Raw genomic sequence first — 57671 nt, forward strand, 5'->3', positions numbered from 1 at the left:
CGATTCCCTTTAACAAACTTAATCAGGAATTGGGTCACATAAGTGTCCAGATTCAACAGGAGCGCCTCAAACAGCAAGCACTCTCCTCCCTGCAAGACCAGGTCGAGGAAAGCAAACCCGTGCTAACGGAGAAGTTATTTAAGAATATGCTGGACGGTTTTCTGACAGATGAAGAAATGATTCGCCATAAAATGAAAACGCTATCTATCCTGATCCCCGAGTATGGCTTCGATATATTGCTGCTGCAAATGGATAAACCTTCGGATCGCCCGGATACGGAAAACCCGCTAGATGATCGACAATTCCTCAGTCAACTTACCCAAGCAGGAATAGCGGAGAACCACGGACAAATCCTGCAGACGAAGGAGCATGAATTTGTCATCGTGCTGTATGCGCGCGGACCGGACGAACGTTCCTCCCTGCTTAGCACGATTCGTCGGATCAGAGACTCCTTGCCGCCTGCCGACAGCCATGCTCTGACGATCACAGTCAGCGGCCGGAAAGCAAGGTTAAGCCAGCTAAACGAGGCCTATAGAGAGTGTTCAATTGCGGCCGAACAGAAATTTCACCTCGGCAAAGGCCAGGACATCTTCTATCAAGACAGCATGCCCGCTCAGCCGTTGTCCCCTCAATACGAAGCTCCCTATGAAGGCTTGATTCAAGCCATGGAGATCGGCAATATTCAACAAGCGGAGCAGTCGCTTGAGGAAATTTTCAATGAATTCGCCAATTCGTCCGTAACCCAAAAACCGGTCGTTAAAGCCTTTTGCTTCAAAATCATAAGCGACATCTTTCGCCTGCTTCACGAGGCCAACGAGAAGGTCGAAGCCGTATTCGGAGAGGAGCATGCATTTTGGAGTCAGTTTCACGATCTGGATACGTTGCCGGAAATGCGCGAGTGGCTGCTGGAAACGGTCGTGTCGGCCTGCCGCCATCTGCATTCCAAACGAATTCGAAAAAATACGAATACGATCGGAAACATCATTCATATTCTTGAAACCCGTTATGCGGAGCCCCTATCTATCGACGAGCTGGCCAAGCATGTCCATCTTACCCCCAATTACATCTCCAACATGTTCAGGGAAACGATTGGAGAGAGCATCATCGACTATTTGACGAAAATAAGAATGAAACACGCCGTTCGCCTGCTTGCCGACGAGTCCGTTCGAATCTATGAAGTCGCTGAGCAAACGGGATATAACAGCACCTCCTATTTTAGCGTCGTATTTAAAAATAGTTTTGGAATCAGCCCGAAGGAATATCGCGATAACGCATCAAAACGGTAACAAGGAGGCTCCCGGACACTGATGAAAACGCTCAACAATATCAAGCTTCGCAATAAACTGCTCATCTGTTACGGCAGTCTGATGATCTTTGCCGTCAGTTTGGTCGGTTTTCTAACCTATCATAAAATCCAATCCTACATTTACGATCAATCGAGCAAATCGTACAGCCAAACGCTTGACCAGATCGTGATGAATATCGAATATAAAATGAATACGCATCAGGAGCTTATGCGTCCTTACATTAACAATAGTAAATTTGTTTCCGCCTTAGTCACCTCCTATCAGTCTCCGGCGGATTATTCGTACCAGTACTTGGATACGCTGCGTTCCATTTTTGAGTTGGAGACTCGTTACCCCGCCATTAAAAATATCATTATCTATAAAGACAACGATACTTTGCCGGACATTGGCACTTATCCCGACAATCCCGGCGTATCCGACGCCGGCCATACCGTTATTGATATCGACTTTGCCAAGCAAACGGCTTGGTACAAGCGATACTTCGCCAATCTGGAGGAGGGCGATCTGGTCGGCTTAATCTCGCTTTCGAATACGACGATCTGGACGATGAATGAAAACCGGACCTTGATCTCCATCATTAAACCGATGATCTACAATCATGACAAGCTTGCCGGCATTGCCGAGATGCAGCTGAAAGTCGACTCTATTTTGCGCGGCCATATGTTCGGCGAGGAATCGCCGAATGAGCTTTTCTATATTTTGGATGACGAAGGAAAAGTACAATTCGTGAGCAATCCCGAAATGGCGCCAATCGCCGCCGAGGACGATCTTGCAGGCAGTCTTGTTATGAGAAGCAGCCAGCCTGCAACGCTCGCCTTGGACCGGACCGACGCCTTGTCCGGCTGGAAGTATGTGCTGGAGGTTCCTCTGGATAGCTTATTGCTGAGCGCGCAATCGATCAGAAGCTTTACAATAGCCATTCTTGTTGGCAGCATCGTCATTAGCATCCTGCTTGCGTTGGCCATTGCCCGTGTGCTGACCCGAAGAATTTCACTGCTTGCGCGGCACATGGAGAGACAGGAAGATTTGACGCTCGAAATCGGTCCATCTGTGGACGGGCGGGATGAGATCGGCATGCTTACGCGAAGCTATAACCGGATGATCAAGAGAATTCTGGAATTGATCGACCAGCTCAGAACAAGCCAACAGCTGCAGAAGGAATCCGAAATCAAGTCGCTGCAAGCTCAGATTAATCCGCATTTTCTGTACAACACCTTAGCGACGATTAATTGGATGGCCGCGGACAACGAGTGTCAGAAAATCAGCGTTATGGTCGACAATCTCGCCACCTTTTACAGACTTTCTCTCAATATGGGCAAGCCGTTCTTGCGGATTAGCGAAGAGGTTAAACATATCCAAGCTTATCTGGAAATTCAGAAGGTCAGAATGGAAGACAAAATCAATATTTCCTACGAGATCGCGGACAATATTATGCACTTCTCCACGCTTAAGCTGATTTTGCAGCCTTTCGTCGAGAACGCCATCCTGCACGGCGCCGAGCATAACGTAGGCACAACCCATATTATTATCAAAGGCGGTTTGTCCTCGGACGAGAGCAGCGTTGTATTCGAAATCATAGACGACGGCGTAGGAATGAAAGCTCCCGTTCACAATCAGTATGTGAATCATGGCGGCTACGGGATTCATAATGTTCATGAGAAAATTCAACTGCAATACGGTCATCGTTACGGCGTCAGATTGTTCAGCGAGCCTGGCGAAGGAACCCGGGTTGTCATTCAAATTCCCGCTATCGCACAATAATTGCCCACAAGCAAAAACGCCTTTGGCATCCTTCGGACGATGAAGGCGTTTTGTCGGAGACGATTCAGATATGGAAAGGCGGCGAAGCAGCGCAACGTCTGCATTCACCGCCTGACTCCCGAACGTTATTTCTTCAAGTATTCATCGATCAGCCGCAGCTTCTCCTCTGTCACTTCCGGGGCGCCGATCTTCTTGAAATGCTCAAGCATTTCCTTCGTAATCTTGCGCGCCTCGTCTTCCGTCTTGGCGAATACCGCTTTGGCTTGCCACTTGTCGATTTCCGGCCACAGGTTCCCCCAGTGTTTGTCCCACTCGGGTCCGGTTCCGGCAGGGTTGAAGAGATTGTCGTCGATGGCAAGCCCCTCGGTCCAAGCAGTCTGCGCCAGCTTAAATTCTTCCGTTCCCGGCTCCACCGTAACGGCCGGAACCACGTTAAATTTCAACAAGTTATAGGCTTTAAGGCCAGTGCTCATTTCGAAGGAAGCATCTCCCTTGTCAAGCTCGGCTTTAACCTCGGGCTTAGGCTCGAACAAACCCTCTGCGTTCTTGACATAGTACTCGCCCTCTACGCCGTTCTGCAAGAGGAAGGCGCCTTCATCCGTAGCATTCCAGTTCAGGAATTCCATGAAGCGTTCCAGATTGCGGCCGTTTTCCGCGAACTTCTTGGAAATGGCGATTCCTTCAAACCCGTTGTAGTTCGCCGCTCCGTGGATCGGCATTGGAAGCCCTTCTATGCGAATTGGCGCTGACGGCACATAACGATTGTTGGCGTCGCCGGTCTTCAACACGCCGTTGGCAATATCCATCGGGCCATGCGTGTTAAAAGTAAATCCGACACGTCCGGAGCTTAGCTTGGCTTGATACTGATCGGGCTGCTGCGTCAGAAATTCCCGATCGAGCAAGCCGTTATTGTACAGCTTGTTCATGAATACCATGTACTCTTCAATCTGCGGATGGTTAAACCACCAATAGAGCTCTTTGTGATCCTCCGACAGGTTATACCAGTTTTGAGTCCAGGTGTACATAAAGCTCTGTCTTCCCAGATGATCGAACGTAGCCGGAATAATCGGTTTGCCGTCCACATCCGCAATTTTCTCCTTAAAGGCCATGAGTACGTTAAACATTTCATCCGGCGTCTTTGGCGCCTCCATCCCTGCCTGCTTTAGCCAGTCCTCTTTGATGAAAAATCCGACGACCTTCTTGATCACGTCAGGATGATTGGCAAAGTTGACAGGAAGCACATACATTTTTCCGTCTTTTTTATTGGCGTACACCGACTCGTTATAGCTCTTGTCGCTGAATTTCAGCAGGTTTGGATACTTCTCAAGCCATTCGTCGAGCGGAACAATAAGTCCGGCGTCACCCCACTTGTTCAGAATGGAATTGCTGACCTCGTTCGTGACATAGCGAACGACATCCGGAACATCTCCGCCGGCCAGCATCATATTCATCTGATCCGCCACTTCGCCGTTGGACATCGTTAAGCGGAGGTCAATGTTCTTGTTCTCCAGCAGCCACTGGCGCATCGGATTGTTCTCTTGCGGAATTTCCGTCGCTCCGATCAACAGCATGTTCACGACAAGCGGATCTTCCTTCGCTGGCGCGCTGGACTCCGGCGCAGAAGATGAGGATGAAGACGAGGACGGCGATGCCGTCTTATCCTTGTTGTTGCCGCTGCAAGCCATAAGCGCGGCCGACATCAAGCTGATGACCAGAACAAGCGAGATTGCTTTCCATCTCTTTCTCACCGTAAAACCACCTTTTTTGAATTTTTGTATATTATCACGGTTCCCTAGGGCGTGTTTGCAAACCCGCCCTAGCCTTTCAAAGAACCGATAATAACGCCTTTGACGAAATACTTTTGCAGAAACGGATAGACGCACATAATAGGCATTACGACGACGACCAATGTCGCCATTTTAATGGATTGGGGCGTAACCGTTTTTCTCGTCTCGCTTACGAGATCGACCATCCCGAAGGAGGTCCCTTTATTCGATCGGGTTAGATCCAATATTTTCATCAACAGCGATTGCATCGGAATCAGATCCTGCTTCGTCACATAAAGCGTGGCCATCATATAATCGTTCCAGTGGCCAACCGCCGAGAACAGACCCATGGTAGCGAATATCGGCAAACTTAGCGGAAACGCGATTTTGGCATATACCGTCAAGTCGTTGGCTCCGTCGATCATCGCGGATTCCTCCAGTTCGGCGGGAAGCGCCCTGAAGAAAGAGCGAAAGATAAAGACGGAAGAAGCGCTGTACAACAATGGAACCACGTACACCCAGAAGCTGTTGAGCAAACTGAGCGACTTGAACAGCAAATAAGTCGGGATCAAGCCTCCGCTGAAGAACATCGTAATAATCAGCATCATATTGATCGCTTTTCTTCCTCTCAGCCTGTTCTTGGACAAGCCGTAAGCCAACAGCGAAACGAGCAGAATGGAAAGGATCGAGCCGATCAGCGTCCTCCCGATCGTAATCGTGTAAGCGTCCAATATATCGCTTCGCACAAAAATCGTTTTGTAATTGTCCAAAGTAAACGCCCGGGGCCAGAAGTGAATCCCCCCTCGGGAGCTGTCGTAGCCTTCGTTGAAGGACAAAGCCACGATGCGCCAGAACGGATAGACGAACAGAAAGGATAATACGGTAAGAAATACATAATTCAACCCTTGAAAAATTTTCTCTCCACGGGATATGATCACGGCGTTCACCTTCCCTTTTTCAGAAAATCCCGTCTTCCCCTAGTTTCTTCACCAGAAAGTTCACGGCGAACAGAGCCATCATGCCGATAATCGATTTGAATACGCCGACGGCCGTAGCCAGCTCATATTGGGCCCGGAATATTCCCATCTTCATCACGTACGTATCGATGATCTCCGCTTTGTCCAGCACCATGGAGTTCTGAAAAACATATACCTGTTCGAAGCCCGCATCCAGAATGCCCGCCATATTCAGAATGAATAAGAGAATAATCGTCGGGCGAATCGCCGGAAGCGTAATGTGCCAGATTTGTCTTAACCGGTTCGCTCCGTCAATGACGGCCGATTCGTATTGATCCATATTGACCGATACGATGGAAGCCAAATAAATGATCGTGCCGAAGCCGATTCCTTTCCAAATATCCGAAGCGACGACCATCCCCCAGAACAAGTCCGGATTTCCGAACCAAAAGATCGGCTCCTTGATTACTCCTAACGAGACGAGCAGATTGTTGACAACTCCGCCATCCGTACTAAACAGCTCATACCAGATGCCTGCTACGACGACCCAGGATACGAAGAACGGCAAGTAGGAAATCGTTTGAGTTACTCTCTTGAATACGCGATTGCGTACTTCATTCAATAAAATGGCCAATATGATCGGCGCCGGAAACCCGAACAGCATCTTAAGCAGGCTGATCGCAATGCTGTTCGTTAGAATGACTTGAAAGTTGGGGCTGTTAAAAAACTCCTTGAAGTTCGCAAGTCCAACCCATTCGCTGGCAAACACACCCTCGAGGATGTCGTAGTCTTTGAAGGCAATCAAGACCCCGTACATCGGCTGATAACAGAAAATCAGAAACCAGATCACCCCGGGAACGACGAACAGATAGAGGTATCTGTTATTCCACAGCTCTCTGCGTAATGAGGTTCCATTTAAGCGCTTACGCTCTAGCTTTTCTTCCATCTTATCCTCCTTGCTTCTCTATACTCTGTTTCGTTGGTCGGCTATTTCATTATAAAATGTAAGCGCTAAACTGATAATTCAGTATCCTACGGCAAGTGTTAAGTATTCTATCGAAATGGGGGCTGCCCCATAAGCACTCCAAGTTGCTTTAAAAGATAATCGATGAACAAGGTGCAAGGGGTATGTATCTCCCTCCGATGCTATACGCTCCCGAAATGGGAATGGGTAAACCCGTGACGAGGTAATTTCAGGAGCGTATGAGGCAGTCTCCGGGAGACACATACCCCTTTCTTTGTCTATCGATCATCCCAAGCAACTCCGCTTATGGACAGCCTTCCGACAGTTATCTAGGCCAACGAGCTTCCGCGCTCGGCAATGTCGGAAACGGAGCATGCGGCTCCGTCTGGTACCAGTAAGCGACGGAGGCGATATCGTCGATGCGCTCATACAATCTCAAACCGTCGTTGCCAATTTTCTGTACAGTCACTCGCAATTGCTGCTCGAACAGGATCGGATCGGCGATATGCCAGCGGTACAAACCGTGCATCGGCACGCTGTCGGGCGAAGTATACTCGCTCATCGTCTTATCGACTGTCGCGTAGTAAGGATATCCTAGATAAGGCGTGTTATAGATTTGCTCGATACGCATGCCGTTTTCAACCTCCGTAAACCCCCATGCCCCGCCGAAGTAGTCTTCGACCCCGGTCCCGCAAATCGTCGGATATTCCGTGTCGCCATCCATATAAAATTTGACTTCGCCCTCTCCCCACCAATATCGGCCGAGCGCGGTCCAGGCAAGGAAAGTACCGACGTATTTCCCTCTTCCGCGAACATTATCAATAATCGTGAAGTCGTTGCCGGGCGTAAAATCGTGCTCTCTTCTCCATTGCGCATGGAAGTAGCCGGTATCCTCGGGCAGCTCGTCAACGAGCATATAGTTGATTTGATAGAAGAACATCAGCTCGGCGGCATGCTGGCTTTCAACGGTGATGACAGCCTTCCGGCGAAAAGGCATCGGGAAATAGCAGTTCATCCCGCCTACCGGGTTCACGACGATCGGTAGAGAATTCACGTTGTATCTGGCTCCGAAACCGTTGCAGAAAAAATCGCCAAGCGGCGCTTCGACAGACGGAGTCTCTTCATGGTCCCAGTACATGCGAAGCACCAGGTCGCTTGGTGCGTAGTAGCCTTTGGAGGATTTCTGCGGGAATGTCATCCACATGCTTTGAATGACGCCGGGTCCGTCGATTTCCGCAATCGTGACGCGTTCCCCCGGCTTCAGAATGAGGCACGGTCTGCCTTTGCGTCCTGCGCCAAGACCGCTTGCCTCCTTCCCGCCGCTTCCCGGCGCGCCATTCGGATTTTCCGCACTGATCGAACGGGATCGACCTTTAGGCAAGTGCGCAATCGAAGCAAGGCTAAATCCGTTATAGTCATTTGACATTTCAATCACCTCTAACCGTTTCTACGGTAATGATCTGCTTCGGCTTAAAATGCAAAATCAAAGCTGTGTTATCCGATGAAGCAAACTGCGCCGGCCCCTTCCGATTCTCCTCCAGGTCCAGCATATAGGCTTCCTGGACAGGACGATCGAGACGCAAGGTGACGATATGCTCGGATTCCGTCGGGTTGAAGCAGCGAATAACCGTTCCGTCTCGAGCTTCCGTCTTCTTCATGGCGGACAGCACGATCGGATTGTCCGGCCGATCGAAGCTGGCAAAGGAATGTACGAGCGGCATCGTTCCTGTATGCCTGCGAATTTGAACCGCCCTGGCCGGCAGATGATGCTCGGCTGATTTCCTCCACGCTTCCCCTGTCTGCAGTTCGTCGCCGGCGAGCGGGATTAGCGCCAGACGATTGACCAGCTCTCCCTGACACTGCGCCTCCGGCGTAGCAAATTGAGGGCCTGCCCCGCCGCTGATCGTGCGTACGTCCGGAGAACCGAGATAGCCTACGGAACGAACTAGCGTTACCGCTAGCTCTCCTTGGGGTGTCGCTTCATACTCGGGAAGCCCGTAAGGCGCTATCGCAAACCCGTAGGCTCCGCAGGCGCTTGTTACTCCCGCCAAGCCCTGATTCGGCAGCGCGCCGACAGCATCCTCGATCCATTGATTGCTTGCGGGCTGAACAATCTTCGTCGACCGCCGGACGATATCGAAGGCGGAGGATGCCCAGCTTTGCTCCGATTGAATTCCTGTCGCCACCTTCACGCGCAAGCGATGATCGTTCACCTGATTGTCGAAACGAGTCACCACGCCGACCCAGCGGTCATTTCGGCCAAGGCTGAGCTCCGTCGTCAACCGGCACTCGCGCTTGGCTGCCGAACGCCTACGACGATCGTTATCCAAGCCGACGGGCAACTGCCAGCTCTGCTCGATCCGAATCGTCCCCCGAGCCGGTCCGTCTTTCGCCACAGACAGGGAAGCCTACAAGCCCAATGTAGTGAAGAGCTCATCGAACTGCGGCGGGGAGAACGTATAGCCGTCCCCGATATCGCCGCCATCCTCGTAAACGAGCAGGTTTTCATATTTTTGCCTCGTCGCCTTATCCCATAGCTGAACGCTGCCGTCCCGGTTCGCTTCCACACGCAGCCATTCATTCTCAAGCGCATGACCGTCTACCAGCGAGCGTTCATCCCTCGCCGCGTTGCGAACGGGCACGGCTGTGAAGGTTGAATAGCCCAGGGCAGGCAGCTCATAGGGGGCAAACCGCACCGTGGCCTTGCGAACATACACCAAGCCAACGAGAATACCCTTCTCCTCGGGAGGCACAGCGGCATCCAGCAAGCCAAGATCTCTGACTTCGGCGTCAGGGTGGTTCCCAGCTATTAGCTCCCGCTTCAAATCCACCCATTGCGAAGGCAGCAGACGGCCCTCGCTGTCGCGGATTTCAAAGAAGCGAATGTTCGCGTCGACATCCGGCAGCAGCAGCTCCACCGTAACCGCGTCCTTGCGACTATGCTCAAGCGGGTTAAACACATGGAAAACAATTGCCTCCTCCGGCAGAGCCGAAGTGTCGATCCGGGCGGTGATGGAGCGAAGGGATTCGTCCGTCAGCTGCTGCGCGATTTCCTGCGCCCATTCAAACCGGGTGACCATCTGCCGGTGCACTTCATCGCGGCTGCAGCCGCAGATGGAATCATGCGGATGATTTTGCAGCAAATACTTCCACGATTGGCCCAGCAGCTTATCCGGATAGGCTCCGCCCATACCGTGCCACATAGCGGAGAACGGTTCCGCCCATTTCTCCAGCTCATGCTGCACCTTCGCATTAAACTGCTTGAGCGGCATTCTGGAGGAAAGCACATTGGCCAGCAGGAAGTTGATCGCCCCATCCGTCGAACGGTTCGTATCTCTTAGCTCGCCAACCGCCGTATACAGCGAAGCTCCCTTTTTCTCCACATCAGCTCGCGTCTCCGCCAGAAACCGTTCCATCGTGCTGTGGATCAGCTTGTAGCCCGGAAACTTCGGCGCAAGCTGCCGAATAATTTCAGTCAGATTATCCTGTGGCTCCATATGGTCCACGCCCACCATCACCAGAACCGAAGCGGCTTGCGTAGGCGGGAGCAAGTGAACGTCGAGCAGCTCGCGCAGCTGTTGTTCCGCCTTGTCTAAATCGGCGTGAAGGCGAAAGACGCTGTTGTAGCCGATCGCATTCGGAAACCGGTAGGCAAACATCGTTGTCCCGTCCGCGCCCTGCCACCGCAGCTCAGTGTTCGACTTGGTCACAACGTCGCCAAGCCCCCGCCAGAACACGACCTCTTCCATGCCGAACCCGGCCAGAATTTGCGGCAGCTGCGAAATATGCCCGAACATATCCGGCAAATAACCGAACCGCTGACATCCTCCCATCTCCTCCGCAATTCGAATGCCCAATTGAAAATTCCGGATTAGCGCTTCGCCGCTGACAAGCGCCTCGTCCGGCTGCACGTACCAGGGCCCAACCTTGATTTTTCCTTCAGCAATGTAGCTTTTCAGCCGTTCCCGATCCTCCGGATGAACCTCCAAATAGTCGTCCAGCACGCTGCTCTGTCCGTCCAGATGAAAGCTGACATACTCGGGGTCCCGCTCCAAAATCGTCAGAAGCTTGCCGACCAGCCGAGTCAAACGAATTCGAAACTCCTGATAAGGCAAGTACCATTCCCGATCCCAATGCGTATGCGGAACAAGGTGTACGTTAATCATGAGGTACCTCCGATAAATACTGTTTTTTCATCCTAAAAAAGGTGTAGGGGTCTAGCGGCTCAAGCTGCAGCTCAGGCCGCTCCTCCCGAATCATGGCTAACAAGTTCACGAGATGAGTCGGAGGAACGAGCACAGTACGGTAGACGATGAACTGCGGCGCCTCCGTAACGGCCAGGCTGTCGTAGATCACATCCGCAGCCTCTCGCAGCGTTCCGTAAGGCCCTATATTGTGAAAAAGCTGCTGGAATACCGTTCCTTCTACCGCGGCAGGCCCATCGTACTCCTGGGTAATCACCCCGTCCGGAGAAAAGCGGGCATACGCCTTCTGTACCTCTTCATTGATATACTGAAAGCCGTTAAGCAAGAAGCCGGTTACCGTCAGATCAAACCGCTCATAATACGTTTGGTTATGGGCCACCCATGCTTCCAATCCAGATGGCAAACCCGAATGGACTCTGGGCTCGATCAGATGAGTCGGGTTCAAGTAACCCGCTCCGGAATCGCCGGATACGAACACATCGTTGGCGGTCTTTGTTCGGTAGACGTATTCGAACACTTGCGGCACGCGCTCGGATAAATTGGGATTGAAGCCCCACGCAAGCGGAAGCTGCCCTCTTCGCGGGTCGTCCCAGATCAGACGAATATGCGCATTAAGCCATGCCGCGGAATCGTAGTCTCCCATGAAGAATAGAACATAGACTTTGTTCTTCTCCGCCTTGTTCACGACCGCATCCGGCCTCGATTGGACGTATCGCTCCCCAAGTGGATGATGCCGGTGAACCGATGCGTTCGCCATCCCCGACAAGCCGTAGGCATCGGCGTCCATGATCGCATTGTAGCAGGACAGTATTTCCGCATACCGCCATTCCGTCTCTACGGCTTCATGTTTGCCCGGCCGGATGCTGGATTGCGTATATTTCACATACCAGGGCGTAAATCCGCCGACCGTAAAAATTCGCTCCCCTCCGCTGTTGCGATATTGGCTGAGCAGGATAGATTTCATCGTATGGAGATCGGCGCCTAACGGCTGCTCGGGATCGTCCCCGGGAAGCTCGTCGTCCCACGGGCTGAGATCGAAGAAAAAAGCTTTCCGAGCGATATAATAGTCGTGATTCGTCACCATCGTATTGCTTAGATCCGGGTACCATTCCCCGTTGGGGAGCCAGCGCTGCGCATCCAGATAGTAAGCAAGAAGATGGGGATCGCACATTCCGGTATCCAGATAGTTCAGCTTGGCCCAGAGATAGGCGTCGCACTTGGCGCTTCCCGAACTGGGAATATCGCTGCCCGGTATCGTACCGGTTCCCGTGAACCATCCGACAAGGCTGCGCTTCACGGGAAGTCGGCGATCCCCGGCAATAAATCGGCTATAGAACGAATCGGGAGCCGGATCGTACCGCACCGGAAGCAGCCGCTCCACGCCGCTTATGGTTGCAGCCACATTCGACGTGGCCGGAACCCCTTCATCCCACAGCACAACACCGTCCAACCAAGGCTCGAACACGGTCAGCAATTCGTCCCAATCCTGCACCTCCTGCCAGCTTTCACTCGCGAGAAATCCGTTCTTGTCCCGATATTGATTCAGCCAATAGCGATCCGTCTCTTCCATAAACGTGATATACAATCTGCAGCTGTCCCGATTCGCCAGCCCTTGCAGAGCGGATAAGGCTTTCAGCAAATCGTAACGCAGCTTGCTGTTATCAGGACCCGCATAGGAATACACATAGGCCGAAGCCTGAAAATGGTACATCCAAACCCTCCTCCTATACCGCTGAACGCATTGGAACGAGAGGCTGCCCGCAGCGCATCGTCGATGACTGGCGAGACAGCCTCCCGGCTAAGCTTCATCTTGGCGCTTACTTCTCCAGATAGCGGAGCAAATTATAGATCGCCTGCGCCCCCTCCGCTCGAGAGGTCATCTTGAGCGGCAGGAAGTTACCGGTCGGATTGCCTTTCAACAGTTCAAGCTCCGCAGCCATTCTGACCGCATCCCTAGCCCAGGAAGAGACGGACTCGTCATCCTTGAACATTGCCGGCAAATCCTTCGTCCCTGACGCATTCTTCAGTATTCGGATCATCATAACTGCCATCTGCTCGCGCGTAATGATGCCGCTCGGATTAAAGCTGTCCGCGGATTCTCCTTTCGTCCAGCCCGCTTGCCGCGCTGCGGCGATATAGCCCGCATACCACTTGTCGGCCGCAACATCCGCGAAGCTTGATCCTGCCGCGGGCTTGAGTCCTGCCGCTCTGGCAAGCATAGCCGTGAATTCGGCGCGGGTGATCGGGCTGGTCGGATTAAATTGTGCGGCGTCGACTCCCGCTACGATCTGCCTTGCGCTCAAATCGCGAATCACGTCGTATGCCCAATAACCGGACGGAACGTCCGCATAGCTTCTATCGTATTCGATTAATCCGTACAGGCCCGGCTCCGTTACCTCCGCTTCAACAACGCCGTCGGAACGCTTGCTCGGTACATAGATCAGCTTGCCGTCTTCGCCGATTTTATACAGATAGACGGGATGAACCGTATTCTCCGTCGGCAATCGAATCGCGATTTTCGTCGGTTTGACCGCCGTCGCAGCGGCAACCTTAATCCCTTCGGATACCGCTCTCAGCTGTGCCGCTTCGGATTGCTCGGATTTTCGAAGCAGTTCTTCGACAAGCTGCTTATCCATCGGTTCATAAGCGGGATCTTGCTGTTCAACCTTGGGCGGTGTGCTCGAGCCTGAGGAGCTTCCGGAACCTGTGGAGCTTCCGGGACCTGTCGGACCGCCGGGCTCGGTCGGGTTCGCCCCCCCGACAAACTTCATATCCGCCCAATTCGCCTGATTGTCGCCATCCCCAACCCACATGATCTGCCCCCAATTGCCGGAGCCGTCTTGATCGGTGGCCAGCAAGCTCATGCCCACTTTGCGGTCCACTCCGGGGGCGAACGGCATCGTTTGCAAGGCAGACCACGGAATGGCAACTTCCATCGTATATCCGGAATCCGTAATGACGCCGGCAATGCGACCGTCCGTGAATTCGCGCTCGATCTGCCCTTCGTTCCGGCCTTCGCGAATAAACATATGCGGCTGTTCATCCGGCCCGCTCGGCGTCAGGAATAAGGCGTAGTCCCCGTTCTTGTAGACGCCCCCTTGCTTGTCATGCCCCAAGTCCAGGAATAGCATCGTGGCATCGGATAAGTACATTTGGGAGCCGGTCTCCGTAAAATGAAGCGAATCGTCCGTTCTCTCTTCCAGCAAGTACAGATGCTGATCGTCCCAACGAATCCGGTAACGAGACGTCAAATCCGCCGCATACGTTTCCGCTCCCCATACGGTGCCGTAAGCAACCACATCGTCGGAAAGCGGACTCACGACAATTTCCGCTGCCTTTTCCCATTCCTCGGCTTTGGCTACGCCGTCTATCGTAATTGGAGCTCCGGCTTTAACGGCTTGATATTGCTTCGTTTCATCGATCGTTCCGGTATCTCCTTCGGCTTCCTTATAGAGACGGAAGTAAGTATAAGGATCAACCACTTCAAAATTCAGCTCCGGATGATTCGTTTGCACGTATTGAACGGCTGCAACGATGTCCGACGGCTTCGTCAGAATGACTCGGATGTTCAAAAATTGATTTCTTTTTAACGCTCTGGCCAAGTCCTTGCCGAATTGCTCGGTATCCGATCGGAACAGGCCCATGTCCGTAACCGGAGCAAACGGCGTACCATTGACAATATCCTGATCGAACCCGGCGTTGTTCCCGACTCCGGCCGGTGAAATACGGCTATAGACTTCCTGCACTCTTAACGGCGTGCTCTGGGAATTGCCGCTGATGAGAAAACCGGTAATGTCCAAGTCGAACTTGTCGTACAAACCGACGTTGTAGCTCTCCCACACGTCCAGGAAATCCGGAAGACCGTCGGGCCGATTTTCCGCCATAAGCATCATCGGGTTCAAGTAGCCCGCCCCATTGTCTCCGGCCACGAAATAATCGTTTGGCCCCATCGTCTCAAACAGATAGTTGTACATCTGCGGCACGCGCTCCGACGTATTCGGAACGAACGACCAGGCAAGCGGAAGCTCGCCTCGCTGCGGATCGTCCCACAAAATCGGCAGCGCGCTGGACGTCCAGGCGCCGGCATCGAAATCTCCCATGAAGAAGGTCACGTACTTCTTGCCTTCCTCCAGCGTTTTACCGTTATTTCCTTTATCATTGTTCTGTTCGTAAGCAGCCGCCAGCGGCACGTGCCTGAAGACCGAGGCGTTGGACAAGCCGGTTAAGCCGTAAGCGTCCGCATCCTTCTGCGCGTTATAACGAGATACGATATCCGCATACGTCCACTCCGCCTCTACCGGTGTAAGATTGGAGCCGAGCGGATCGGCAAAATTCGTATACTTCAAAAACCAGGGAACAAACCCGCCTACAGTGAAAATATTCTCGCCCGCTTTGGCGTTCTGCGCGGCCAGCAGCTCAATCAGCGTTCGATAGTCCGTGCCCAAGGGCTGACTCCTGTCATCGTTCGGTATACTGGTCTGATCCGGACTCAAGTCGAAAAAGAAGGCTTTCTTGGCGATATAATAATCCGCGTTCGGCAAGGAATTATTGAATAAATCCGGATAGGAGAATGTATCGCTGTTGACGGGAATTTCAACCGGTTCCGCCGACGACTCCCCTACCGTGATCGACTTGGTCACCTTCGGACCGAACCAGGCTTTGCCGTCACGAATCAATTGCGCCGCGAACGTATACACGCCGGCCTGCTGCGGCGCTTCGATCGTGAACCGGAAGGTATATTCCTCCTCCGTGTCAACTTCCCCGTTCATAAACACCCGGGCGTTGTTAGGGGCCAACGAATATCCGCCATTGGTTTCCCCCCACTGAAACCCGTTGTTCTCCAGCGTTGCAAGGCGAACATTTACAGGTTCTCCGGCCAGTATTTCCGCCCATGTCTGGGCTCCCTTATTTCGCAGGGTCAGGGAAATATTCATCACGTCTCCCGGATTCATCGCATTCGGGAGATTCTCGGCAATCGCTTGAGCCGCCAGCGTCAGTCCGTCGGCTTCCGCAGGAGGCGTATCTTCAACGGTCGCCGGGATTCGATTCGGATCGTCCGGCGGATCGATTGCCGGAGGCGGGCCAACCGGAGGCGACGAAGGCGCCACGATATCGATCGTCCTCGTGATTCCCGTCCCGGCCATCCAAGCGACTCCGTCTCTGACGACATTCGCCGAGAAAACAACCTGGCCTTGTGCGTCAGGAGCTTTGAGCGCAAAGCGGAATTTCTTCGTCTCGCCCGGAGCGATCGTATCGGCAGCATTCAGAAACACCCTCTGATCGTTCACCGCCAACGAATGACCGCCATCCGGCATATTGGTCCATAGGATCGAATTACTAGACAGCGCCCCTAGACGATACAATTCGTCTAGCTTCCAGGTCGCCGTCCCCGTATTTTGAACGGTTAAGGAAACCGCTGCGGTCGCTCCGGCTTCTATCTGCTCCGGAATATAGGCGGAGATGACTTTGGCCCCGTATTGCGTTTCCCCTTCCACATCGTTCAGGCTCCAAGACGCTCCGTCAAGGGAATTCGTCATCAGCATCGGATTCGTCTTGCCCGTATCCAGGTACAGCGCCTTAGCCCATAAATAAGCGTCGTTCTTGGCGCTTCCCGTACTTGCGCGGCCAATATCCGGTATGACGCCCGTACCGGTAAATTTGCCTCTTAGGTCGACAACGACAGGGAGCCCCAGACCGGTAACCAGTTCCGTATAGGCGCTCCCGGGCGAAGGATCGTATCGGACAGGAAGCAAATTATCCACGCCTGCAAGGGTCGAAGCCACGTTGGCAGTCGCAGGCACTTCCTCGTCCCACACCACTACTCCGTTGACCGACGAACGGAAGATCGCGAGCAAGTCGGAGAAGCTTTGGCTGTCGTCCTTCGCATAATCGTGCAAGTACTCGCCCGGTTGATTCAGCTTATCCAGCCAATACTTGTCGGTCTCCACATTCGCTTCCGTCGCCATGCTATTGCTCTCGTACTCATAATAGATTCGAGGCGCGTCGCGATTCGAAATACCTTGCAGCGCTGTCGCCAGCTTCTGATAATCGTAGGCAACCTTCTGGCTAATCATCCCTTTCCCGCGGATAAAAGCTTTCAGATCAAATACATAAAGCGTTTTCGATGGCGAAGCAGCCTCTGCCGAACCAGCCGCTGCCGCACTTCCCGCCAACAATGCGAATACCAATAAGAGTAGTCCCAGCCTTTGTCTCATTGTTTCCCCTCTCTCTTGAAAGCGCTATTATTCCAAGACTGCTCCTATTGTATTTCGAAGAGCTTCCAACATAAATCTACTTTCCTACACAAACTATTAAGTATTCTACGGCAACGTTTTCATCCATAAAAAAAGCGCAAGCCCAGGGCGCTTACCCTAAGCTTGCGATTATTATGGACAATGCAAAATCCGATATTGAACAGCACTTATCCCTCAACACCCCGCCCTTGCCTACGCACATAATCGACATTCCCCGCAAAAAATCCGCCTGCCCGCGGAACCGCTGACGTATCGCCAAGCAGTTGCTCCACCTGGTCAAGCTGCCATTCCAGGCTGCTGGCATTATTGGACACGCCTTTTTGTCGGATGACGTATACTTGTTTGTTTCTAACCGCGCTTAATTCGTTCCACTGCTTCGTCTGAATCACCCCCTCCAGCCAGCGCATGAATTCCTTCTCCCTCCCCTCTACGACATACAGTCGATCCGCTTCTATCTCTGCAAGTCGATCGAACGGAACCTCTACCCGCCTATTATCGGCGTTCCGCTCCGTTGTGAGGTTCATAAGCGCAGAGGGGCGGAATCCGATTGCATCGTAAAACAAAGGAAAAAAACGCGACGCATGAACCCATACTTTCTGTTCATCCAGCCGAATAACCGCCGCCGTCTCATCGGGCTTTAACCGTTCCTTGCATCAGCTCTGTACCGCTTGTTTTTTGCGCGTATAGCGGTCGAACCATACTTGAGCCTCGTTCTGCTGGCCCAATACGCGGGCGATCTGCTTCAGCCGCTCGATCGGCAGCGTATCCCACGGAACGACGATGACCGGAGCCAGCGTTTCGAGATGGGTGAGCTGCTCGCGAGACATAAAGTCGGAGGCCACGATCAGATCCGGTTTCAGCTCCAGCAGATCGCTTGTCCTGTACTCCGCTTCGCCAATACTGACGATGCCGGTGGCGTCCTATCTCGCCGACTGTCCATAGCGCGACGACCCTCTTCGGCTGAACCGGAATTTCAACCTCGCGTCCCAGCGCATCTTTATATATTCTTGTAGCCGAAGAAGTGTTAGACTCCTCCGCTTGGTCGGCGGACGGCGTGCTTGCCGCTTCGCTGGCGGGCGACGCACTTGCCTCTTCGCTGGCGCTTGGAGCAGCGCTCTCTTTTTCGTTGGCGGCTCCGCAAGCAGACAAGACGAGGACGACAATTAGAACGAGCAAAGAAATGAAAAGTGGTTTTTTTGAACGGTTCATGCTGACTCTCCTTCATAGATAACGATTATCATTATCAATTATAGTGAGAGAGAAATCCATAAACAATAGAGAATAGCGTCACATTAATAGGGGATAAAAGCGACATCGCTACCCACTCTCTATGCAGAGGAAAGCTCTAACGTTGCCCACTCGGCTTGTATTTCTCCAAAATACTGCGGACGTAAGCTTGGAATGCCGCACGCACTTCAAGCGGCTCAAGAACTTCACATTTATCCCCGAATGCGAGCAGCTTGTCGTAGCCGTACGTATTGTTAATAATGGGGTAGGTCGCCAGACAAGTATCCCCCTCCGCTCGAAGAATGTGCCCTTCCCCGAAGCGTTCAATCACTTTATCCGCGACCGAGCGATGAAGGCGAACGGTAACCTCCACCCAATCTCGGCTCATCCATTTGGCCCCATCCATGGGCAGCGGCGTAAATTTTCTCGGCGCAAAAGCTTCGGACGAAACCTGCAGCCCGCTCATCCTCGCCAATTTGAAGATACGGAAATCTTTCCGATCCGCACAATAGCCTTGCAAGTACCAACTGCTTTCTTTGAAAACAATCCGGTACGGCTCGACCTTCCGGGAACTGCTGCGCCCGTCTCGCCCCACATAATCAAACGTCAAATACCAATGTTCGTTCATCGCAGTCTCGACCAAGCCGAGCAAGCCTCGCAACGATTCATTGCCTAGATTTAGAGCCAAATCTACCGCAAACTTCCCTCCGGCACTATCGGCAACGCCGCCAGGATGGAAGCTCTGCAGCTTCTCCAGAACATAAGTTAGCTCCTTATGCCCGAATAACTGTCTATAGCTATTCAAGCTGTCCAGCACAGCCTGCAAATCCTGCTGCGTAAATAACAGTCGGTCTATTTTGTAGGATTTCATCAGCCCGACGCCGCCCATCGCTCCCTGATTCGTAAAAATAGGCAGTCCGGCAAAGGTTAACGTATCGATGTCGCGGTAGATGGTTCGTCTGCTCACTTCGAGCCGTTCGGCCAGCTCTCCTGCGCTTACCACTTCGCGTTCCAATAAAATCATGATCAAAGCTATTAAACGATCGATTTTCATATTCCGCCTCCCGCTCAAGTATGCCATACAGATGTCATAGTTGATAGTTTAGGCTTAATACGTATTCAACATTTTCTCTAATCAGGAGGCTACAGCAATGAACAATTTCAAAATTGAATCGAAGCACGCTTTTCGCATCATCGGGTATAAGACCGCTCTGCATGAAGGGTCAACGATTCATTCGCCGCAGTATTCCAGCTCAAAAACGGCGTTCTTCAAAGAGCTGCTGGCTAACGGGCTGTTCGCAAGCCTTCGTCCTTATTCGGACAGCCGTTACGGTTACGCGGCGGTCGCTCTGGAAAATGGAACCGTCCATTATTATGCAGGGGTGCAATCGGCTCAAGCTCTGCCTGAAAATGCCGAAGAGCTCTATTTTCCGGAAAGCGACTATTTGATTTTGTCGGGAAGCGGCGGATTATCGCGCTTGGCGTTTGACAAACTGGAGGATCAGGCGTTCGGAGCGGTTCTAACCGATGAGTTCGCCTATGAATATTCCGGGGCGGCAATTGCGGAAGTTTTGCTGAACGGCGACCCGACGAATGCCGAAGTCGAAGTATGGGTTCCGGTTCGAAAAAGGCAGGATCGGTAACGCCTCTACCCCCCCCATTGGAAATAGCGCAAGCCTCGGGGCTGAGAATTCCCCTCGGAGCTTGCGCTATTTCCTTACGGCTTATGAAATCGACCAATCAATCTATGTAGTTATCCAGTTTACTCCGATTATTTGACCAAAGCGCCCCTAAGCCTGTTCACGTCGAACTCCAAATACCCTTTCAGACAAGTCAGCATATACACCCATCCCTCTTTGTTGCCCACCAACTTCGGGATTAGCTCTGGATCGTTCTCGTCAAATCCGTCTTCGTTCACTTCTACGACAGTGCCGGCTAAATCCGAATCCGTATTCTTGAACGTGATTGTTACAAGATGCGGCTCCCCGTCTTCCCTCCCCCATTCGAATACAATCTTTTGATCGCTAATCATTTCGATGACATGAATATCTCCTTGAGCTCCGTACTCTTCGTATCGCAACGTGACCGTTTTACCCTCTTCCCATCTCTCCGAGCTGGACGAAAACCAGAAGTTTCCGATCTGATCAGGATCGACAAAAGCTTCAAAAACATCGTGGGCAGGCTTGCGAATCTCCATTTTGGTCAGGTTATTCATAGAATCTCCTCCGATACTCGCATGGAAATATTTGATATAATTGAAGCAATTAAGCTTGGCATTTCTTGCTGGCGTCGAGGAGTCCGAATAACGCGATTCCTTCTTCTATTTTTATCCTACCACAGCCGTTGCATTCATGGACATTCAAGGAGAGATTCGATTTGGCACTGGAATGGCTAGACGACATCAAAAAAACGATAGCCCACTTTAAGAACGAGGTACCCAAAGGCCGAGCGTTATTAGACAATATCGACGTTATGGATGCGGAGAAGCTGTTAGACGTACTTCACGGAGTATTTAATTTGGAAGAAGACGCTATTAAAGAGGAGCACAAGAAAAACTTTGTAACCGATACCTACGAAAATAATGTACGGCATTTTGCCAAGCAGCTTATGATGTCCATGATCTCGAACCACGGCCAGCTTATTGGGCATGAAGGATATAAAAGCTTGCTGGGCCGTCGGCATATGGCTTACGGCTTCTACAGCATTCTGAGGAGCGGGGGCACGGAAGGTCTCGATATCTTAAAAGCAGAAAACGGGGCAATCGAACAATTGCTTTACTCCGGTTTGGTTGAGTTTTACGGAGACTTCTACGGCAGCTTCTTCGACAATCAGGAAGCCATCGAGCTGCTATGTCGGTACTATCCTAGTAATAATGTCGAGAACAATGAAACCGTCGCAAAGGCTTTATATACTCATGTTTCCAATGCGGGAACGTCCGGCGACGTCGGCTTTGCCTTTTCAGGCATAGAGTTGATCCGAAAGTACATCCATCGTCTGCCCGTTGAGATCGTCGACCTCTTGCTGCGGGAATACGATTTATACAGAATCATTACCAACAAAGTGTATAGGCATCAAATCTTCACGATCATTGATCATGCATCCCTTGCATCCGAGAAAAAAACGATCTATAAATTCAGTTACCTGGACAGTATCTTTCTGACTAATTCCATGACAAACGCTATTTACGAAAAATACGGGAACAGCAGCAATCTCCGCTTACTAGATCCTTTTCACAGACAAAAACTGAAAGAGGATAAAATCGGAGTTATCGCAAACGACGCTCTGGACAGCATCTACGCTTATTGGACTAATGAGTGTTCGCCAACCCGTCAATTCGTTGTCAATGGCAAACCGGTGATTAACGTAGCTCTGGATATTGCCAATCACCAGATTTCAATTGCTTCCACCAATCGGCCGTCCCCCGACATGCAATTTGAATTTATTTACAGCGACTGGATGCTGGAGGACTACCGACCAAGAGAAATGGAACAGAAATTGTCCGAGCTTGTTTATGGAGGTAACAACGAGGTCACGGATTCCTATCTTTACAATCGCCTGACGTTTTCGCTGCTTTTCCTTAATTCGTACAGAGCGGTAAAAGAGCAGCCGGTTGATTTTGATCACCGTTTCACCTACGACTGCAGCGCGAAAGAACTCAAAGCCCTCTCGGAACCGCCCGATATTTCACATTTTTATGGAGAAAAGATTCACTCTCTATCCTGTATCGTGGGCAAAAACGGAACGGGAAAAACCAGTACGGTGGATTTTCTAAGAGATACCTTTTTCCGGCTTCTCTACCTAATAGATTTACGCGAAATTCCCTGCAGCGATGGCTGTGTCGACGAATCCGATTATGGAAACTATGGCTTATTCGACAGAGGCAGCGATTTTATGATTGTGTTCCGCCTAGATGATGAGCCCTATTATTTGACTAATATTAAAGCTGTCGTCGTCTCGGGAGCAATGCCTTTTGTAAACGGCACTTATAAAAGAGCCCATGAATTAGGCAGAGTCGTCTATTTCTCCAGCATGCTCAGCGTTCACCAAACTCTTCTGTTTACAGATGAAGAAATGACGCTGCGGGAAGAAATAGAGAACGATAAGAAGCAATTATCCAAATCTCTTAGCGGTCTCGGGCAGGCCGATTATTCAGAGGCTGCAAGCTTTATTCGCAAGAGAAAAGACATTGAAACCCTAAGACAGCGAAAAATGCGGGAAGCTACGGAAAAATCAATGCCGATCAACGATCCCCCTACGATCAATAAAGATCTGTGTTACCAGTTGGTATTTTTGGATTTTTTGTCAGCGATAGGACTGGAACCCTATTTCGATATGCCGACAGATCGTAAATTTACACTAAAAAGTGAATTATTGGGTTTGGCAAAGATGGAACTTACGGTAACGCAGATCGGCAAGAAGCTTTCATCGCTCAAACCGTATCTCGCCGCGCCCGATGCCAAGCTGGAGCATTTCTCGTCTGGCCAATACGCCAAATTTTCTTTTCTAGCTAAGCTTTACTGGTTTTTGGAGGGTCATCGGAAGTATATGGGACGTTTGGAGCCTTTAATTGGACCAAACGTATTCAGCCAGGATGAGCTGCTGCAGGAGGACGAAACCGCGCTTCTATTTATTGACGAGGGCGAGCTATATTACCATCCCGAGTGGCAGAGGAAGTATATCGCTACGCTCATCGACTTCATTCACGATACCGAAACTGCAGCACGGATCCAGGTGGTGATCACGACAAATTCGCCGTTTATGATTTCCGATGTTCTCAACGAGGATATTGCTTATCTAGCGGAAGAAAAGAAAAGCTTCGAACAAACCTTCGGGCAAAATATTCACAAGCTTCTCAAACACAATTTCTTTATGTCTTCTACGATAGGCGATTATAGCAAAATGTTGATCGAAAATATTACGAGATGGCTTTTCCCTAGAGAAGGCGAAACGGTAAAGATCGGCGAGGAGCTAGGTCGGTATTATGACCAGCCTATCGAGCCGGAGGACTACGCTGAAAAAATAGGCCGTTTAATTCTTAAAATCGGCGAGCCTATTTATCGAGAGAAGCTGATGGATGCGCTAGACAAATCCGAGCTGGTTAAGCTCTACAGGTTAGCTCAATTGCGCAAGCAAAGAGATAAGCTTGACCGTGAAATTAAACAGCTAGAAGAGGGCGAGTGAGACTATGATCCAACTTGAGCCGTATTCCGAGAAATTCGAAACTGAATATTGGAATGCAGTCGATAAAAAATTAAAAGCTTTTGACCGCGGCAAATTTATGGACAGCTGCAAAAAGTATTTGCCGCTCGACTTTTTCGCCAACAGCGACAATGAATTTAAGTCTCTAATTCTTGCCCGGAAAGAAAAACTAAAAGCGGCCGAAGCCTACATCTCCGGTACGACGATCGATCGTATGAACCGCGAGTGCTTCAGCATGTACGGAAAGAAAATGCGTATGAAAAGGCTGTACCGGGTTATCCATGACTGCTACTCGTCTCTTGCAGGTTCAACGCTTGATCGTACATCCTTGCGTGTGAGAATCGTCCAGAATACCGGCCTTACCGTCTGCCCTTATTGTAATAGAGATTATATTAACAGCAGAGGGAAGAAGATTTCGGGGGCGCAGTTGGATCATTTTTTTAATAAAGCGGCGTTTCCTCTCTTCTCGGTTTGTCTATACAATCTCATTCCCGTCTGCGGCAACTGTAACAGAGTCAAGAGCGACAAGGCCTTAAAATTTGCCTCCCCTTTTGACGGTTCTTTGAATTGGATCGAAGACTTAACGTTCTCCTATATAGGCACCACGCCGAAAGATATGAGGATCAAAATAACCGCAGATGGAAATCTAAAAAACAACATCGAAACTATGAAAATCGAACAAGCGTACCAAATACATAGCACTGAAGTGCTCGAATTGATCGAGAAGGAGCAAATGTACAATCAGACACAAAAGGACGAGCTTCAAGAAATGCTGGAGCGAGTCGGTTTGACGGATAAAGAGCTCAAAAAAATGATCTTCGGCGCTGAAATCACAAAAGAGAGCATGAGAACGAAACCGCTTGGGAAAATGATGCATGATCTGCACAAGGAGTTGAAGATTTACGATTAGGCGTATCCGCATAAGGAAAAAGACGCTGGGATTAATAAATGCCCAACGTCTTTCTCCTCTCTTCTATTTGGTAATCGCCCGATTGTCGCTTTGTACGATTTTCCCTACAAACATCCGTTGTTTGAGCCAGATTTGAGTTACTTTGTACGAATATTCGAACAAACGTCCGCGTTTAGACTTAATCCAAGTTGCTTTGTATGATTTTTCGACTAACTTCCCTCACGGAATTGGAATCGTTGTGAGTCATGATCGGCTAGCTGAGTAAAGGCTCGGCAGTTACGGAACGACAGCGTATTTCACGCCGCCGATCGTGATCGTCGCATTCGCCGGACCGCTGATCGGCAAGTAGTACACGAGATCGAATAGCTCGGATGCGCCCGGGGCGATCGACTTATAGCTCGCCAGCGTTACGGCGACGCGGTGGAAATCGCCGTCCAAGCCGCCGATGTTGTTGCCGGTGTGACCGGTCGAGACGATGCTGACCTGATCGCCGTTCCAGCTCTTGAACAGCGGGTTGACGGAGGTCGGTACGTCAAATTCGATAACCGAGCTGCCGGTAATGGTCATATCGCTGTTATTCGTCACTTTCATTTTGATGTTGATCGGATAGTTCTGATCGCCCAGCTTAAAGCCGGTAAACTCCACTTTCGCTTTGAGCTTGTTCGCAGGCAGCGGCGTGGCGGAATTCGTATTGCCGTAAGGCGTCGTATTGGAGAATTTGCTGTGAATGGCGTTGGTCAGCGTATAACCTACGCCATATTCTCCTTTGCTTGCGTCCCAGTCGTAGTCGCCGGCCAGCTCCCAGATCATCAGACCGCCGATGCCATTGCTGATCGCCCAATCGGCCTTCGCGTTAATCGATTCTTCATCCTCGGTGGAGAGGAACACTTTTTTCGTGTTGTTCCATAACCACGGCGCAACAAGCGTTGCATCGTAATGGCGCGCATAAGTGCCGGTCAGCGTGGCGGAACCGAGTCCGTAGCTGCCCAGATAAGAGCCGAGAATGCCGTGCTCCAGGTTTTTAGCATGCCACATCGGGTTGGACCCGGCCGGAGATTCGTTGCCGTTGGTATCCAGATCGTGCCAGAGGTTGTCGATGCCGACCGCACCGTCACCGCAGGCGGTCAGACCCGAGCCCGCCGGACATGTCGTTGAAGGCGCCGTACCCCAGAGGCCGTTCGTACCTCCCGTTACGTTCTTGAAGCCGCGGGTATAGTACGGAACTCCGACGTTAATGCGTCCGGCTTGCATCATTCCGCGCATATAGTGATATGCCCAATCTGTGTTCAGATAGCCGATTCCGCCGTATTCGGCCATGTTATATACGCCTGCCCCCGCCAACTCGCCGTCTTTGCCGTCATCGAACAATGCGGCGTTGGGGCCTACGAATTTATTCCAAGCGCCGTGCAAATCGTAGCTCATCACGTTGACATAATCCAGATATTTAAGCTGCTGGAACGTTTCCATACCCCGCAGCAAATAACCGGAGGAAGGCGAGGCGATCGTTAGCATGTAATATTTGCCGTCCTGTGCGGACGCTTGGTCCAGCTTCGTGCGCAATGTTTTCAACAGCGCGTCGTAGCTAGCCTGGAGTCCCTTCAGACGCGCCCCGGAAAAGGACCAATCCAGCGGATTGCCGGCATTGTTCATTGTCGTCGGGTATTCGTAGTCGATATCTACGCCGTCAAAGCCGTATTGACGAAGGAAGGAGACAGCCGAATCGGCAAACGTATTGATGCCCGCCTGATTGACCGAACCGTCCGCATTTGTCGTCATTGTATAGAACCCGCCGTTGGATACGCGTTGGCCGTTATCGTCGAAATAACCGCCGGTTTCCGCCCAGCCGCCGACCGAGACGAGCGCTTTGACGCCCGGATTTTGCTTCTTGAACTTGTTCAACAAGTTAAAATGTCCCTGGTAGGAGTAAGCAGAGTCCATCTCCGCCCCTGCAACGCCGGGCCAAGTCATGCCGGTCGCCGGATTGGTCGGAGACTGACTGCCGACGGAAACTTGATTGTTGCTGTTGATATGAGCAAAGGCGTAGTTGATGTGGGAAAGCTTGGTCCACGGAATGTCGGATGCGAGATACCGCGCTTCGCCGTTCGTTCCGGTGCGCCAGGACGTGAAGTAGCCGATGATGCGGCGTTCCAGTCCGTTCGGCAGCTTCTCGCGGCCATTGACGTCGTAAACGTCGCAGTAAGGGATGCCCGCGACGCCGGAATCGTACAAGCCTTCCGGACGACAGGCCGCTTGATCGACCGGACCGATTGGCGTCATAACGGACAGCGGGCTGCTTGCATTGGAGACGTTGCCTGCCGCATCCTTGGCTTTAACCGTGAAGGCGTAAGGCGTATTCGGCGTCAGTCCTGTTACGTTGTACGTTGTCGTCGCCGATGTGCCGATCAATGTCGCGCCTTGATAAACATCGTATCCCGTGACGCCGACATTGTCTGTCGAAGCCGTCCACGACAAGGTGAGCGAATTCGGCGCGACATTCGACGCCGCAAGACCGGTTGGCACCGTTGGAGGCGTAATGTCCGGCGCTTCGGTCGTGGCGTTTGCCGCCGCACTTGCCGCCGAGATGTTGCCCGCCGCATCCTTCGCCTTAACCGTGAAGGAATAAGACGTATTAGGCGTCAGTCCTGTCACGTTGTACGTCGTCGCGGCCGTCGTGTCCAGCAATGTCGTGCCTTGATACACCTCATAGCCGGTAACGCCAACATTGTCTGTCGAGGCAGCCCACGACAACGTTAACGAGTTCTGCGTAATGTTCGATGCGGCAAGGCCGGTTGGCACGGACGGCGGCGTAGTATCCGGCGCTTCGGTCGTTGCGGTTAGCGCCGCGCTTGCCGCTGAGATGTTGCCCGCTCCGTCCTTCGCTTTAACGGTGAAAGAGTAAGACGTGTTAGGCGTCAATCCTGTCACGTTATACGTCGTCGCGGCCGTTGTGCCCAGCAATGTCGTGTCTTGATACACTTCATACCCGGTAACGCTTACATTATCAGTCGAGGCTGTCCACGACAGCGTCAGCGAATTCTGCGTAATGTTCGACGCCGCTAGACCGGTTGGTACGGACGGAGGCTGGTTGTCCGTCGTGCCGCCTACCACCGTATACGTCAAATTGCCCGATGTCGTCGTGCCGTAAGAGTTGATCAAATCTATTTTATACACATAAGTGCCGGACGCTTTATTCGTGAAAGAGTAACTCGCAGATTGACCGTTCGGCGAATTGTCGGTCAGCGTGCCTGTGTAAATAACGGCGCCGTTCTCATACAGCTTCCAGGAAGTTCCGTTGTTGCCCCACCACATGTCAAAGCCGATTGCATAGTTCGGACTGTTGTTCCAATTGCTCTGTTTAATGCTAGGGTTGCCTGGCGCTCCTGTCGCTGCGGCGAAAGTCATTCCGGGGAGCAATGTGCAAACGAGCGCAAAACTTAATAGCATGCCAATCCATTTGCTTGATCTCATTATCTCTTCTCCTCCATGATATGAAAGTGCTTACAGGAAACAACTTAACGGTAAAATTCCCCACCTCCTCACCTGAGATTTTATTATATTTTCGGTAATCTCAAAGGGGGATATTTCGCTAGTCGAGGATGAGATTTCACTTAATTCGTCGAAAAATTGAGATTTTTCCGATAAGATAGAATCCGTTATGAGGTTCGGACCGGAGATGAGCATTGCAATGTCCCTGTAAGCGGCCTTTCATTTAGACGGCATAATATAGAAATGAGCGACACATTTGCCGCTCTATCAACAAAATAGGGTATAATTGGACATACAACAGTATAGGCTTTGAGGGCGGTTGGCTAGTCTCCCGGAAGGGAGGTGATGCCCATGGAGGTTAAAGACGCATTGGCGCTAATGATTTCATTTGCGACACTGATCGTACTTATACTTTCATTCCATAAAAAGAAATAAACCGCCCTCACTCAAGGTTGCGGTTTATTTCTGACCGTATGACTGGAAGCCAACCGCCCTTAAAAGCGGCTGTTGTGGGGAGTCGTGTTAGCCGCACGGCTCCTTTATCAAACTTACTTTCAGTATACCATATTAATCCTAAACCCCGGAAGACCGTAAATTAAGAGCCGGTCACGAGTCGGATGCACGGTTGGAGCGAACCTGTTGCCGCCGCGTCCATTCAGCCATCCTTCAGATCCCCTCAACGCCTCTTGCAATAAATTCGTGCAGAGCCTCGATCCCCTTCTCGATCTGCCCGTGACCTAAATGGCCGTAACCCAGAAGGAGCTTGTCTTGATGATCGCCGGGAATGGAGCAATACTGCGATACCGAAGCGATTCTTATGCCTGCCTCCCTGCAAGCTCGAATAAACGACTCCCCAAACTCCATTCCCGAAAATTGAAGCGCCACATGCAAGCCGGAGACGTCTCCCCAAGGCTGTACGGAGCTTCCGAAGCTGCGCTCCACCGAACGCAGCAATACGTTTCTTTTTTCGCCGTATACGCGCCTCATTCGCTGTACATGCTTATCCATTTTTCGCTTATACAGAAATTCGGCCAGCGCGATCTGCTCCAATATCGGATTTTGCACATCCATATACATCCGATGATGCTTCCATCTCGCTTGCAGCGGCTTCGGCAGAATCGCAAATCCTAATCGGAGCGCGGGGAATAACGTCTTGCTGAACGTTCCCACATAAATGACGCGAGAGGAATCCATCGAATAAATCGGACTGACGGGAGCGACGGCATAGCGAAATTCGCTGTCGTAATCATCCTCGATGACATAGAAATCGTTCGCCATGGCCAGGCGGATCAAGGCGGCGCGGCGCCCGGCGGGAAGAATGCCGCCAAGCGGAAATTGGTGGGACGGAGTGACGTAGACCGCCGCAACGTTTTGATCACGTAAAGTGGAGATGTCCGCGCCCTGGTTGTCTACCGGCATCCAGTGCAGAGGATATCCCCTATCGCCGATAACGGTGCGAATCCCCTGATGGGAAGGGCTTTCCAGGGCAAAAGCATGCCCCTCCCTATAAAGAAGATCAACCAGCAAATGCAAAGCTTGCGTCGCGCCGGACGTTATAAAGATATCCTCCGGATCTACTTCCATGCTTCTGCTGCGAAGCAGCCAATGGGCGATTTCCTCGCAGAGAGGCCAATAGCCTCTCGGACTGCTGTAGGCCAATTGTCGAACGGACAGATGGCTCGCCGCTTGACCAATCATCTGACTCCAAAGCTGCCGGGGAAAAAGGGACAGATCCGGCTGCCCGGTTTTGAAATCCCATAGAATCGGCGTTGGTTCTTTTGTTCTTTCCGGGTTCGGCGCAGCATTGCCGGATGTAATCTGCAGCCCTTCCGCGACGCGCGACGGCGCTCCCTGGCGGCTGACAATAAAGCCTTCCGTCCACAGCATGTCGTACGCTTCGCTGACCGTATTGCGGGAAACCCCCACCCCTTTGGCCAGCTCGCGCGTGGACGGCAGCGCTTCGCCCTGGGCAATTTGACCTGCCAATATGCGCTGCTTCAGCGTCAAGAAAATCTGCCGCGCCAGGCTGATTTCGCTTTTATCGCGTAGCTCGATTCCCCACATGAGAGCTCCTCCCAACTGGCCCAATAGAAATATGTCTGTACTGGCCCTTAAAGCAATCCAGTTCCCACGACATAATTATATCAGCAATCCGCCGTACGGGATCGCATAGAAAAGGGCTGGAGATGAGGAAGATGAAGGGGAAAATCTATTTATTGCTCGCCTTTTCGCTGGCTGGCACTTCGGTCATTACGGGATATCTCCTATTCGAGAAATTAGGCAGCTTTACGGTAACCTCCGTTAGCCTGGGAATTATGATTTTGTGCTTATCGCCTTTTTATGGGAGGAAAACCGTTCAAACGATTCGTTTGCTCGGTAGAAGCGACTGGAAAATGCTCCTGCTGCAGGCCTTCTTCGGCATCTTTCTGTTTCGGATCTTCCTGCTGCTCGGAGTGGGGCTGACAAGTACGGTTGAAGCAGGCATCTTAATCGGAACGACGCCTGCCATCACATCCCTGCTGGCTTACTTTGTTCTAAAGGAGAGGCCTTCAGGCTGGGCGGCAATCGGCATTGCCTGCACGGTTCTAGGCATTGCTTTGCTAGAGGGGATGAATCTGAATTCCGCGGCATTCGCTATGCAGCATACTTGGGGGAATGTCCTTATTTTATGCGCTGCGGCAAGCGAATCTACCTTTAGTATCCTTTCAAGAAGGCATAGAGTCCGGCAACTGCACGATACAACGATTCAGATCCATCCGATCGTACAAACGCTGCTCGTATCTGCGATCGCTTTCGTATTGTCCGCAATTCCGGCGTTGTGGGAAAATCCTCTGGGCAACTTGCAGGGGATAGGAACGAGGGAATGGTTGGCTTTAATATGGTATGGGCTAATCGTAACCGCGCTCGCTTTTGTATTTTTCTACGCAGGCGTGAAGCGCTGCGACGCTTATACGACCGCTGCCTTTTCCGGAATGATTCCTCTCACGTCCATGCTGTTATCCCTGCTCTTCCTGAAAGAGTCCGTTGGGTATGAGCAATGGGCGGGCGGCTTGCTGATTATTTCAAGCATGCTGCTGATCGGCGCGCAAAAAAACAGCTCGGCCCTTGCTTAAGATGATCGAAAAAAAGAAGGTGTATATAGCCCGTAGACCGAATCATGACCCATAACGTTTCCAATTGATTGGAAATGAACTTTTTACGACGGCCCTATTTGTACACATGAGTTTACACCCTACGAAGAGACCTCTGCGAGGGAAGTTAGTCGGAAAAACATACAAAGCAACTCAGATCAGACTCAAACGACGGACTTTTGTAGTAAAAATCGTACAGAGCAACTCGAATCAGGCTCAAACGATGGACTTTTGTAGGAAGAATCGTACAAAACGACCAAAATCAAGGGTTATATGTCGCTAAAGCGTCTTCGATGAATATACGGATACCTGCTGGAAATTATCTAGAAGTGTCGTGGGGCAAGCATAGCCCGTAGACTGCCTCATACGCTCCTGAAATGACCTTGTAACGGGTTTACCCATTCAGGTTTCAGAAGCGTATAGCATCTGAGGAAGGTATATACACCTTGCACCTTTATTATCGATTATCTTTCAGAGCAATTTGACATGTTTATAGGACAGCCCCTTCTAGCGCTATGAGATGGGGCTTGTGCGATAGGCTATTCGCTGGCGGCGAAGCGGTCGATCTCCGCAAGATCGAGATGATCGGTAATCAGCCGATTGTAATGCGCGACCTTCACAATCCCGTTGTCGTCGATGATGAATTCGGCTGGAATCCGGTGGAAATTGGAGCCCTCCTCGGGAGTCAGCTTAAATCCGGCGGCTGCCGCCTCGGCAATGTGAGCCTTTGTGCCGGCATCGGCCAATGTGGCCTGCACCTTCTCTTCGGACGTCTCGATGCCGTACAGATCGTACAGCGCAGCTTCCGGATCGGCGATCAGCGCGAATGGAGCGTTCTGAGCGCCCACATAGGTTTGCATATTGGCTAGCGGCGATTCAAATACGGCGATGACCTCCAAGCCCTGGCTATGCCACTGCGGGTATCGGTCAATGAATTGGCGCACGCGCAAGTTACACAACGCACAGGCGGAGAAACGGAAAAAGGAAAGCAGTACTTTGCGGCCTCGATAGCTCTCGAGCGCTGCAGAGTTGCCGTTAATGTCGGCGGTTGCGAATACGGGGGCGGTCATGCCCGGTTGAAGTTGATTCATGGATCATTCCTCCTACAGGTGGGGTTGAATAGGTTCAACCCCATCCTATCAGGAGAGTCGCATTACTTCCGTGACCTAGTCACATAACAGAGCTTCCAACCCGTCGCGGCGAACGATCCGCACCCAGCCCCGTCCCGTTTCGATCAGCCCTTGGCCTCGATAGCGGCGCAGCGCGCGACTTACGACCTCGCGGACCGAACCGATCTCATTCGCCAGTTCTTGATGCGTGACGCGCAGCATCGGCCCATTCTCCGAGGCGACACGCAGCAGCGCCTTCGCCAGACGCGCGTCCAAAGGCTCGGACCGCTGCTCTCCGGCCTGCTCGCCGATGCGAAGCATTCCATCAAGCAGGCCGCCGAACACCGCGGTCCGAATTTCATCATGGATTTGCAGCCAGCCGAGAAAGCTGCGCTTCGCGACGAATAGCGCCTCCACCTCGGATTCGGCCCGAATTGTCCCCGGATAATCGCGCCCGCTGAGACCGCTGAGCACCAGCAGCGCGCATACCTGGCCGGGTGCAAGTATGCCCATGACGGATTCCCGCCCCTCCTCATCTATGCGGTTGATACGCGCTGACCCGCTAAGCAGGAACATCCCGAACAAGGCGGCCTCCTCTCGCTGAAGTATGGCCGTCTTCGCGGGGAACCTTCGCACGGTCGGCTGCGCCTCGGCCCATTCCTCCGCGGTAACCGCGCGCAAACACGGAAAAGCGGCCAACAGCTGCGAATTCGGGATTTTCAATGCCATGCTCCCTCTCTCTGTCACGTCTGCTCATTCCATTCCTCTTTTAGGCTATCTCGTTTTATTCGCCGCTGTCCGCGGCGGTTCCTTCATGCGCATGGGCTGCAAGCCGACTCTCTGATCGTCTCCTCGCCAATCGCGCAAGTGTAGCAGTTTTTATCTAGAGTATTGCAGCGCTGCCGTGGAATAAGCGCCACCCTCTACGCGCATAATTCCGCTTACGCCGGTCGTCTGCACGGGTAGGCTGCGATTCGTCGTCGTGCCGTCCCCAAGCTGGCCGTAGCTGTTGTCGCCCCAGGCCCATACGTCGCCTGCGCCGAAGGTTGCGGCCAAGCTGTGGTACATGCCCGCCCCGATTGTTTTGACGTCGGTCAGACTGGAAGTGTGCACGGGTGTCAGGCGATTTACGGCCGTGCCGTCGCCGAGCTGACCTTTGTCGTTAGCTCCCCACGCGCGAACCGTTCCGTCCGATTTCAGCGCAACGCTATGGTAGCCTCCGGCGGCAATCGCCGTTACTTGGGCCAGACCGGCAACCTGTACGGGCGTGCTGCGACTCGATGTCGTACCGTTGCCAAGCTGGCCGCTGCCGTTAGCTCCCCATGTCCATACTGTGCCGTCCTTCTTCAACGCCATGCTGTGCGCTATGCTCGCATCGACGGCCAGAATGTTCGATATGCCGGCTACCTGCACCGGCATAGACCGATCAATCGTGCTGCCGTCTCCAAGCTGTCCCGCCGTGTTGGATCCCCACGCCCATAAAGTCCCGTCCGCTTTCAGCGCGAAGCTGTGAAATCCTCCGGCGGCGATCATCACGATATTGCTTAGACCGGTGACCTGGATGGGAGAGCTGCGATGCGCCGTCGTTCCATCGCCGAGCTGGCCGCTGTTGTTCGAGCCCCAACTCCATACTGTACCGTCGGATTTCAATGCCAAACTGTGATAATGCCCGGCCTTGACCGAGATGACATCCGTCAAAGCGTTAACCGCAATGGGCGCGGAACGGCTGATCGTCGTGCCGTCCCCGACTTGACCGTAGTCGTTGCTCCCCCAAGCGGACACCGTTCCGTCCGCCTTTAACGCGAGCGTATGGAATTCTCCCGACGAGATTTGCGTAACCCCCTGTAGAGACAAATCGTCGGCCGTTGCGCGCTGAATCGTCGTGCCGTCGCCAAGCTGGCCCGAATAATTATTCCCCCACGTCCATATTTTCCCCTTCGTCGCGGCAATTCTAGCATACTCGTTAAAATGCGTCGGATGGGCAAGCGAAACGACGGCCGGACGCGCATCGTACAGCTTTCGATACATATGGAAGAGCACGTCGTCCCACGGCGCCGTTTTCAGCCATTGAGTCGCGAAAACCTCCTGAATCGCGGGGGCCAATCCTGCTGATCCGTCGACTCCGTAATATAGCTTGGGCAGGCCGCTGGCATCGTAGGTCAGAATGTTACGCGTGAACGTATGAGCGAATCGCTGCATATCTTTGTCGTCGAATACGATGCCCGCATCGTAAGCAAGCACGGCAAAATCCACTTCGATACCGGCATAGGAAATATAGTTGACGTTCTGAGCCGCTGTCCAGCAGGAACTGTACTCGTGATTAACGGTCGAGCCGGTTCGCTCGTCCCATCCTGCGTACGTGGCGCTTTGCTTCGGATAATACGTCCACACGTAGCTGTCGTTATCCGGATTCCACGTCAAATCGTTCTTAAATCGATTGGCTATTCTCGTCGCCTTATTCTGTGCCTCCGCTTGGCGCGGTCCGGGAATTTGCGCCAATTCCACGTACGTTTTGCCGAGACTCAGATAGTGGTTGAACTGGTTTTCGGAGCCGTCCACGAACATCGGGGCGCCCTTCGGATAAATATACCAGCCCTCGCCGTTGGCGTTCTCTACCCATTGGTAGTCGTGCGACGATGCCGCATCCCATGCCGCTTGGAGAAATCTGTCCGCGGCTGCTTTGTAAGTCGGATCCCCGTTCAAGGCCGGAGTCTCGTAAACTACCCGCGCAAAGGCCGCCATCGGATAGGTCAGCAGACCGGTCAACACCGGAAAGCTCATCCGCTGCGGTACGAAGCTGGTCAGAGCATTCACCGGATTACGGCTTGGAAGCGACGAAGCGGAGGACAGATCCTTAACGCTGATGCCGTTCGTCATCCCGTCGAACGAACAGTGAGCCCCCGCTCTGACTTGCGTTACGACGTAATTGGGGCTTGTTGGGTCCATCGTCAGATTATCGAACGTGTCCGAGCGCTCCATGTTGGCGAAAGTAACCGGAAAGCCGACATTGATAATGCTGCCGTTGCCGAGCTGGCCGTAGTCGTTCTGTCCCCAAGCCGCCGCCTTGTAGTCATAAGTGACTGCCATGTTATGCTGCTTGCCCGCGGCTATTGCATTTGCGGATAAACCGGCTACCTGCACCGGGTTCAGCCGCTGCGTAGTCGTCCCGTCGCCGAGCTGGCCTACGTCGTTCGCCCCCCACGACCAGACCGTCTTGTCGCTTCTCAGCGCCAGACTGTGGGATCCGCCGGCAGCGACTTGCGTTACTCCGTTTAGTGAGCTGACTTGAACAGGTGTGCTCGACGATACGGTCGTTCCGTCTCCTAACTGGCCGTTCCCGTTACCTCCCCAGCTCCATGCCGTTCCGTCGCTTTGGACGGCCAAGCTATGTCCCAGTCCGCCCGAGATGCCGATTACATTCGACAACGTACCGACCTGCACCGGCGTTAGCCGATCCGCAATCGTTCCGTCGCCGAGCTGGCCGACTTGATTGGAGCCCCAGGTCCATACGGTTCCGTCGGCTTTCAGAGCCAAACTGTGGTAACCGCCTGCGGCAATGGCGATGACATCGGATAAGGAACCGACCTGCACAGGCGTTGTCCGATTGACAAGCGAATTGTCACCAAGCTGGCCGCTGTTGTTATTCCCCCAGCTCCAGACGGTTCCGTCCGCCTTCAATGCGAGACTGTGATAGTAGCCCGCCGCGATTTGGCTAACGTCCTTCAAACCGTCGACCGGAACCGCGCTCGAACGATTGGCGGTCGTCCCGTCGCCCAACTGCCCGTAAGCATTATATCCCCACGCCAGCACGGCTCCGTTCGTCTTTAAGCCCAACGTGTGGAATTCGCCTGCTGAAGCGGATTGGATCAGGTCGAGAGCGTCAAAATAGTTGATCGTACCGTCCGCGGGAACGGGGGAAGTTTGATACGTCGTTCCGAACGCCAATTGACTGTAATAGTTGTTGCCCGCATTCCATAAGCGCCCGGTAGAATTAACGCTTGCCGAATGCAGGCCTCCCGCAGTGACGGATTCGACCCGCGTGTACGCTTCCAGCTTAAAAGTATTCGGATTCGTCCCCGGCGACACCTTCAATTCGTTTTCCGAGGAATCGAACAGCAGCGAGCTTCTGACCTCCAACGTAGGAATACCGTTCGCATCAAGCAGCGTCGTCGTGCCCGAAGTAAATCTCGTAGCCGCCGGCCAAGCTGGTACCGACTGCCCTCGGTAATCGCTTTTGCCGCGCACGGAATCTCTTAAATCCAGCACTTGGTCGGCTTGAGAGATAAATTTGTTCAAATAAGTCGAATCCCCATGCTGCTTGTACATAGATACATAGGAAGCCAGAATCGGGCCTTCGACCCACGACAGGCTGGCCGTGCCGACATCGTTCGGAATAATTAAGCCGTTGCCCCCATTATAAGAGTTGTCCGCGTCGTCAAAAGCCATTTTCGTAGCGATGTCGTATGGAAGCGCGTAAGTCGACGACAGGAAAGGCATGTACGAGATGGAAATCGCGATTACACATAATATAGCAGTCGCATACTTAACAGATTTGATCATAATCAAATCTCCCCATTTCCCCAGGTTAATGAAATCCATTCTTCCATGCTGAAATTCCCTACTTAGCGAACGATCACGTTACTGGCTCCGGCTGCTGCGAAGCGTCGTTTCCTGTACCGAGCAAGCTCAGCGCATTATCATAGCACAGTGCGGCGCGATCGGTTTCCGCAATCGTGGCGCCGGCCAATTGCAATGCCGTCGCTTCCGGCGTGTGCAGAGGGGTGCAAGAGCTGTACCCATGCCATTCGGCTAATCCGTTTCGGCATAACGAAGAGATAACCGCAATCGGCCCGTTGCAGAACCACAGGTCGAACAGAACTTTGCCTCGCGGCCAACGAGCCGCGCCGAACCTCCTGACAGCGTCGCGCTCATGGTCGCGCAAACCGCTGACAATCAAAGGATGGCCATCGGCGGCGGAGATCAGCTCGGCCACCTCATGCAGCTCCACCGGTTCTGCTCGCAGACGGCGATGCTGCAACCGTTCATCCTGCAGGCGGACGCACACTTGCAGCGGCAGCCCGTGAAGACCCGCTGACTGCAGAAGCGCGGCAACCGCAGTATCCCGGAGTCCGTAGCCGTGATAACCCGGCGCCAAACGAATTCCGCGCGCCCCATTCTCCGCCGCCCAAGCCAGTTCCTCCTCCCAGCCCGGCTCCGTCGGATTCAGGACCGCGAACGGCCACAGCCGCTTATCGCGTTCGGCCGCAGTGAACAGCGCCTCATTGCCCGTACGCGTATCATGGCCGAGCACGGACGAAATATGGCTAACGCAAATACCGCGCAGCCGCAGTCGGTCCGCCATGGCCGACAGCTCTTCGGGTCCCGCGCGAAGCGCCAGCCGATCCGGCCATTCGCCCAGGAAAGCGAGCAGATCAATCGCTCCAAGCTCCTTGAAACGTTCCAACACTCCGCTCATCTCCTTACCTCTGCAAGCAGCTTGGCCATGTTTTCATCTGTAACAAGCGCATAATCCCGTTCGGAGAGTCCTGCGCCGAGCACCTTGCCAATGTTGCTTGCCAGGCACGCATAGGGCAGGTCCGAGCCGAAGATGACCCGCTCCGCACCTAGCCTTCGTACTGCAAGCGCCACTTCCCCGCCGCCGATCGGGGTTCCCGAAGTATCGACATATACGTTCGGACAGCCAGCGACCGCATTGATCGCGGATTCGGCTTGACCGCCAAGATGCGCCATAATGATTTGCGCCTCAGGATATCGCCGCGCCAGGTCCGCTATGTGAACGGCAGTAGATTCGTAGGGCAGCTGACCCACCGTTTTACGCCACGTATGGATAAGAATCGGAGCGCGGTAATCGATCGCCTGCTCTACGAAAGGGAACACGACAGGATCGTTGCACAAGGCGGCGACCCACAGCTTAATTCCGATCATCCCCTCGTCTTCTATGCGTAGGCGGAAATCGTCAAGCGCAGCCTGCCCGTGCCGCGGATTGATATAGCAGTAGCCCAACACGCGCCCGAGGTGTCTCCTCGCGACATTGACCATATCGTCGTTCGCCCGATCGACTTCTTCCTTCGTCGGATAGTGATTCATGTCCAGCAGAGAGCTGCCTATAAACAACCGGACTCCTAGACGGTCGCCTTCCTCAAGCGTTGCCGGGTGAAGCTCCGAGCCCTGCAGATGAATATGCGCATCGATCAAGATTGTCCCTCGTCTCTATATCTTGTTGGCGACAGCGCCGCCACCATGTCCTCTAGTTGGTAGACGAATCCGAAAAACAAGGCGATGCTCCAGAGGGACAGCGCTTTGGCCCCTTCGTTTCGCGCCGTCTCTTTGTTCTCTACCGCGGTGACCGCTTCCCCAACGACCGAGCATAGAAGCCCGTGCCTCCGCATGTCCACCATACCTCCGGGGTTCATCAAGATGCATGCGTTCACGGCAAATCCGGCGTAGATCAAATGAGTGATTCCTTGCTCCCGGCATAGCGCGAACAGTTGCTCCGATGTTGCGGCAACTCCTTCGTCTCCTTGCGGCTTCACTGCATCGGGAATATCGAGGCGGGCGAATCCTGCGCGGATGTCGTCCGCGTTATGCGCTCCGGGAAAAACGTTCGCGCTGCGGAACGCCTGCAAGGACAGAAGCGACTCGTCTTCCGGTATGCGCTCCGGCTCCGACGCGTTCTCGCCCGCCAACCGAACCGCCCGTCGATAGCCGGGATAAGCTTGGTAATAATCTCCGATCGGCTCCACGACGTGAAATACCGTCATCCCCGCTTCGCGGACGGAGCCCAACAATCTGGGCAGCTCGTTCCGACAAATGGCTTCGGCCCTCGGGATATACTCAACCGTCCGGTGCCAGCCCGGAAACTGGCTGCGGCTTCCGAAATCCCACGCATGCAGCACGACAAGCGCCGTATGGGACAAATCGAGCTCCAGCGCTTCCTTGCGCCAGCCGCCGTAGCCTTCCCCCGGAACGTCAAGCGAGAAATCCGCGTCGAAATGTCTGTAGTAGCCTGTAGGCACCGTAATTTTCATTGCGCACCGCTCCGTTCACATAGTTTCATAGATGTTCCCCATTGTCGTTCATCTCATTGGCCCGCTATCCTTTGACCGCGCCGATTGTCATCCCCTTCACGAAAAAGCGCTGAAAAGCGCTGAACAAGATGACGATAGGGGCCATCGTCCACGTCGCTCCGGCCAGCACAAGGCCGTAATCGACGTTCTGTAGTTGCATGGAGGCTAGGCCGACCTGCAGCGTGCGCATCTCCCGCGACTCGGTCGCAAGCAGCGGCCACAGAAAATCATTCCACTGCGTAATGAAGCCGAAGATTGCAACGATAGCGAGCACCGGCATTGACACCGGCAATATGACACTCCAGTAGATGCGCCACTCCGAGCAGCCGTCGATTTTCGCCGCGGAGATCAGCTCTCCCGGTATCGTCTGCATAAATTGCTTGCTTAAGAAGACGGCAAACGGCGAGACGAGTATCGGCAAAATCAGCGCCCAATAAGAGTTGAGCAGCCCCATGTCGCGAATTTGCATAAACAGAGGCACCATAATCACCTGAGTAGACGTCATCATAATGCTGACGATTGCCCAAAACAGCACCTGCTTGCCCGGAAATTTCTTTTTAGCAAAAGCGTAACCAGCCATCGAGCACAGAATGACGTTGCCCAACATTCCGCTCAGCGCGACGATCAGACTGTTAGACGTCCAAATCCAGATGAATTGATCGGCTGTCAGCTTCTTGAAGTTGCTCAGCGTCAAGCCTCCCCAGGACAAATCCGGAGGCGTCTGGATCGCCGAAGTCGACGGCTTGAACGCTTGCAGCGCCATCCAGTAAAAAGGAATCAACAATACAATTGCGGCCGCGACCAGTAGGGCCAAGCTAATGAATCGAAAGCTTTTCGTGCTGCGAATGGCAAATCCCTCCCCTTACGGCCTTCTCCCCAGGACCACTTTAATATTCCAAATCTCCCGCCATCGTACGGAATTGAAAGATCGCAATCACCATAACGATAATTAGCAGAACGACCGCTTGCGCGGATGCGACGCCGAAATCGAATTTTTTGAAAGCACTCTCGTAAATCAGGAAGCCGAGAGTTGTCGTCGCCCTGTCCGGTCCGCCCGAGGTCAGCATATAGACGGGAGCGAATACCTGGAACGAGCCGACCGTATTAACGACGACCAAGTAGGTCAACGTGGGCTTCAGCATTGGCAGCTTGATGCGAATCGTTTCTTGCCAGACGGAAGCGCCGTCGATCCGCGCCGCCTCCTGATAATCTTTGGGAATGCCGCCGAGCGACGTAACGAGAATCAAAATGTTCGAGCCCTGCGATACGGCGATGGTCATCAGCATTATGGAAAACAGCGCAATTGCCGGATCCCCGAGCCATAAAACGGGAGCGATGCCGGCCTTGTTCAGCAAGTAGTTGAGCAGTCCGAAGGAAGGGTGGTAAAGCCACAGCCACACAATGGATACGATGACGATCGGCGCCACGCTTGGCAAATAGAAAGCGGCTTTGAACACCGATTGCACCTTTTCCTTAAACGGATCGATCATGAAAGCCGCGACAAGCGACAGCACCAGTCCCGCCGCTACCGTCACGACCGTGAACTGCGCCGTAATTCCTAGCGATTTCCAGAAAAAAGCGTCGCCCAGCACTTTCTCGTAATTGTTGAATCCGATCCATTCATAGCCGGACATCGACCACTTTTGAAAGCTAAGCTGCAATCCCCTAAAGATCGGGGTAAACATAAAAGCGGCGAACAGCGCACAGGCAGGCAGCAAAAACAAATACCCCGACAGTGCGCCTCGAAAACGATACATCGTCCCACCTCCGGTTTTCGGACCGGAGAGCCCAATTCTTCCAAGCTTCTATGCGGTCGAATCAGGCTTCTCCTCGTCCGAAGCGTTATTTCAATTTCTCTTGCAGCGTCTTATCCAGGGAAGCCAGCGAATCCTCGACCTTCTTGCCCCCGGTCAACATGGCCTGGAGCTCTTTCTCCCAGTCGCCTACGTCGACCAACCCGAACGAGCGCGAGAACAGCGAATCGCCGTATTTGGACAGCTCGTCGAAGTACGTCATGACCGGATCGCCTTCATAGACGTTGCCGGATGAATTGCGTGCAGGGAACGTGCCGATTTGCTTGACGATTTTCGAATTTTCGCTATTTGTAATAAAACGGGCAAAATCCATAACAAGCTGCTTTTTCTCTTCGTCCTTCTGCTTAAACACGATAAACCCTCCGACGTTGTTCCAGGCTGCAGTCGGCTGCTGGTCGCCGTGCGGCGGCGCAACAAAGCCGACTTCAAACGGCTTCGGAGCCTTCTTCACTTCTTCAAGCAAGAACGGAGCGTCCGGCATCATCGCGACCTGCTGGTTCAGGAACATTTCCTTAGCGTTCATGGCGCTGATGCCGGCCCCGCCCGGAGGCGCCACTTTATGCTTATTGGCAAGATCGATCGTATACTGAATGCCTGCGGAAAATTTTGCGTCCGTTATCGTCGATTGATCAAACGCTTCGTTAACGATATTGCCTCCGTTCGTGAGGCCGTTCAGGTACATATAGAACGGAGCATCCTTGGCCCAGACCACCGTGCCGAATACGTCGGGATTGCTTCCGCCGCTGCGGTTAAACGTCGTCGCTTGCGCCGCCGCAAGGAACTCGTCGAACGTCCAATCGCGCAATGGCCGGTCAAGCGGCAATAAGTCAGTGGCGTTGCGTTCCTTAAACAGGTCCATATTGACGGCAATGCCGGACACCATTTTCAGCCATGGCCACATGTAGGCATTGTCGCCGTATTTAATCGCTCCCTTCACCGCGTCCGAATAATCGTCCCAATCGCTCTGCATCAGGAACGGATCGATCGGCTCAAGAACGCCCATCTTGCCGTATTTCGTCACCCCGCCGAAGTTATTGATCGTGTACACGAGATCGGGCGGGGAGCCCGCGGCGACGGAAATGTCTATTTTCTCCGTACCGCCCGCCCAATCGAGCAGCTCGACGGTGACGTTCGCGTTCGGATGCTCCTCCTTGAACCGCCGCGCATATTCCTTGGCCCAATCGTCGGGATTGCCTGCGCCGTCTCCGTTGATGCCGTTCATCATCGGATACACCCATAGCTTGATCGGGATTTCTTCTTTGCTCTGCGTAGAACTGGCAGCGCTTTCAGAAGAACTTGCCGAAGATGGATTCGCGGAACCCGCCGACTGCTTGCCGGAGCTGCTGCACGCCGACAGCAGCATTCCTGCGGCCATAATGAATATTGCGAGGATAGAAAACTTGCGCATTTTCGTTAACTCCCTTCGATTTTGGGTAAACCTGATAAAGAATGACCGCCCTTGCTTGTTCTCAATCCCCTTGTAATCACACTCGCTTCTCAAGCCGTCTATAACCGTGCCATCAGAAGCGAATATTCTTCCTCCTCCCATCTACATAAATCATTTAAATTTTGAAAATGTTGTGGTAAAATACGGATACACGATAGGTGATATGTACCTAACCTGTTCCCTTTTTTTATACTAGAGAGCAATCTCTTAGATGTCAATCGTTAGTTTTTATAATCGTTTAACGAAATGAGGGCGGCATGATGCGAAGAGAGAACGAATTCCTCTATACCAAGCTTTATAAAACCTTGAAAGAGCAAATTCTTTCGGGGCTGATCAAGCCCGGAGAATATTTACTGCCCGAAAGCGATTTAAGCGCCCATTACGGTCTAAGCCGCAAATCCGTGCGCAGCGCGCTCGCTCTGCTGCACGACGAAGGCCTTATCGTCAAGCGGGTCGGCCTCGGCACAATGATTCCGGAGGATCTGGTCATAGAGAAACCCGCGCAACGAACGCTGCGCATTCTGTCTCCTTCTCCGGCCTTCTTCCTGGATCGCGGCTTGCCGATTCTCGTTGAAGCTTTTAAACGCAAGCATCCGGATATCGAAGTCAAAGTGCTTGGTCTGCCGATCAACAAATTCTGGGAATCGCTCCGTTCCGGAGAGGAGATGGGGCTTAGCGCCGATCTTGTGCTGGTTCCCGACATGAACTATTCGGCCATGGACAACATCGGAGATTTTATCGATTTGTCCAGTCATCTGTCCGATGTCGTTTCAAACATTTATCCCAAGATCATGAGCCATTTCAGCGAGGCCGGGGGCGGAATCAAGGCGGCGCCGTTTACTTTCTCTTCCGTGTTCATGTCCTGCAATCCGCAGCTGTTCGCGCAAGGAGGTCTGGCCATTCCCAAGTGGCAATGGACTTTCGATGAATTTCTGTCAGCCGCCGAGCAGTTGACCCGCGTACAGGATGGGATCACCGTACAGTACGGCTTCTCCATGCATGCCGTCATCAACCGTTGGCTGGCGTTCGCTATGATGAACGGGCTGAAACATTCGGATGCCGCCGGACAGAAGCAGGTTCTGTCGCAATCGCTCTCCATCCTTCAGGATTTGTTCTTCCGCAAGCGGATCGCTACGACATTTCCCGAGGTGGTATGGCCAAGGACGCCGTTTATTCACGGCAAATCCGCCATGGTCATGACGACGACCTTCGAGATGGCGAATTGGCAGAATGAAAACATGACCTTTGCGCCGCAGACAATTCCGTTGCCGTTCGGCAATGACCGTTCGACGCTTCTGCTGGCCAACGCCTTCATGGTTCCGGCCTCCAGCGAGAATACTCAGCTTGCGGCGGCGTTCGTCCGAACCGCGTTGGAGGATGACACGCAGCGAACGCTGGCCGGCCAAACCCTGTTTCTCTCGGTTAAGGACAACGTCAACCGCAACGTGAAATCGGAAGACTATTTACGCCTTATGAACCTTGCTGGCGACGCCATCAACGACAACTATTTTATCCATGAGCTGATCGACGAAGGAGTCGCATCAACTCTCGAAGAAAAAATGAGCATGTTCTGGCTCGGATTGGAATCCGTCGATACCATCGTCGGAGAATTTGAGCGGCTTACCGCGAAGTACGCTATGAAATAACGGGGAATTGCGGAGGGGAAATTGTTGAAGATTTTATTCGTCAGAGGGCCAGATGCAACACATATGCTCGCAGAAAGCCCCTTCATCGACGGGCTGAGAAAGCTCGGAGAATATACGGATTTACCTGTAAGCGCGGATATAAGCCCTGAGGAGCTGGCCTCGATTATACGTCAGTATGACGTACTCCTGACCATGTGGGACAACATCGCGATACCGGCGGAGCTAGCGGAGGACAGCGGCAGGCTGAAATACGTTTGCAACATTACCGGATCCCTTAAGCCCTGGATTCCTCCCGAAATTATATTGTCTGACAATATCATCGTCACCAACTGGGGCGATCTCCCCGCCAATTGCGTCGCGGAGGGCGCATTTACGCTGGTTCTTGCCATGCTCAAATCTTTGCCCGCCTATGTGATGAACATCAGGCGCGGAGGATGGACGCCGCCTTTTCTTCATAAAAGCGGTTCGTTATATGGGCTGAGGTTGGGCATGTATGGGATGGGCGCGATCGGACGGCGGTTTGTCGAGTTGTGCAAGCCGTTTCAACCGGTAATTTATGTGTACGATCCGTATATCCGGGAACTGCCGGAGGGCTGTATCCGTGTGGACAGCTTGGAAAATCTATTCGATGTGTCCCAAGCGGTGGCGGTTCATGCGGCGCTATCGCCGGAAACCCACAAATCGATTACGGCGGAGCTGCTCGCAAGGCTGCCTGACGACGCCATCATTGTCAATACCGCCCGCGGCGGTGTGTTCGACCAGCAAGCGCTTTTCGCCGAGCTGGAATCGGGGCGGTTGCGCGCCGGACTTGACGTGCTCGATGAGGAGGAGTTTCACGATACGCTTGTTCCCGATCACCCCGCACGACAGTGGGAGAATTGCCTGTTTACCGCTCACAGCATCTCTCTCGACGGGTGGGGCAAGACGGAACACTCCTATTCGGCCATGTACGACCGCGCGCTCGAAAACATCACCCGTTTCGCAAATAAGCAGCCTGTTAACTATATTATGGATTTCGAGCGATATCAGAAAAGCACCTAATTCGCCACGAAAATTTTCATTGAGGACTGTATTCCAGAATATCGCCAGGCTGGCATTCGAGCGCTTTGCAGATCTCTTCCAAGGTGGAGAAGCGAATCGCTTTGGCTTTCCCTGTTTTCAGGATGGACAGGTTCGCCATCGTGATTCCGATTCGTTCAGATAGCTCCGTCACGCTCATTTTCCGTTTCGCCAACATAACGTCCAGATTGACGATGATTGCCATAACCTTCACCTCACACCGTGAGTTCATTTTCCGACTTGATGTTAATCGCATCCTTCAGCAATCTTTCAAGCACGGCCGCGAATGCCGCGATCACAAACGAAGCAAAGGCGACGACCAACCCCAGTACGATAAGGCCCGGGGCGTCGTCTTGCTCCGCCATCATGTACAAGTAAGGCTCCATCGCCAGAAAAATAAGGCAAATGCTGAATCCGCAATATTTGATCTTCTTTAATGCCTGAACCGACAGCTCGGAAAAGGCCACATTTTTATCAATATAGCCAAGCAGCTTATACGCCTGGTACAGCGCGATGTAATACGGGATAATCGCTACAAAAAAACCGGCATCCGCTGGATACATCTTGCCTGGAAATTGCTCGTTGTTTCCGCTAACTAAGGAAAGGATCACAGCCACGCATAGAGCAAGCGGCGGCAACCCCATCAGGAACACCGTAATCTTCAGAAACAATGTGGATGCACGTTTCATCAATAACACCTCACTTGGATAGGTTCAGTGTTATTATATCCTCGCATTTATCGTTTATCAATAAATATTGAGTGTTATACAATATATAATTATTGTTTTATGCAATAAAAAAATGGCACTCCCCTAGCGCCGCGGCACTTTTTTGGCCTTCACTCCACGGCTTGGGTAACTTCAGGGCACTTTTTTGGCCTTCGCTCCACGGCTTGGGTAACGTCAGGGCACTTTTTTGGCCTTCACTCCGCAACTTGGGTAACGTCAGGGCACTTTTTTGGCCTTCGCTCCACAGCTTAGGTAACGTCAGGGCACTTTTTTGGCCTTCGCTCCACGGCTTGAAGGCAGCAAGGCACTTGCCCTCCTCCCACAGCTTATGTAGCACATTAAATTCGTCCCGCACCCTTTGCTGCTTCAAGACTCGTCGCTGTGCCCCGTTCTCCCTTTAATGCCATGTTGTATATAAGGAAATGCGAATTTAATGAATTCCTCCGGCGGTCTGTGCTGCCCCTCTCTTCTCCATTCCACTGAAACCCCGTAAATGCCCCAGCTTAATAGAACGGCCGTCATTTTCAGAGCCTCGTCCTTCTCGGCTTCGTGCTGCTTTAACAGCATTTTGTAAAAAATAACTTCGAGCTGTTCCCTAATAATGCGGGCAATGGTGTCTTCGTAACCTCTATGGCAGCGAGCCGATAACGACTTTTGAAAATCCGTTACGGCTTTGAAAATTCGAACGAAAGCCCCTTCGTCTAGCTCGTCGTTTTGGTAGAAATCGTAGTTTAAGTCCACTAACAGGACTTCCGATAGCGCCTTTTCCAATAAGTCGTAAATATCCTCGAAATGATAATAAAAAGTGGCGCGATTAATCATCGCCTCTGTCGTGATATCCTTTATGGTTATATCCTTGAATTCCTTTTTTCCCGAAAGCTCGATGAAAGAATCCATGATTAACTTGCGAGTACGCACAACTCGAGGGTCTGTCTTGGATTGCGTCATTTGAATAACCCCCCTACTTTTTACGACAAGTTCCTTAATGTGTTGGATAACCGACAAATCCGCGGAACTATTGGTGTTGATCGCTTTTATTATGATTTAAAATTCAAATACAGGCAAACCGAGGAGGAGAAATAAATATGATCTGCAATCTAAAAACAGGCGTATGCGGAGAAGTAGGCGAGGATGAAATGGAAGTGATCGATTTTAATCAACCGCAAAAGTCGATTCAGCTTTATTATGTCACCGATCCGATTTGTTCTCATTGCTGGGCGATCGAGCCCGTTCTACGCCGCTTTGTGGAGCAGTATGGACACTATTTTAACTTTCATACGGTGATGGGCGGTTTATTGGAAAAATGGCACGACGGCCCGATCGATCCCGCTAACGGAATCTATAAACCGGCCGACGTGGCCGGTCATTGGAGAGAGGTAGGACAGCATTCGAGAATGCCGATTGACGGGTCGTTAATGATCGACTATCCGGTTCAATCCTCCTATCCCCCCTCTCGCGTCTTTAAAATCATTCAAAAGAATCATTCCGATGCCCAAGCATTCGAGTATTTGCGCCGCGCAAGAGAAGCGTTGTTCGCGTTTAACCAAAATATAGCCAATAAATCCGAGATGATTGAAATTGTAAATCAGCTTGGATTGGATGGCGAAGCCATTGTCACCGAAGCCGAGCAGCCTGTCGGCCAACAATTATTGAATGAGGATTTTGCTCTGGCGAGAAAATTAGGGGTTCGAGGCTTCCCGACTATTATGATGATTAATGAGGAAAATAAGGGCGTAAAAATATCCGGCGGTCGTCCGTTCGAATTCTACGTTAACGGATTAAAGCAAGCTCTTAATCAAGAGGAGCTGCTGCCCAAATCGGTTCCTTCCTTTGCCAACCTGCTGGAGAAAGAGAAACTGCTATTTTCCAAGGAAATTGAAGTGATGTACGATCTTGAGCAATCGGAAGTTGCCGCTTTTGTGCAACAAGAGCTGCCGCATGACCGCTATCAAGCGAAGGAGCTTCTGGGGGAACTGTATTTTACATCGGCTAAAATGAGCTGAACGAACGAGGTTGTCACATAAAATTATTCCTACAAATGTTCGTAGTTTGAGCCTCCGCTGCTATATGCTCCTGAAATCCGAATAGGTAAACCCGTAACAAGGCGATTTCAGGAGCATATGACTATTTGAGCTGTTTTGTACGATTTTCCGAACAAACGTCCGCCGTTTGAGCCTGATCCGAGTTGCTTTGTACGATCTTTCGAACAAACGCCCGCCGTTTAAGCCTGATTCGAGCTGTTTTGTACGATTTTCCGACTAACTTCCTGCGTACGTAAACTCTTGTTTATTTTTCACAGCAACTTGAAGCGGCTACGGTACAGCCCCGGTTCCATGTGAGTTTTCGCCAATCTCTATTTCATCGCCTCAATGACCGTGTCGATTCCGTAAGCTTGGCCGATCGGACCGATGCAGAGAACAAGCTCGCCGTTAAGCGGGTATACCTGATTGTTTTTGACGGCTTTAAGACCCTTCCATACCTCGCTGTCCTGCCATTCATCCGTAAGCGCCGCCAGCGAGCAGCTCGTAGAAAAGCACCTTTACTTGAAACTCGGATTGAATATCGCCGCGACTGGACAGGCTGTTCATTTTCTCCAACGTGGAAAAGATTTGCGGATTGTCGCCAAACTCCAGCTCATAATGGTTAAACATATAATTGTCCTTGCTCGATTCCTTCCCTTCCGGCACATAGAGCACCCGATAGCACTCGAATTCCTCTTCGCCGGTAAGCTCGTGCGGAGCTTTGATGATTCTGACGATCGATTTCATCCTGAAACTGTTGCCCATCCATTGCTCTGTAGGCACGTTCAAATCTGCTTCCATGTGTGCGACACCGCCTAAACTTTCGGAAAATATCGCGTTAACCTCATTTTGATGATAATGATTTTCAGTAACCATGTAAAGAAGAAGCGCCCCGCCCCTGCATCGAGGGATCGGGACGCCTTCAATTGCGTCTACTGCTCCAAAATCGTCTTCAATTCCGGGTCCAGCGTGAGCAGCTTCCAGAGCATCGTAACCGTCTCTGCGCGAGTGGCTTTGCCCTTCGGAAGCAGCTTTCCGTCGTACCCTTGAACCAATCCGGCCTGCGCCGCGGCGTCTATCGACTGCCGCGCGAACTTCCCGGCATCCGTCATATCCGTGAAGCTCGCCCGGCCCGTCTGCGGCAGCGCCGCTTCGTTCACCAGCCTCATCATCATGACGATCATTTCTTCCCTTGTTATCGTCGCATCCGGCCGGAAGCTGCCGTCACCGTAGCCTGTGACAATTCCATGCTTGGCCAGGTCGGCGATGTTGGCCTCCGCCCAATGCCCGTTCAGATCGGCGAAGATTACCGTCGCTTCGGATGGCGCAGGCGTGAACACGAACAGTCTGGCAATGACGGAAGCGAACTCCGCTCTCGTAATCGACTTGCTCGGCTTAAAGCTGCCGTCGCTATACCCGACGAGAACCTTTAGATTTGCAAGCTTATCGATGGTTTGCCGCGCCCAATGCGTCGCGGTGTCCGCAAACGCCGTCTGATTCGGGTCCGCCGACGCCAGTCGCTCCTTGATAGCCTGCAGCATCTGCTCCCACTGAATCAGACCTTTGTTGAAGATAGACGTCGCGTCTGGATCCGGCTTAGGCTCAGACGGCGTTTCCGGAGATGTCCCCGGGTTCTTGCCGCCGTTAGATCCGTTACCGCCTTCATTGCCGGAGCCGGATCCGGGGCCTGTTCCCGGGTCCGGATTTGGCGTTGTCGAGCCGCCAATGGCAAATCCTGCAGCGTCCACCTCGTACTCCAAGCCCGATGCCAATACGACCTTGGCCGCAACCTTATAGGAGCCCTCCTTCGACAACGTCGTCAGCTTCTGTTCCGTATTGCCGTCGTAGGCGATCGGCGACCAACTCTCGTCATTGACTTTGTACATCGCCTTATCGATCTTAAAGCCGTCTACGACGTACGGAGACAAAGCTACCTCTACATTGCCGGCATATTTGCCGTCCGAACCCGCCGTTCCCTTCACCTTCAGCTCAAGCTGCGGCCTGGACGACTGCATGTTCGTCACGCTGAATCGGTAGGTCGTCGCCGTACCCGACGCACTAGCCGGCTGCACGGAAATCTTAAACTCGTTCACGGCGCCGCTTGCCGACAGCTGCAGCGTTTGATCGACGGACACGAAGCCCTTGCCCGAGCGAATCGGCTTGCCGCTAATGTCCAGCAGCGACACGGTCGCCTCGCTGTTGGACGCCGCCGCCACCAACTGCGTCCGCTTCAGATCGCTTGCCTGCAGAGCGTACGCCGTCTGCCCCGGATCGAAGTCCAGCGGCACGCCGCTGAGTTTGACCGTGCTTAACGTTGCGTCCAGCACATCTGCGCTTTCCCGGAAGAACACCCCTTGCACGGAATGCCCGGCCTGGCTGAACTGTACCGTTGTCGTTTTCTTCTCCTCTGCGGAGAACGACAGCAGCCCTGCCGCGTCGGTGGCCACATACTTCGTCTCCAGAACTTGCCCCTCGGCATCGAGCAAATTAAGCAGCACGTTGCCGGAAGTAATCGGAGCCATCTTCATGTTCTGCATCGTCAGGTCCACACTCGTACGGGAAGCCGTATTCGTCTGTTCCATCGTCAGCAGCACTTGGTTTTCATTGTACTTGAGCGCCAAGTTGTCGAGCGTCACTTTGGCCTCGTTGTCGGAATCGTCGAATTCTTTGAGCGGCTGACCTTGCGCATCCTCCGCCCAACTGTGCAAATAAATCGTAATCCCGTTATCCGGGATTTCCGTCAGCCCATGCCTGATCAAATACGCACGGACATCGAATTCCACCGTCTCGACATATGCGCCTTGATCGATCAGGCTCAGAGCGTCCGCATCCGAGATCGCAATGACATTGCCGATTCTCGTATCGTCCGTGAACGGGTTGCCCTCGTACAGTGCTAGCTTAACGACGCGCCCCTTGCCGCTCGACGTTGTGCCGTTCTTGTTGTAGACCGGAATGGACAGAACGCGCTTGCCAGCCTCTTCCTTCATCACTTTAATTTTCGAAATTCCCGTATCCGGCACATCGAGCCGCAGCGTGCCTGCCGTCGATTGCCGCTCCCCATCGGCGAAAACAACCTCAATCTGATACGCCGCATCCGCAATCGGCGAAGGCACCGTATAATAGGCAATCAAGCCTTGGGCGCTGTTAGGTACGAGCGACAAATTAGCATAATTCGTCTGCGCCCCGTTAATCGTAATGTCCACCGATTGAATTGCGGACAAACCTTGGTTCACGACATTGAACTGAATCGGCAAGTCGTAGCCGGCTACGATCTCGCCGGGGTTATAGACCACTTGATCCGCATTGAATTGATTATGGTACGTTGCGCTGGCCGTATACATGGCGCTTACCGTCTTGGACACGGTAACGGGAATGGCGTCTCCTCCCGCTTGGCCTTCCTGCTTCGGCGTAATGCTGCCCACAACTTCCGTATCGGTCGTATACGTCGTGCCCAGCAGCAAGGCTCTAATCTCCGTCCCCGCGCTGTTGGCGACATACGCCGCAATCGTATCAATGGCGGTATCGTCCGGCATCGCGCCCAGCTCCATGACGCCCGAGAGATACAGCTCCCCGCCGCTAAGGCCGAGCTTCACCGCCTTCAGCGCGTCGCGGCTAATCGTATCTCCGGAAACCGTCTCGACCTGAGCTTCCTTCCAGATCAGCGACAGATGCTCCAGCTTGCGGTCCGCCTGCGGCATCTTCGCAAACACAAAGTTCGGATGAATTCGAACGTTATTGTACGCCTTCACCGCGCTCAAGCTATCCACAAATTCCGAATACACTTCTCCGTCCCGGTTGAACGCCAGCATCCGGATATTCTCCGCAGCGCTCTCATCCTCGCCGCTTGTCGTATACCAGGCCATCACAAAGCGTTCCGTCCCATCCGGGAAAATGATGCTCGTTAACTGCGGATTCTCGTTCACGTTGCGATCGTAGGTCACCTGCAGATTTTTCACGACGCCTTTGGTTTTCCAACCGGAGGTTGGGGCTGCCGGGTCCGCCGACGTATCGATGACCGCGTACACAATCTCGTTATCCGTTCCGGCGACATACTGATCTGCCGGGATAGAATCCGTGTTGCCTTTGTTTACCGTATAGACGACGGCCGTTGTCCCGTCGGTCAGCGTCTCTGCCGACATTCCCATAACCGTACCGTTCGTGCCGTTATACAGCGTCTCGACATCGCTCCACACGCCGCTGTCCGTATCGTACACCGTATACACGATGCTGTCCGATTCGGAGAAATCCAGCGGATTGTCGATATTGGACGAATAGACGCTGCGGTAAGCGACGACGACTTTGCCGCCCCCGACCGAGACGATCGGCGCAATATCGGGGTTTTGGTTGTCCGTCAGACGTTTCGTTACCCAGTTCGTCCCGTCATAGACGGCAACCATGATCTCGGCGCTGTTGTTCATCAGCAGCATGTCGGCGCCGGTCAGCTCTTCTCCGGCTTCCTTGCCGATTTTATCCTTCTGTCTGACCCAGACGGCGGCGACCAGATTGCCCTCTCCGTCAAGCTGCAATCCCGTATCTCCATAACCTTTAAGCGCAGCGTCCGTCACAATCTCTCCGCGCGGATCGTAGCCGCCCTGACCGTTGCGAACCGCCCAAGCGGCAGCCGTATCCTCCACATTCGCACTGTTGTTGTCGGACAGGTAGACGAACAGCGAGCCGTCCGCGGCCACCTGCGGATTGGAATATGGATAGGCATTGGATTCCAGCACCTGCGGTCCGCCCGGCGCACCGGCAAGCAAGCTTCTTCCCGCGCTGGATGGCGCTTGCCGCCATGAACGATCGTATTCGTCCAGATAGCTGCGATCCTCCACCGTCTGCGAGTTGAACATCTGCATCGGATCTTCGCCGATAGACCTCATATAAGCCAGGATGGCAACCTCTGCATTGGATGCCATAAGCGGCATCGTCGCATGCTCTTTCCAGTAATCCTGAATGTTGTCCCAGTTTTTCGACAGCCACGTATGGCTGTAACGCAAGGAAGCAAAGTCGTGCTGAATCGAGATAAACAGGAACTTAATGACAACGCGTATGCCGACAATGCTTTCCAGCGTCAGCTTGTTGCCGTACAATACGCGATCGCTGCTGTTTTGCAAATAATTCCGATTCAGCCATGTGCTCGTGTTCTCCAGCGTAATTTTGCCGAACACGCCGATTTTGGCCGCGATAATCGAGTAGTCGAAGCCGATGCCGCCGAACGCTTCGATGTAAGCAAGGACGCGCAGCGAGGTCAAATAATCGTTAACGCTCTCCAACTGCGGATTGCTCCACGGGTTGCCCGGCACTTCGTCGAACAGAACGGAAGCTCTGAAACCGACCTCGAGACCGCCGCCAATCGTTAACGAGAACGTCACCGGTATGAAGCCCGCTTGAACGTTCCAGGACCACGAATACTCGAAGCCTCCGCCTGCATTGAAGCCCCCGCCATGCACGACAGCTTCCCAAGCGTCGGTCTTCACATTGTACTTGATCTCTCCAATGTAGTATCCGCCTGCGCTGAACGGAATGTTCTTGCCGGAATGCCCGGCTATGTTTTTGGCAAGCTGGTTTTTCTGATCCGCCACATATTGCCCCATCGCGATCTTGTACAGATCGCCGGCGCCGGGCGCAAAGTTGTTATTCGATTTCATGAACTGTACATCGCTGCTGCCCTGTGTCGACGCCATCTTGTCCAGCGATGCCGACATAATCATTTTGAACACCATCGGGTCGTCCGTCGGATACACTCTCATCGCGAGCGGACCGACGTCCATTTTCAGATTGCCCAACAGGCTCAGCGTTTCCAGAACGACCTTGTCGTTATTGCTCGGACCTTTCGTGCTTCCATTGGTACCGTTCATATCGCTTTTCAGCTTCTGAAGACCGGAGCGAAGCTCCGCAGCGCTGACCTCGGAAGCGCCGATCATATTGACAAGCGTGGCCGTCGACGTGAAGCTTTTGCGGAAGCTGTCCGGCTTGTCGTACAGCTTGAAATGCACCGAGCCCGATTGCGCTTTGTCCAGCCAGATCGTATCTTTATTCAGCACTTGGACGTGACGCGTCAGCCACAGATCCGAGAACGGATACTTGAGCGTCTGGTAGGATTGCCCTTGCGGAGCAAGACCTGTGCTGTTCTGCAGCACGGCATAAGCCTCTTGATCCGCCTCTTCTCCCCACCATAGCAATTCGGTCGTCAATTGAATGCTCGGGTACGCATTGTTAGGACCGTACTTGCCGCGGTAATCGCGAATATCGGTTTTGACGCCTTTATCGCTGCTTGCGACGAACTGATTCACGATGACAGGCGTCGGCTGCTGCCGATCGTTGCCGATCATGTTGACGATTTTGTCGCCGATGAGGATGCGGTCGATCGGGCTCGCATCGCCGTTCAGCGCGACCAAGCTCGGATTGTAGCGGTCGCCCTCGAACCGGGTTTCGACGATGAACTCCAGCTTGTCCTTGGCGGATAGATCCGCGGCATTCTTCTCCCCTGCCGCCACGGAATAAAAGTCCGTCGTATCGAAAATAATTTCCAGCTTGCCGTCGGCAGCCAGCGTCTCGGTAATACCCGAACCGCCAATCTCCGTCGCTTCGGCATAATTGCCGTTCTTGTATACGCCGCCGCGATAGGTCACTTTGCCGGTGTATGGCTTGCCGTCGGGCTTCTTGAAGAACAGCTCGACCTTCGACAACTGGCGAAGCTGCAAAATATTAATCGGATACAGCTCCAACTGCGCCGGATTTCCTTCTTGCGACAGCAATCTGTCCTGACTAAACACGCCGGTATAGGTCGAGCCGTCAAATACGGAGGTCACATACGCATCGCTCGCAATGCCGCTCTCGTCGTACAGCGCCAATTGTCCGTTGGCATCGCTCTTCACCGATTTTTCGGCGCCTGCGCCGTTCGTGTAGGTCAAAGTCGTTTCTGTCTTCGGATAGAGCTGGAACAAATACAGCTTGTCCTTCAGCGTCTCGACAGTGAGATCGAGCTCGGCCTTCATGCCGGTGCGGGCATGCGTGGCGGTTATCGTCGTTCGGCCGTCGTTCGTGCCGCCGAGCAGAAACTTCTGCTTCGGCTGATAGGAGGAATTGTTGAACTTCTCGATATCCTCGACATAGCCGTCACTGCGATGATAGATGGTGCCTACGTCATTGTTGGAGGATTTCCAGGCGATCTGATCGGTAATCTCTCCCAGATCGTCGTAGTCCTTGTTGTTGACGCCCAGCTCGTTGTTCAGCAAAATATTTCGCTTTAAGGCGATAATTTGATCGCTTGTCATCTGCTTAATGCGGTCGACGTTGCTCATCTTGTAAGAGGCAGCCGGTTGACCGTCGATTTGGATTTGCACCGCATCGTTCTTATACACCTGCAAATACAACGAATCGTACGACCAGGTCGCATCCGTGCTGTTCTTCACAGCCAGCGTTATGGCGTATACGTCTTTGATTTGCCTGCTTCCGGTTACGGGGGCGATATTTAAGCTGTAGCTTCCCCCCGTCGCTGTCACATTGCCATCGCTAAACTGGCCTGTCGTTTGGTCGAATACGATGCGGCTGTCCGGTATAAGCACGCCATTTTTAGTAATCTGAAACTCAAATTCGCCCCGATTAACCGGATCGAAATGGTCGAGCGTCCATCTGATCGGCAGCGTGCCGACGGAATCGACTACAAACTGGCCCATCGACTTGTCCAGCGTCACTGTCGCCGCTTCCGATCTCACGACGATATACGATAGCGCGGACAGCGTGGACTGTGCATTTTCCGGGTTAACCGTACCGATGCGAACCGTGTAGCTCGGCACATTGCTGCTCGAGATGTCCTTCATATAAGAGCCCGGGATCTTAAAGCTTGTTGCGTTGATCAGCTCGGCAGCAGTCGGAGCTTCCCAGCTCTGCGTCGGCTGCTGTGCGGCAAGCTGCGCCTCGTCCCAAAATCCATCGTACAGCTCCAGCTTGAAGTTGGCGTCCTGCACCGTCCCGCCCGCTCCGGCCAGCTCTTTATAGCGATCCATCACATTGGTGGACCACAGGATGTTCGCGTCTTTGTTTTTGTTGACGTACACGCGGTTGGCAAAGCTCGGTACGACTACGGCCGCGGAACCGTCCGCGCTAATCGTAATCGTCTGCGAAGTCACCGTCGCTTCCGCCGCTTCTCCGTTGTTTTTGGCTGCCAGCGTAAACGTCACCGTGCCGGCTATCTTGGGAAGGATGGTTCCGTCGGCCGTAATCCCCGCGATCATAGTATCGCTGCTGCGCCATTCGAATTGATCCGGCGTTGTATAGGTCGCATTCGGCGGATATGCGAACCCCAGCTTGGTTGCCGTCGCATCGATCAGGTTCACCACATAAGGCGTACCGGACGGCCAGGTTGCCGGGTAGGTGATCGACAGCTCCGCAGAGGAAATATATTTGGGCGTTGTAACCTCCAGATAGGCAAATCGATCGGCCAGCATTCCCATATCTTCAACGTTGCCGACGGCTAACGCGCCTGGAGTCGTATTCCGGTTATAGAAAATTTTCGCACGCAATTGCTTGCCGTCCGTGGCTGCATCTGCGTCCGTCAGCGCGTCGAATATCGTTTGTGTAATTTGCAATTTCCCTTCCAGAGCGGGCGGGGAAATCGGAAGCCCGTCTTCTCCCGTCTTCCAGTCCAGATCGATGACGCCAACGGAGCGATCTCCAAGAGATACCTTGACCCGTTTAGCAATCTCTTCGGGTACCGTAGCTCCGTCAATCAGCCAATCCTCCTGAGTGTCGCCGGTTACCAGATTAACCGTCACCGTCGCCGTATCGCCAATCAGATAAGATGACTTATCCAGCGCAATCGAGCCGAATACGTCTGAACGCGCATAATCCAGTTCAATGTTTGGCGCATTCGTGTAATCCTTGTTCCAGGACATTAGGCCATAACGGTCTTGAAGAGACCCTATCGGCTCTTCTCGTCGGTAGTCGTCATCGGAGATGATGTAATAATTCGGCTTACTCTCGCCATCGGATTGCTTCACATTTAATCCGGTATACGTTTCCCCGCTCTGAGTCGTTTGCCGATAAGCCGCAACAGTAGACTTGTCCAGCACGGTCTGATAATCGTATCTATAGGACATCGCCCCCCAACCGTACTGTTGTCTGACCGCAGGCACAACAAGGGCAGGCTGCGCAATCAGATTGTTATCCAGCATCAGCCTGGGTTGAAAGTCGTAGCCGCTGGGACTGGAATGGATGACCGGTTGACTAAATAAGATCTGGATCGGCAAAATTTGCCCTGTCGTATAGAAGCCGCTTGTAGAGGAGGCCTGCAATATGGAATTGAGGCCTATATAACGGCTGTGAACCCCGTTTCGCATGGCGTATTCGAAAAAATTCGGAATGGTGGCAATGCCTCCGTTTCCGCCGTCATTGCCCGTTTTGGATGCGAAAGCCAGATAAGCGCCGCCGTTATACGAATGAGTGAATTGTTTTGTCGTACCGTTGCTAAAGTTGAAATCCATGTAATCCAGGTTTTTGAAATGGTGAAAATGAAAATAATCGGCACGGGCGTATCCGGCCCATACCTGATCGCGGAATTGATCCGGCTGCTTTTCCGCTTCTGTGCAATCTAC

The 57671-nt window shown here is 52.7% G+C and carries 39 protein-coding genes (2 of these 39 cut by a window edge); 10 read left to right on the top strand and 29 right to left on the bottom strand.

Features of this window, described 5'->3' with window-relative positions:
• Positions 1-1286, top strand: the 3' portion of a protein-coding gene (locus J4772_RS23550; protein WP_209071636.1) for a response regulator. It extends 316 nt beyond the left edge of the window; the window shows 1286 of its 1602 coding nt (coding positions 317-1602); the start codon falls outside the window, past its left edge; it ends in the stop codon at positions 1284-1286.
• A gap of 21 nt (positions 1287-1307) precedes the next feature.
• Positions 1308-3068 (top strand): sensor histidine kinase, encoded by a 1761-nt coding sequence (locus J4772_RS23555; protein ID WP_209071637.1) that lies wholly within the window; start codon positions 1308-1310, stop codon positions 3066-3068.
• 125 nt (positions 3069-3193) lie between these two features.
• On the opposite strand, the gene J4772_RS23560 is transcribed toward J4772_RS23555, so the two are convergent.
• From J4772_RS23560 to J4772_RS23610, 11 genes are all read right to left on the bottom strand, one after another.
• A complete protein-coding gene (locus J4772_RS23560) occupies positions 3194-4816 on the bottom strand; it encodes a type 2 periplasmic-binding domain-containing protein (protein ID WP_209071638.1) in 1623 nt (540 codons plus the stop codon).
• Between the two features lie 68 nt (positions 4817-4884).
• On the bottom strand, positions 4885-5772 hold the full coding sequence (locus J4772_RS23565) for a carbohydrate ABC transporter permease (RefSeq protein ID WP_209071639.1): 888 nt from the start codon (positions 5770-5772) through the stop codon (positions 4885-4887).
• A gap of 19 nt (positions 5773-5791) precedes the next feature.
• The gene (locus J4772_RS23570) at positions 5792-6736 is read right to left on the bottom strand and encodes an ABC transporter permease (protein WP_246016663.1); all 945 of its coding nucleotides are present in this window, start codon (positions 6734-6736) and stop codon (positions 5792-5794) included.
• Between the two features lie 343 nt (positions 6737-7079).
• On the bottom strand, positions 7080-8180 hold the full coding sequence (locus J4772_RS23575) for a glycoside hydrolase family 172 protein (protein WP_209071640.1): 1101 nt from the start codon (positions 8178-8180) through the stop codon (positions 7080-7082).
• Between the two features lies 1 nt (position 8181).
• Positions 8182-9150: a glycosyl hydrolase-related protein gene (locus J4772_RS23580; RefSeq protein ID WP_209071641.1), complete on the bottom strand. Its 969-nt coding sequence runs from the start codon at positions 9148-9150 to the stop codon at positions 8182-8184.
• Between the two features lie 12 nt (positions 9151-9162).
• Positions 9163-10920 (bottom strand): glycoside hydrolase family 38 N-terminal domain-containing protein, encoded by a 1758-nt coding sequence (locus tag J4772_RS23585; protein ID WP_209071642.1) that lies wholly within the window; start codon positions 10918-10920, stop codon positions 9163-9165.
• On the bottom strand, positions 10913-12670 hold the full coding sequence (locus J4772_RS23590) for a GxGYxYP domain-containing protein (protein ID WP_209071643.1): 1758 nt from the start codon (positions 12668-12670) through the stop codon (positions 10913-10915). The genes J4772_RS23585 and J4772_RS23590 overlap by 8 nt, the downstream gene beginning before the upstream one ends.
• Positions 12671-12776: 106 nt before the next feature.
• A complete protein-coding gene (locus tag J4772_RS23595; RefSeq protein WP_209071644.1) occupies positions 12777-17174 on the bottom strand; it encodes an S-layer homology domain-containing protein in 4398 nt (1465 codons plus the stop codon).
• Between the two features lie 206 nt (positions 17175-17380).
• On the bottom strand, positions 17381-17620 hold the full coding sequence (locus J4772_RS23600; RefSeq protein ID WP_209071645.1) for a hypothetical protein: 240 nt from the start codon (positions 17618-17620) through the stop codon (positions 17381-17383).
• A 246-nt stretch (positions 17621-17866) separates the two neighbouring features.
• A complete protein-coding gene (locus tag J4772_RS23605) occupies positions 17867-18121 on the bottom strand; it encodes an ABC transporter substrate-binding protein (protein WP_371822911.1) in 255 nt (84 codons plus the stop codon).
• A gap of 437 nt (positions 18122-18558) precedes the next feature.
• Positions 18559-19494 carry a helix-turn-helix transcriptional regulator gene (locus J4772_RS23610; RefSeq protein WP_209071647.1) on the bottom strand — a complete coding sequence of 312 codons (936 nt, stop codon included), beginning with the start codon at positions 19492-19494 and terminating at the stop codon, positions 18559-18561.
• 97 nt (positions 19495-19591) lie between these two features.
• Here J4772_RS23610 and J4772_RS23615 point away from each other — a divergent pair, with 97 nt between their 5' ends.
• Entirely contained in the window at positions 19592-20083 is a 492-nt protein-coding gene (locus tag J4772_RS23615) for an effector binding domain-containing protein (RefSeq protein WP_209071648.1), read from the top strand.
• A 128-nt stretch (positions 20084-20211) separates the two neighbouring features.
• On the opposite strand, the gene J4772_RS23620 is transcribed toward J4772_RS23615, so the two are convergent.
• Positions 20212-20655, bottom strand: coding sequence for an SRPBCC family protein (locus tag J4772_RS23620; RefSeq protein WP_209071649.1), 444 nt, complete (start codon positions 20653-20655; stop codon positions 20212-20214).
• Between the two features lie 161 nt (positions 20656-20816).
• Between J4772_RS23620 and J4772_RS23625 the strand changes: the two genes are divergently transcribed.
• Together J4772_RS23625 and J4772_RS23630 are read left to right on the top strand one after the other, a co-directional pair.
• Positions 20817-23621, top strand: a complete 2805-nt coding sequence (locus J4772_RS23625) for an AAA family ATPase (protein WP_209071650.1) — start codon at positions 20817-20819, stop codon at positions 23619-23621.
• 4 nt (positions 23622-23625) lie between these two features.
• Positions 23626-24549, top strand: a complete 924-nt coding sequence (locus tag J4772_RS23630) for a hypothetical protein (protein WP_209071651.1) — start codon at positions 23626-23628, stop codon at positions 24547-24549.
• Between the two features lie 276 nt (positions 24550-24825).
• On the opposite strand, the gene J4772_RS23635 is transcribed toward J4772_RS23630, so the two are convergent.
• Entirely contained in the window at positions 24826-28017 is a 3192-nt protein-coding gene (locus J4772_RS23635; protein WP_209071652.1) for a glycosyl hydrolase family 18 protein, read from the bottom strand.
• Between the two features lie 369 nt (positions 28018-28386).
• Here J4772_RS23635 and J4772_RS37610 point away from each other — a divergent pair, with 369 nt between their 5' ends.
• On the top strand, positions 28387-28470 hold the full coding sequence (locus J4772_RS37610; protein ID WP_371822912.1) for a putative holin-like toxin: 84 nt from the start codon (positions 28387-28389) through the stop codon (positions 28468-28470).
• A gap of 231 nt (positions 28471-28701) precedes the next feature.
• Here J4772_RS37610 and J4772_RS23640 read toward each other — a convergent pair whose 3' ends face one another.
• Positions 28702-30099: a MocR-like pyridoxine biosynthesis transcription factor PdxR gene (locus J4772_RS23640; RefSeq protein ID WP_209071653.1), complete on the bottom strand. Its 1398-nt coding sequence runs from the start codon at positions 30097-30099 to the stop codon at positions 28702-28704.
• Between the two features lie 131 nt (positions 30100-30230).
• Between J4772_RS23640 and J4772_RS23645 the strand changes: the two genes are divergently transcribed.
• A complete protein-coding gene (locus J4772_RS23645) occupies positions 30231-31148 on the top strand; it encodes a DMT family transporter (RefSeq protein ID WP_247740827.1) in 918 nt (305 codons plus the stop codon).
• Positions 31149-31705: 557 nt separating this feature from the next.
• Here the strand turns inward: J4772_RS23645 and J4772_RS23650 are convergent.
• From J4772_RS23650 to J4772_RS23690, 9 genes are all read right to left on the bottom strand, one after another.
• The gene (locus J4772_RS23650; RefSeq protein ID WP_209071655.1) at positions 31706-32257 is read right to left on the bottom strand and encodes a peroxiredoxin family protein; all 552 of its coding nucleotides are present in this window, start codon (positions 32255-32257) and stop codon (positions 31706-31708) included.
• A gap of 75 nt (positions 32258-32332) precedes the next feature.
• Positions 32333-33004 (bottom strand): Crp/Fnr family transcriptional regulator, encoded by a 672-nt coding sequence (locus J4772_RS23655; protein WP_209071656.1) that lies wholly within the window; start codon positions 33002-33004, stop codon positions 32333-32335.
• Positions 33005-33154: 150 nt separating this feature from the next.
• The gene (locus J4772_RS23660) at positions 33155-36835 is read right to left on the bottom strand and encodes an RCC1 domain-containing protein (RefSeq protein WP_209071657.1); all 3681 of its coding nucleotides are present in this window, start codon (positions 36833-36835) and stop codon (positions 33155-33157) included.
• 73 nt (positions 36836-36908) lie between these two features.
• On the bottom strand, positions 36909-37751 hold the full coding sequence (locus tag J4772_RS23665; RefSeq protein ID WP_209071658.1) for an amidohydrolase family protein: 843 nt from the start codon (positions 37749-37751) through the stop codon (positions 36909-36911).
• A complete protein-coding gene (locus J4772_RS23670; protein WP_209071659.1) occupies positions 37748-38491 on the bottom strand; it encodes an amidohydrolase family protein in 744 nt (247 codons plus the stop codon). The genes J4772_RS23665 and J4772_RS23670 overlap by 4 nt, the downstream gene beginning before the upstream one ends.
• Entirely contained in the window at positions 38488-39324 is an 837-nt protein-coding gene (locus J4772_RS23675) for a hypothetical protein (protein WP_209071660.1), read from the bottom strand. Before J4772_RS23675 ends, J4772_RS23670 begins: the two co-directional genes overlap by 4 nt.
• Positions 39325-39388: 64 nt before the next feature.
• On the bottom strand, positions 39389-40177 hold the full coding sequence (locus tag J4772_RS23680; RefSeq protein WP_209071661.1) for a carbohydrate ABC transporter permease: 789 nt from the start codon (positions 40175-40177) through the stop codon (positions 39389-39391).
• 73 nt (positions 40178-40250) lie between these two features.
• Complete coding sequence (locus J4772_RS23685) at positions 40251-41120, bottom strand: carbohydrate ABC transporter permease (RefSeq protein WP_209071662.1); 870 nt, start codon at positions 41118-41120, stop codon at positions 40251-40253.
• A gap of 85 nt (positions 41121-41205) precedes the next feature.
• The gene (locus J4772_RS23690; RefSeq protein WP_209071663.1) at positions 41206-42585 is read right to left on the bottom strand and encodes an extracellular solute-binding protein; all 1380 of its coding nucleotides are present in this window, start codon (positions 42583-42585) and stop codon (positions 41206-41208) included.
• Positions 42586-42881: 296 nt separating this feature from the next.
• Between J4772_RS23690 and J4772_RS23695 the strand changes: the two genes are divergently transcribed.
• Together J4772_RS23695 and J4772_RS23700 are read left to right on the top strand one after the other, a co-directional pair.
• The gene (locus J4772_RS23695) at positions 42882-44270 is read left to right on the top strand and encodes an extracellular solute-binding protein (RefSeq protein WP_209071664.1); all 1389 of its coding nucleotides are present in this window, start codon (positions 42882-42884) and stop codon (positions 44268-44270) included.
• Positions 44271-44294: 24 nt separating this feature from the next.
• A complete protein-coding gene (locus J4772_RS23700; RefSeq protein ID WP_209071665.1) occupies positions 44295-45311 on the top strand; it encodes an NAD(P)-dependent oxidoreductase in 1017 nt (338 codons plus the stop codon).
• A gap of 16 nt (positions 45312-45327) precedes the next feature.
• Here J4772_RS23700 and J4772_RS23705 read toward each other — a convergent pair whose 3' ends face one another.
• From J4772_RS23705 to J4772_RS23720, 4 genes are all read right to left on the bottom strand, one after another.
• Positions 45328-45534, bottom strand: a complete 207-nt coding sequence (locus tag J4772_RS23705) for a helix-turn-helix domain-containing protein (protein WP_209071666.1) — start codon at positions 45532-45534, stop codon at positions 45328-45330.
• Positions 45535-45544: 10 nt separating this feature from the next.
• Positions 45545-46018, bottom strand: a complete 474-nt coding sequence (locus tag J4772_RS23710) for a DUF2975 domain-containing protein (RefSeq protein ID WP_116062995.1) — start codon at positions 46016-46018, stop codon at positions 45545-45547.
• Between the two features lie 97 nt (positions 46019-46115).
• Positions 46116-46427, bottom strand: a complete 312-nt coding sequence (locus J4772_RS23715; protein ID WP_209071667.1) for a hypothetical protein — start codon at positions 46425-46427, stop codon at positions 46116-46118.
• Entirely contained in the window at positions 46424-47005 is a 582-nt protein-coding gene (locus J4772_RS23720) for a TetR/AcrR family transcriptional regulator (protein WP_209071668.1), read from the bottom strand. The genes J4772_RS23715 and J4772_RS23720 overlap by 4 nt, the downstream gene beginning before the upstream one ends.
• Before the next feature lie 137 nt (positions 47006-47142).
• Here J4772_RS23720 and J4772_RS23725 point away from each other — a divergent pair, with 137 nt between their 5' ends.
• On the top strand, positions 47143-48060 hold the full coding sequence (locus J4772_RS23725; protein WP_209071669.1) for a DsbA family protein: 918 nt from the start codon (positions 47143-47145) through the stop codon (positions 48058-48060).
• A 492-nt stretch (positions 48061-48552) separates the two neighbouring features.
• Here J4772_RS23725 and J4772_RS23730 read toward each other — a convergent pair whose 3' ends face one another.
• A complete protein-coding gene (locus J4772_RS23730; RefSeq protein ID WP_209071670.1) occupies positions 48553-48879 on the bottom strand; it encodes a hypothetical protein in 327 nt (108 codons plus the stop codon).
• A gap of 131 nt (positions 48880-49010) precedes the next feature.
• A protein-coding gene (locus J4772_RS23735; RefSeq protein WP_209071671.1) for an S-layer homology domain-containing protein crosses the window boundary here: on the bottom strand, positions 49011-57671 show its 3' portion. Its footprint extends 879 nt past the window's final position; 8661 of the gene's 9540 nt are visible here — the last part of the coding sequence; its start codon lies off the right edge, out of view; it ends in the stop codon at positions 49011-49013.

The organism is Cohnella sp. LGH, assembly GCF_017671885.1.
Lineage (GTDB): Bacteria > Bacillota > Bacilli > Paenibacillales > Paenibacillaceae > Cohnella > Cohnella phaseoli.

Coding starts and splice junctions, on each gene's coding strand:
- J4772_RS23695 (WP_209071664.1), top strand. CDS start 42,882: ATGATGCGAAGAGAGAACGAATTCCTCTATACCAAGCTTTATAAAACC.
- J4772_RS37610 (WP_371822912.1), top strand. CDS start 28,387: ATGGAGGTTAAAGACGCATTGGCGCTAATGATTTCATTTGCGACACTG.
- J4772_RS23585 (WP_209071642.1), bottom strand. CDS start 10,920: ATGATTAACGTACACCTTGTTCCGCATACGCATTGGGATCGGGAATGG.
- J4772_RS23640 (WP_209071653.1), bottom strand. CDS start 30,099: ATGTGGGGAATCGAGCTACGCGATAAAAGCGAAATCAGCCTGGCGCGG.
- J4772_RS23575 (WP_209071640.1), bottom strand. CDS start 8,180: ATGTCAAATGACTATAACGGATTTAGCCTTGCTTCGATTGCGCACTTG.
- J4772_RS23620 (WP_209071649.1), bottom strand. CDS start 20,655: ATGAATAACCTGACCAAAATGGAGATTCGCAAGCCTGCCCACGATGTT.
- J4772_RS23645 (WP_247740827.1), top strand. CDS start 30,231: ATGAAGGGGAAAATCTATTTATTGCTCGCCTTTTCGCTGGCTGGCACT.
- J4772_RS23690 (WP_209071663.1), bottom strand. CDS start 42,585: ATGCGCAAGTTTTCTATCCTCGCAATATTCATTATGGCCGCAGGAATG.
- J4772_RS23710 (WP_116062995.1), bottom strand. CDS start 46,018: ATGAAACGTGCATCCACATTGTTTCTGAAGATTACGGTGTTCCTGATG.
- J4772_RS23635 (WP_209071652.1), bottom strand. CDS start 28,017: ATGAGATCAAGCAAATGGATTGGCATGCTATTAAGTTTTGCGCTCGTT.
- J4772_RS23685 (WP_209071662.1), bottom strand. CDS start 41,120: ATGTATCGTTTTCGAGGCGCACTGTCGGGGTATTTGTTTTTGCTGCCT.
- J4772_RS23570 (WP_246016663.1), bottom strand. CDS start 6,736: ATGGAAGAAAAGCTAGAGCGTAAGCGCTTAAATGGAACCTCATTACGC.
- J4772_RS23725 (WP_209071669.1), top strand. CDS start 47,143: ATGATCTGCAATCTAAAAACAGGCGTATGCGGAGAAGTAGGCGAGGAT.
- J4772_RS23630 (WP_209071651.1), top strand. CDS start 23,626: ATGATCCAACTTGAGCCGTATTCCGAGAAATTCGAAACTGAATATTGG.
- J4772_RS23650 (WP_209071655.1), bottom strand. CDS start 32,257: ATGAATCAACTTCAACCGGGCATGACCGCCCCCGTATTCGCAACCGCC.
- J4772_RS23600 (WP_209071645.1), bottom strand. CDS start 17,620: ATGCGCTGGCTGGAGGGGGTGATTCAGACGAAGCAGTGGAACGAATTA.
- J4772_RS23590 (WP_209071643.1), bottom strand. CDS start 12,670: ATGTACCATTTTCAGGCTTCGGCCTATGTGTATTCCTATGCGGGTCCT.
- J4772_RS23665 (WP_209071658.1), bottom strand. CDS start 37,751: ATGAGCGGAGTGTTGGAACGTTTCAAGGAGCTTGGAGCGATTGATCTG.
- J4772_RS23655 (WP_209071656.1), bottom strand. CDS start 33,004: ATGGCATTGAAAATCCCGAATTCGCAGCTGTTGGCCGCTTTTCCGTGT.
- J4772_RS23675 (WP_209071660.1), bottom strand. CDS start 39,324: ATGAAAATTACGGTGCCTACAGGCTACTACAGACATTTCGACGCGGAT.
- J4772_RS23610 (WP_209071647.1), bottom strand. CDS start 19,494: ATGAAAATCGATCGTTTAATAGCTTTGATCATGATTTTATTGGAACGC.
- J4772_RS23595 (WP_209071644.1), bottom strand. CDS start 17,174: ATGAGACAAAGGCTGGGACTACTCTTATTGGTATTCGCATTGTTGGCG.
- J4772_RS23660 (WP_209071657.1), bottom strand. CDS start 36,835: ATGATCAAATCTGTTAAGTATGCGACTGCTATATTATGTGTAATCGCG.
- J4772_RS23730 (WP_209071670.1), bottom strand. CDS start 48,879: ATGGAAGCAGATTTGAACGTGCCTACAGAGCAATGGATGGGCAACAGT.
- J4772_RS23555 (WP_209071637.1), top strand. CDS start 1,308: ATGAAAACGCTCAACAATATCAAGCTTCGCAATAAACTGCTCATCTGT.
- J4772_RS23720 (WP_209071668.1), bottom strand. CDS start 47,005: ATGACGCAATCCAAGACAGACCCTCGAGTTGTGCGTACTCGCAAGTTA.
- J4772_RS23705 (WP_209071666.1), bottom strand. CDS start 45,534: ATGGCAATCATCGTCAATCTGGACGTTATGTTGGCGAAACGGAAAATG.
- J4772_RS23615 (WP_209071648.1), top strand. CDS start 19,592: ATGAACAATTTCAAAATTGAATCGAAGCACGCTTTTCGCATCATCGGG.